Genomic DNA, 57,671 nt, shown 5'->3' with positions numbered 1-57,671 from the left:
GCCGGGGGTTTCCTGTGGGAAGCCGGAGCATAAAATGGGGCTTATCGGTTGCGCAACCAGCGATATTATTCTTGATGACGTCCGCGTGCACAAATCCGAGATGCTTGGGGAAGAAGGAAAGGGATTCATCAATGCGATGAAGACTCTGGATACCGGCCGTTTAGGCGTAGCGGCACAATCCATTGGGCTTGCCCAAGGTTGTTTGGATGAAGCGGTAAAATACGCCAAAGAAAGAAAACAATTCGGAAGAAGGATTGCGGATTTTCAAGGGATCAGCTTCATGATCGCCGATATGGCGACGAAATTGGAAGCGGCGAAAGAACTGGTCTACAAGACGGCCTATTTGCTCGACGCCAATCAGGATACCACGCTCAGCGCGTCCATGGCGAAATTGTTTGCTTCAGAGGTATGCAATGAAATTGCTGCAAAGACGCTGCAAATCCATGGCGGCTATGGCTATATCAAGGATTACAAGATTGAGCGGATGTACCGCGATTGTCGTGTGTTCACGATTTATGAAGGTACAAGTCAAGTGCAAAGAATCGTGATCTCTGGGAAATTACTGAAAAAATAGGAGGAATGAACATGAAAATACTGGTCTGTGTAAAACAAGTACCGGATACCAACGAAGTCAAAATTGATCCTGTAAAAGGTACGTTAATCAGGGACGGCGTGCCCAGTATTCTGAATCCGGATGATGCAAACGCGTTGGAAGCGGCGTTGCAGATCAAAGACGCGAATCCGGATTCCAAAGTGATCGTTTTGAGTATGGGACCGCCGCAGGCAGTTTATATGCTGCGGGAATGCCTGGCCATGGGAGCGGATGAGGCTTATCTTTTGAGTGACCGGGCCTTTGGCGGAGCCGATACTTGCGCCACTTCTACTACATTGGCGGCGGGGGTCAAAAAAGTCGGCGATGTGGATTTGATTTTTGCAGGTCGCCAAGCAATTGACGGCGATACGGCGCAGGTGGGACCGCAAACGGCTTGGCGTCTTGATCTGCCGGTGGTGTCATACGTCAGCGAAGTCAAGCTGGAAAAAGGAAAAGCCATTGTAAAGCGAATGCTGGAAGACGGATACGAAATGATAGAAGTAAAAACTCCCTGCGTTTTGACGGCGGTAAAAGAGCTGAATGAACCCCGGTATATGACGGTTGATAAAATTGAAGCAGCCTACAAAACCGACATTCCTGTCTGGGATCATTTGGCTGTGGGGCTTGACCCGAAAGATTGCGGACTCAACGCCTCCCCCACACAAGTATTCCGTTCCTTTACGCCGCCTCCCAAAGGAAAAGGCGAAATTCTCAAAGGTACGCCGAAAGAAATGGCTGAATCGCTGGTGTCAGGACTAAAGGAAAAGCACTATTTGTAGAGAGAATTGCCGAACCTTTCGGGAGGGTATACGCCTTTTCGGAACCGGCAGTCATACAGGCAAAGGAGGATGACGGTTATGTCTGTTGTTATCATTAATGAAAAATGTAAAGGTTGCACAATATGCGTAAAAAATTGCCCCTTTCAAGCAATCACCATGGAAGGAAAACTGGCTGTAATAAATTCCGCCTGCACTGAGTGCGGCGTATGCGTAGAGAAATGTCCTTTCAAAGCCATTGAAAAAACGGAAGCGGCAAAAGTGAAAAAAGATTTGAGCGAATATCATGGCGTTTGGGTTTTCGCTGAACAAAGAGATAAAAAGCTCATGCCGGTAGTCATCGAATTATTGGGCGAAGGCAGAAAACTGGCTGATGAAATCGGATGTGAACTTGCGGCCGTATTGCTCGGCGAAGATGTCGGCGCGCTTGTTGATGAACTTTTCGCTTATGGAGCGAATAAGGTGTATTTGGCAGATGATCCCAAATTGGCTACCTACAGGACAGACGCCTATACAAAAGTCTTCAACGAGGCGGTGGAAACGTATATGCCGGAGATCGTACTTCTGGGCGCTACACATATCGGGCGCGATTTGGGGCCGTGCCTGGCAGTCAAGGCAGGTACCGGGTTAACTGCTGATTGCACCAAACTTGAAATTGATCCTGAAGACAAAAAAATCCGACAGACCCGCCCGGCATTCGGCGGAAATTTGATGGCGACGATTGTCTGCCCGAATCACAGACCGCAAATGTCAACGGTCAGGCCCGGCGTAATGGAGAAAGCCGCAAAGAAGGAAGGACGTACCGGAGAAATCATCCAACTTCCTGTAAAATTTGCGGAAGATGAAATTCGTACAAAAGTAATCGATATTGTAAAAACATTGAAAGAAGCCGTTTCTTTGACGGATGCGAAAATTATCGTCTCCGGCGGCATGGGTCTGGGGAAACCGGAAGGATTCGAATTGCTTAAGAAACTTGCGGATAAGTTGGGCGGAGTAATCGGTAGTTCACGAGCCGCCGTAGACGCCGGCTGGATTGACCATGCCTATCAGGTCGGGCAAACCGGGACGACAGTCAAACCCAATATTTACGTTGCCTGCGGCATTTCCGGCGCGATTCAGCATTTGGCAGGTATGCAAAATTCCAAACTGATCGTGGCCATCAACAAGGATGAATCCGCGCCAATTTTCGAAGTCGCGGACTATGGAATTGTCGGAGACTTGTATAAAATCGTTCCGGAAATTCTCGCAGCACTCAACTAAGCTATCCTATCTTCCTAATTTTTATGACGCCGGGTCATTCCAGAAATGCTACGATGGGTGATCCGGCGAAAATCTTTTTATCTCATTGACAGGAAAGAAAGACTCTCCGCTTTTTTAGCGAGTCCGAGAATTGATCATTCATAGTATTTTTTGTTCACTATTTTGTAGAGTTCAAATGCTTCGATGGCGTTTGGCGGGGCACTTTCAGTCAAAGTATAGGTGTCCTTTTTTGGATCATATATGTACCAAGTCTTGTCTTTATGCCAATCCATACAGCCCATAAATTTTTTACTCATCGTATTTTTTTCTTTTGGCATCGCATTCACCTCTTTTTAAACTTGCTGCGTGCATTAATCCTCAGGCATTCGGCAAAAAAAATATCAGTGATTGAAGAAAGCGCCCTGTTTCATGGGCTTACAGCTTTTTATAAATATCACCACGATTTCCGGCATACAGTGCAAAAACAATTATTTCCAAATTTTGGGATACCCGGAATAAAAACCTGAAGGAACGGATTCTCAAGCGGAGTATGCCTTAGAATATCACGCTCTTAACCTTAGCGATTTTCAATTCTTCTTCTGTCATGGAATTCAAGATTTCCAGCAATTCTTCGGATTCTTCTTTGGAGCATTCCGGCACATTCATCAATCGATAATAAAAATCCGCTTTCCTTTCCTGCACAATTTTCTCAAGCGCAGTCCGGGCCAGCCCGCTGAGTGTTTCGTGATAAGTTTCCGCAATATGTTTAAGGTCTGCCAGCAAATCTTCATTCAACCGGATATTGATGGATTTCATTTTTCCCCCTCGCCATACATGATATCTTGTAAATACAGTGTAGCATAAAACCGACTGCCGGTCAAGCAGAATCCTTACAACCGGTATGTCGGTATCCTATTATTCCGCGAGCCCCCCTTTTTCCTTATTGACAAAGCCCCCGATCATGCGGTAAGATTAAATAACCATCATTTCTACCGATCAAAGGAGGCTGTACTATGGATGTTGCGCTTGTGGACGTGACAAGAGGGGATGTCGTGGAATCGCGGCACAGAGGTTGCGCGGTCGTCGCGGACGGCTCGGGAAAGCACTGCAGCGTTCCGGTCCACGCCATGCCCATCCGCAATATGGCCACAGGCTACGCCCGATTTACCGAACCCGACAACCGCAACGACCACGGGAAGCCGGTCGGAAAGCTGAAGCCGGTCTTTACGCTGGCTTAAGCGCCCGCCTTCCCTCGTTGACGTTTCCCCTGAAATATGCTATCATGGATAATGAGAAAAAAACTTTTGCGGGAGGCTTTTATGAAAAAACTCGAAAACATCAAGATCATCGGCAATATCGGGACCGGAACCATGGGATACGCGACGGCCATGCTCTTCGCCATGCACGGCTACCGGGTCAAACTCTTCGGACGCAGCGACGAATCTTTTGCCCGGGCCTTCGGGAAAATCCGCTCCGGGCTTGAAACCTACGCAGAGGCCGGAATCATCCCCGTTGACCATATCGAAGAAATCATCGCCAATATCGAAAAAGTGACGACTTACGCGGAGCTTGCCGACGTGGATTTTGTGATCGAATCCATCGTCGAGGACGTAGCCGTAAAGCAGGCGGTCTGGTCCGACATTGAAAAAGCCGTGTCTGAGAACGCCATTCTCGCTACGAATACCTCGGGCCTGAGTCCCACGGAAATCCAGAGCGTCCTCGTTCATCCCGAACGCTTTGTCGTCGCCCATTTCTGGAATCCCGCCCACCTGATGCCCCTTGTGGAAGTCGTCCCGGGCGCCCGCACGAACCCGGAAACGGTTCAAACGACCGTCGAACTCATGAAGCGTCTCGGGAAAAAGGCCGTGGCCCTCAAAAAAGAATCTCTCGGCTTTGTGGGAAACCGGATCCAGGACGCGGTCCTCAGAGAATGTTATCATATTATCGAAGAAGGAATAGCCGACCCCGAGGCAATCGACGAGATCGTCCTCGCCAGCGTCGGCCTGCGCTGGAGCATCCTGGGCCCCGTAACTTCCGCGGACCTGGGCGGCCTCGATATTTTTTACAATTCCTCAATCTATCTCTATTCGGACCTTGCCAACTACAACGGTCCCGATCCCGTATTGGAAAAGAAAATCCGGTCCGGAGATCTGGGTCTCAAGACCGGAAAAGGCTTCTATGACTGGTCCGGCGGCAAAGGGGCCGAAACCGTTCGCATGCGCGACAAAAAGATGCTGGAAATTCTCCGGAAGGGATGAGTTACAGTTCCCCGTGGAGCTTGTAATAATACCCTTTGGCGGCAAGAAGTGATTCATGGGTTCCCCGCTCCTCGATGCCCTGCTCCGTCAGCACAAGGATCTCGTCGGCGTTCCGTATCGTCGTGAGCCGGTGGGCCACCACAATGGCCGTGCGGCCTTTGCAGAGCTCCTCCAGGGATTTCTGGATCAGCTGCTCCGTGATATTATCAAGGGCCGATGTGGCCTCATCAAGGATCAAAATCGGCGGATTTTTAAGAAAAATCCGGGCGATGGCGATCCTTTGTTTTTGTCCGCCCGAAAGCTTCACGCCCCGTTCTCCCACGTAGGTATCGAGCCCTTCGGGGAGTTCGGCCAAAAATTCTTCGATATTGGCCTTTCTGGCCGCTTCAAGAATCTCCTCTTCCGTGGCGTCGGTCTTCCCGACGACGATATTGTCCCGGATCGTCCCAGAAAAGAGAAAGACGTCCTGCTGCACGACGCCGATATTGCGCCTCAGTGAAGAAAGCGTCATGTCATAGATGCTGACGCCGTCAATACGGATGTCCCCCGACTCAATTTCATAAAAGCGCGGAATCAGGTTGCATAGGGTGGTCTTCCCGCCCCCCGACGGACCCACAAGGGCCAGCATCCTTCCTTTTTCGATCTTGAACGAGATGTGACTCAATACTTCTTTCTGCTCATGCCGGAAGGAGACGTCTCGGAATTCGATCTCCCCCTCGAAAATCGCCGCCGGTTTCGCATTTTTCCGGTCTTTTTCCCTGTCTTCGGAAATCAGCTCGAAAAAGCGTTTGAAGCCCGTCATGCCGCTCTGGTATTGCTCCACGAACTGGACGAGCCGTCTGAGGGGCATCGTAAAGGTCTTGACATAGAGCAGATAGGCGAAGAGATCGCCGGTCGTGATTTTCCCGTTCCAGGCAAACCAGCCGCCCGACATCAGGACCACATAGTCCAGCACGTCCATAAAAAAGTTCATGCCGGCGCCGAATTGGGCCATAACCCGGTAAGCTTCGCCCCGGGCGTCGATATATTCCCGGTTGTCCTCTTCAAAGCGTTCCCTTTCGGCCTCGGCGATCACAAAGGCCTTGGAGACCCGGATCCCCGATATGCTGTTTTGCAATCTCGCGTTGATGACGCCGGTTTTTTCCCGGGTTTTGAGGAAGGCGTCGAATTCCCGTTTTTGCATCAGCATGCTGAAAGCGACGATGAGCGGAAACACGATAAACAGGATCAGGGTCAGGGCCACATTGATCCTGAGCAGAATCACGAAGGAACCGGCGAGCATCACAAAGGAAATGAAAAGATCCTCGGGGCCGTGGTGGGCCAGTTCCGAAACTTCCTGCAAATCGTTTACGATCCGGGACATGATGGTTCCGGTCTGATTGCTGTCAAAATAACGAACCGGCAGTTCCTGCAAGTGCTCATAGACGTCCCGGCGCATGTCGGCCTGCATGCCGACGCCGACGAGATGCCCCCAGTACTGCATAAAATAGTTGCAGAACATTCGGATCAGATAGATCCCCATGAGCGCCGCCGCAAAGATCATGAACAGCCGGTAATCCCTGGCGGGCAGCACGTTGTTGATGATTTCCCGCGTCATCAGCGGATAGACGAGGCCGCACATTGAGGCGACCATGGCCACGAAGAGGTCCAGTAAAAACATGGCTTTATGGGGCTTGTAATATTGAATAAACAGTTTTAACATTGCTTTTCTTCACGTTCCTTTCCCGGGCGCGTAGCCCATTTCCTTCAGGAAGGGCTTTTTTTTGCGCCAATCTTCCTTGACTTTGACCCATAGTTCGAGGTAGACCGGATGATCGAGCAGTTTTTCGATCTCGAGTCTCGCCTCCGTGCTGATTTCCTTGAGCATGCGTCCGTTTTTCCCGATCAGGATCCCCTTCTGGGAATCCCTTTCCACGTAGATGTTGGCCTGAAAGAGGTCGGCGCTCTTCTTCCGCTGTTCCGTATGAATCAGCTCAATCGCGACGGAATGGGGGATTTCGTCCCTGGTCTTCAGGAGAATTTTCTCCCGGATGATCTCCGTGATGATTCGGTAAGTGGGCATATCCGTATACATGTCGTCGGGATAATAGCAGACCCCTTCCTCTAAAAAAGGATCGACGGCGGCCAAAAGCCGGTCGAGTCCAAAGCCGTATTTGCCAGATATTTCAATATAGCCGTCAAAATTAGTCAATTTTTCTTCGATTTCCGCTTTTTTTTCGATGAGCGCCGCGTCCGTGAGCTTGTCGGTTTTATTCAAGACGATGATCCGGGGAACCCGCTTCGCCTCAAGGATGCGCTCCATGACAAATTGGTCGCCCGTACCCACGGGGACCGTCCCGTCCAGCACGAATAAAATCACGTCCACTTCCGAGAGGACGCCCACAGCGCTTTGGGTCATGTAATCGCCCAGGAGATTTTTCGGCTTGTGAATGCCCGGCGTATCGATAAAGATATACTGATTGCCGCCCCGGTTCAGAATCCCTCGGATATTCTCCCGGGTCGTACCCGATTTGTCGGAAACGATCGCGACCTTTTCCGAGACGAGCTTATTGATCAGCGTGGATTTTCCTGTGTTGGGCCGTCCGACGACGGCGATAAACCCGGCCTTCACCGGAGATCATCTCCTATTTTTGTAGATAAATAAAATTCTTTGAGCTTTCGGAAAAAATCCCCGTCTCCCTCTTCCCCGCTCCGGTCGTGACGGAGTTTGCTGTTTCGGATCACGTTTGACGTGATGTTGTCGGCAAAGCCCGCTTTGTAGCCGTATTCCAGCAAATGTCGGTTGTAGACCTTCGCGGTCCTTTTGTCAAAGAGGTCGGCTTCGGGGTAACATGCCGCGAAGCGCATGAGTTCTTCCCGCAGAATGGGAGAAATATCTCTTTTGATCAGTTTACCCCGCTTCAAAAGCAGGAAATTTCTGTATTCGTAGCGACGCAGGTCTCTCATTTGCAAAGAAAAAACCTCCGTATTCTTGAGTCCCGATTCATAGATAAATTCAGTCAATATTTTTTCCCTTTGCCCTTCCTCCGTATCCGGAAATTGCGCAAGCAGCGTCTCGTATTCCCCGGCGCTCAGCGCGTTTCCGCCGATCGTTGCCGCGGCCTCAAAGCGAAAATTGCCGAGGGGAATCTGCGGGATGACATTTTGCTCAAGCAGGTATTTGTAAAAACTCCTGATGGAACTCGTTTTACGATATACTGTTTTTGTCTTGTATTTATTTTGCAAATGCTGAAGATAAGCGTTGAGATCTTCGGTTTTCGCCTTTTCTACGTCGATCTCTTTTTCTTTCAACCAGAGCCGCAAGTCGTTGATGTCCTTTTCGTAGATCCGGAAAGTCTGGTCATTGATATTCCCGATATTTCTCGCGTACTCCAGAAACGCCCAGATATGGTCCATGCTCTTCCCCCTTGTTCCCGCCGGCCTGCGCTCACGCCCCCGAAAGGAGCTCTCTGGCGTGGGCGACGACGCTTTCGGTGACGGCTTCCCCCGCGAGCATCCTCGCGATCTCCCGGACCCTTTCCTCGCCGTCTATGGTCTTTACCGTCGTCTGTGTCTTCTGTCCCTCCGTCTCTTTTTGGATCAGCAGTTGTTCCGTGGCCATGGCCGCGATCACGGGCGAATGGGTGATGGAGATCACCTGCGTGTGGCTTCCGATGGCTTTCAGCTTGGCGGCGATTTTGCGAATCGTCTCGCCGCCGACGCCCGTATCGATCTCGTCAAAGATCAGTATCGGGATATTGTCAACCTTTGAAAAGATCACTTTGAGCGCGAGCATGATCCGGCTGACTTCCCCGCCTGAAGCGATGCGCCACAGGGGTTTCATTTCCTCGCCGGGATTCGTGGAGATGAAAAATTCCACGTCGTCGGTTCCGCCCGGGCCCATCCGCTCGCTTTCCGTGGTCCTTGCCTCAAAGCTCGCTCCGCCCATATTGAGATCCTTTAATTCCGCTTCCAGCAGGTTTTTGATCTCCGCGCCCTTCTGCCGTCTCAACGCCGAAAGCTTCGCCGATTCGGCGGTGTAGAGATTCAGGATCTCTTGCTTTTCCTTGAGCAAATGGTCGATCCGGTAGGCGCTTTCGTCGTAATCGGCTATTTTTTGCGCGATCTCCGCCCGATATTGAAGGACCTCGTCCATGCTCGCTCCGTATTTGCGCCGCAGACCCGCCAGCGCGTCCAGGCGCTCGGCCATCCGGGCCAGGGCCCTGTCATCGGTTTCAAGGCCGCTTCCCAGTGTCTTCAGGATATCGTCGCAGTCCTCGACCTCATACCAGGCCCTTTCGAGGCGCTCATGGAGTTCCCCGTAGGCGCCGCCCCAGGAAACGATGCTCTCGAGACTGCGCACGACGGCGCGCAACTGCCCGAGGACGCTTCTTTCCCCCTCGGACAGCGTCATATGCCCGGTTTCCAGTTTTTCCCGGATCATTTCGGCGTGAAAGAGACGCTTGTATTCTTCCTCCAGCTGTGTGTCCTCATCAGAAAGCGGATTGATCCTGTCGATCTCATCCGCCTGGAACAGGTATAATTCCATCTTGTCTTTGTACGCCGTCCGCAGCGCTTCCGTCTCCCCGATGGCCCGAAGGACGTCGGTATACCGCCCATGCAGGACCGCCACGGCTTCTTTTTGCCTTTTCCCCTCTTCTCCGAGGAACTGGTCCAGCAGCCGGATGTGGTTATTTTTGTTGAGCAGCATCTGATGGGCGTGCTGGCCCACAATATCGATCAGGTTGACCGTGACCTCCCTGAGAGCGTTCAGGGTCACCCGGGCGTCATTGATAAAGGCCTTGCCCTTGCCGCTGCTGTCGTAGATCCGGCGGATGATGAGCTCGTCCTCATCAAAGAGCAGAATGCCCAGTTTTTCGATTTCTTCCCGCTGGGCGGGGGTCAGGGAGAATATGCCCTGGGCGATCAAATTTTCCTCGCCGCTCCGGATCATGTCAAAAGACGCTTTTTCTCCGATGAGCAGATTGATCCCGCTGAGGATAATGGATTTTCCCGCGCCGGTTTCGCCGGTCAGGACCACAAGCCCGTCTTCAAAGGCCATGGCGACGTCCTTGATGATCGCCAGATTTTCGATCTTCAACTCCTTCAGCATAAATTGTCCCCCCATTTGAGCTTTTCCCGGAGCACGCTGTAATAATTGCGCGCCTTGGGGATAACCAATTTCAGGGTTTTTCCGGAATAACGGACGCCTACCCGGGAAAAGGGCGTGACGGTCTCCCCCTCATGCCCGTCTATCAAAATAGTCGCTTTTCTGTCTTCGTCGATCAAGCGGATGTCCAGCGTCTCGTCGCCGCCGATGACGATGGGGCGGATATTGAGGTTGTGCGGCGCCAGGGGCGTAATCACCATGACTTTGGCGTTCGATTTGACGATGGGGCCTCCCGCCGACATGGAATAGGCCGTGGAGCCTGTCGGCGTGGAAACGATAACGCCGTCTCCTTTGTAGACGCACATATCCTGGCCGTCCGAGGTGAATTTCAGGCGGATGACCCGGGCAGCGGCCCCGTCTTTGGAAATCAGGAGCTCGTTCAGGGCGTAGCGGGTGTTGTCTCCGTGGGTTACCTCGAGGATGTAACGCTCTTCCCAGCGGAAATCTCCCGAAAGATATTCGTCATAGGCTGAAAATACACCTTCTTCTTTGATCTCGGTCAAAAATCCGAGACTGCCGGCGTTGATGGCGATCACAAACAGGCGCTCATTTTCGCTGATCGCCCGGAAACTTCTGAGGAGCGTCCCGTCGCCGCCGATGGTCACGCAGAAATCACAGCCGCCGATTTCATCCAAGCCCACGACCCGGATTCCCTTTTCCCGGAAATAGGCGAGACTCCTGTCGTAAATCTTCCGCGCCAGCTCTTTTTGCTCGTTATAGAATATCGCAACCGTTTTCATGCTTCACCTGAACACCCTTTTGTCTTGGAAATTCTCTAAGAAAGTTATATCATATTTGCCGAAAAAACGCAATAGAAAAACCCCGAACATTTCCGGTCCGGGGGTTTTTTGATCAACATTTCCTCTGCGCCTTTGCGCCTCCATGCAAGATGGTTTTGATTTTTCAGCGCTGCACTCTGCCCGAGGCGTCGCCGCCCGCCAGCGTTTCCACTTCCTCAAGGCTCACAAGATTGAAGTCGCCGGGGATCGTATGCTTCAGGGCCGAAGCCGCTACCGCGAATTCCAGCGCTTTTCCCTGATTGTCGGGCCAAGTCAAAAGCCCGTGGATGATCCCGCCGGAAAAGGCGTCGCCGCCGCCGACGCGATCCACGATGGGCAGCAGATCGTAGCGCTTGGATTCATAGAATTCGCTGCCGTTATAAATCAGCGCCTTCCAGCCGTTGTGGGAGGCCGAGAGCGATTCCCGCAGCGTGGAAATTACATATTTGAATTTGAACTGATCGGCCATTTGTTTGAAAATGCCCTTATAGCCTTCGGCGCCGGTCTTTCCCTTCGTGATGTCGGCGTCGGGCTTGAAGCCGAGGCAGAGTTCCGCGTCCTCCTCATTGCCGATGCAGACGTCGACGTATTCCATCAGCGGCCGCATAACGGACTGGGCTTTCTCTTTGGACCAGAGCTTTTTCCGGAAATTGAGATCCACCGATACGGTGACGCCGTGCTTTTTCGCGGCGATACAGGCGAGCTTCGTGAGTTCCGAGGCCTTGTCGCTGATGGCGGGGGTGATCCCCGACCAGTGGAACCAGGCCGCCCCTTCCATGATTTTGTCGAAGTCAAAATCCTTTTCGTCCGCTTCGGCGATGGCCGAATGGGCTCTGTCGTAGATTACTTTCGAAGGCCGGACCGAAGAGCCCGACTCGAGAAAATAAATCCCGAGGCGCTCGCCGCCCCTCGCGATATAATCCGTCCGGATGCCGTAGCGCCTGAGCGTCGTCAGAGCGCTTTCCCCGACTTCATGTTTCGGGAGTTTTGTCACGAAATAAGCGTCATGCCCGTAATTGGCGCAGGATACGGCCACGTTGGCCTCCCCGCCGCCATAGACCACGTCAAAGGTCTGGGATTGCACGAGGCGGGAATTTCCCGGTGAGGAAAGCCGCAGCATGATTTCGCCCAATGTGATGATTTTTGCCATTTCAATTACCTCCTGTCTTTTACCTCTCGGATTTTTCTCGTCAGATCCTGATCTTGATCACGGCTTTTTCAATGGTCCCCTCGTTGATTTTGATCTGGGGCCGGTGGACGTCTTCGGGGAAGACGATGGCAAAGGAGCCTTCCGTCATGGTGTAGACCGTCTCGTCGACGCAGGTGTATTTTGTGACGTCTTTTTCCTTGTTGTAGGGATCGAGCGTTTTGAGCGTCGGATTGCCGATATCGGCATAGCCGAAGCCTTCCGTCCCCTTGAGGACGATTTGCAGATCCAGATAGTCGTTGTGGTTTTCGGCGGCGCAATCGGCCGCGGGTTTTCCCGTATAGGACTGGCGGTTGATATAAATATTTTTGCCGTCAATGTCCTGTTTTCCCACGGCGAGGGCCGCCAGATCCGTCGAAAGGGCGTAATCGATCGCCTTATCAATGTTCGGACTCAGGCCTTTGTATAATTTGAGATCTTTGATCTTTCCGATAATCATCGTTTTCCTCCAGTTGATATAGAATTTTTGTCAGCGTTCAACGCCTTTGGCGCCTGAATTTTTCATGTAGTCGAGGATATCCTCAACGTTCAGCACACAAACATCCCCGTAAATCGTGTGTTTCAAAACGGATGTGACCAGGCCGAAATTGAGGGCCCAGGCCGGATCGTCGGGCTTTTCCAGCAGGCCGTGGATCACGCCCGCCGCGAAGGCGTCGCCGCCTCCGATCCGGTCATAGATATTAAAGCGGATAGGATCGGTATATTTTTCTGTCGTCTCGGAAAAGCAATAAGCCGAAAGGCTGTTTTCCGTGGCGCTGTAGATGATCCGGTCCGTGCCGAAAATATAACGCAGGCCGTATTTTTTGATGGTCTTCCGAAAGAGGTTGCCGCGCCGTTCGTTGGGGGAAAGAAGCGTCCCGCTGTCGGCCTTGACGCCCAATATGGTCTCGCAGTCAAATTCCGAGGCAAAGACGATATCGGCGTAAGGAATGACTTTCCGGTATTGGGGAGCGGCCTCCTCCACGGTCCAGAGCTTCGAGCGGTAATTGAAGTCGAAAGAGACCATGACGCCGTATTCCTTGCAGGCCTTGAGGCAAAGAAGCACCGTTTTCCGGACCTTTTCCCCGAGGGCCAACGAGATTCCCGACACATGAAACCAGGTGGCGTCCCGGAAAATCTCCTCAAAATTCACCTCTTCGGCTTCGATCCGGGTAATGGCCGAATGCTTGCGGTTGTAGATGACCTTGGACGGTCTGCCGCCGAAGCCCGTTTCGAGGAAATAGATCCCGAGGGTTGTGGAGCCGCGGATCACATAGTCCGTATTGACCCCGTGCCCGCGCAGATGCTGGATCGCCGAATCGCCCAGAATATTGGGGGGCAGCTTCGAAAGGAAAAACGTCCTGTGCCCGAAATGGGACAGGGAAACGGCCACATTGGCCTCTCCGCCGCCGTAATTGGCCATGAAGCTCGTGGTCTGGTTGATTTTGCTGTATTCGGGCGGCGTCAGACGCAGCATGATTTCCCCGAAGGTAACGATCTTCTCCATTCCTCATCACCCCGTTGCGTGAAGTTTTATTTCTTTTTGGCGCGAAGGGCCGCGATTTTTTCCACAAAGGCCTTCGCGGTTTTCGTGATGTCTTCGCTGGTCCCGCTGGCCAGTTTTCCGCCCGCGCCGCAGGCCACGACGCCGTTTGCGAACCAGGCTTCGATGTTGTCTATGCTGACGCCTCCTGTGGGCATGATGTTGACCGTGGGCAGGGGCCCTTTGACGGCTTTCACATAGTCGGGTCCGAAGGCGCTTCCCGGGAAGAGCTTCAGAATCTCGCAGCCATAGGACATGGCGCGCATCATTTCCGTGATCGTGAGGCAGCCGGGCATATAGGGAACCTGGTAGAGGTTGCAGAGTTTCGCGGTCTCCTCGTCAAAGCCCGGAGATACGATATACTCGGCCCCCGCCAGAATGGCGATCCTTGCTGTCACGGCGTCAAGTACGGTCCCCGCGCCGATGATGAGCTGCCCGGGATCGATCTCGGCCTTCAGGGCCTTGATGGCTTCCGTGGCGCCCGGAACCGTATAGGTCACTTCGATGGCCGGGATGCCGCCCGCGATGCAGGCTTTGGATATCCGTATGGCCTCCGCCGTACTCTCGGCCCGGACCACGGCCACGATGCCCACGTCGGTAATCCGTTTCAAGATTTCAGTTTTTTTGAACATGCTGATCCTCCTTAACAATTGCTTTTATTACGAAAACACCCTTTACGCTCTATCATACCACATTTTTGGAAAAAATCAACGCCCTTTGTCGTCTATTTCTTTGTGCTATTTTTTGGTTCTCTTCCGGGGCGCTTTCGCTCCGGTCCCCGGGCCGCCGCTCTTCGCGGTTCGGGGCGGGCTTTTTTTCTTTTCCGCCGCCGGTTTTTCCTTTTCCTCTTTGGGTTTTTCTCCGGCCGGTTCGGAGGACGCGCCGGCTGCTTTCGGCGTTTCGGTCCCGGGAGCGGGCTTTTCTTTGGGGATCAGCGGCAAATATTCCACGACCGGGGTTTTTTCCTCTTCCTCAAGGTCTCCGTCGCCCTCGTCCCCGACGCCGAAGCTGTTGCGGATATGCCGGTAAAGATTCAGGATCACATAGCTCCCCGAGAGGATAAAGATCGAATAATAGGCCGTTATCGCGGCCCCTACGATGACGACGGGGATCAGCTTGCGGGGAATAAACGAAAAGGTCTTTTCGGGGGTCTTGAAGCTGATCGTGCTGACCATGAGAATGGCCGCCAAAAGGGAGATTCCGATAAAGAACTCCCGGTCATAAAAACGAAAGCCGAAACGTTGCTCCAGGGAACGGCTGATCAGCACATAGGAACAGACCATGGCCGCGGCGTTGGGGATCGGCATACCGCTGAAATCCCCCTTTTCGCTTGAGGCCACGGTGATCACGTTGAATTTGACCAGGCGCATGACGCCGCAAAAGGCGTAGAGAAAGGAAACGGGGACCAAAATCGTGCTGTTGGCGACTTCCGCCTGCAGCTTGCAGTAAATCAGGAACCCCGGCGCGAGGCCGAAGGATATGGCGTCGGCGAAGGAATCGAATTCTTTTCCGAACTCGCTGAAGGCGTCAAATTTCCGGGCGGCTTTGCCGTCCAGACCGTCACAGATCATGGCAATGATGATAAAGAGGATCGATTTGTTGAATTCGCCCTTGAAAGAGGTCGTTATACTCAAAAATCCCAGAAACAGGCTCGCGGCCGTTATGGCGTTGGGCGCCAGATATTTTTTTTCCAGCATGGCTTCATCTCCTGCCCGGTTTTCGCAACCGGAATTCGTTCAAAGTTTTGATGATCCATTTTACCATAAAACGCGGGGAAAGACAAGAGAAAGGGGAAAGTTTTCATTGAAAATCAAGGCCCGCTGTGATAAAATTAGAGAAAAAGATCCGTTGCCCCGGAAAGCCTCCGGAAAGGAAGTTCCGCCATGATCCGAAAAACTTTCTCCACCCTCGGAATAATCGTGCTCGCGCTGATTTTTTTGCTGTATTTCGCGCGAAACAAACTCCTTGAATATACGCTGGAGAAAAAGCTGACGGAGGCGGCGGGCAGCCAAGTCGAGATCGGAGGCGTGGATTTCAGGCCCTTCTCATCCTATCTTTCGGCTACGGCGATTTCCGTGGCCGGCCGGGGCGATCAGAGGATCAAAGCCGCCGCGATCCGGGAAGTCAAGATCAACTACCGGCTTTCGGTCAAGGAAAAAAAGATCACGGTAACGGATTCCTCGCTGATCGGCGTACAGCTCTTCACGCCGGGGGAAACAGGCGGAACGGCGCCTTCGGCGGCGAGCGTCGCGACCGGCGGAGAGACCGGCGTCGCCGGCGAAGCGCTCAACGAAAAGACAAAGGATCTGGCCGCGGCGCAATTTGACGACGCCAAAAAAAAACTGGGGGAGATCCGCGAAACTTATAAAAAAAGGATAGACGCCATCAAGCAGGGGGAAGCCTGGCAGACGCTGAAGAAAGAAACCGAAGGAATCCTTGACCTCAAGAACCCCATGAAACTCCTGTCGCTGCAAAAAGAAGACGTCGAGCGCCTCAAGGGGCAGGCAAAGGCGCTCCTGAAGGAGATCTCGGCGGAAAAAGAACAGGTCCGGGCCCTGATCCGGCAAAACGTCTCAAAGGACGCCTATCAAAAGAACCTTGAAAAGCGTCTCAGAGACTATCTCGTCAGCGAAGAGGGACTCCTCGCCGACTTTGACAAATACTTGAGCCGCTATCTCAAGCAAAAATACGAGAAGGACCTTGACGAGCTCGTCTATCTGTACCGGGAATCGCTGAAAAAGGTCCGGGACGCCAGAGAAAAGGACTTTCAGGACAGGGACAGCTGGGAAGTCCTCGTGGAAAAACTGCTGCTCAACGTCGAGGTCTACGGCATGGTCTTCAGCGGGGAAATCAACGACGTCTCCAGCCGCCTTTCCAAAAACAAAACGGACGTCGTGATCCGGCTCACGGCCTGGGAAGACAAAAATAACGCGGTCATCGAAGGAAAAATCAATTTGCGGGATCTGCAGGGGACCCTTTCCCTCAGGGTTCCCGGCGGAGAATTTGACAAGACGCCGGAAGTCAGAAACTACATCCGCGGCGGATCCTTTTCGGTATTCACCGACATGGGCCTGACCGATCAAAACATTAAAATCTCCGGAAGCGCAGGCGTCCGGAACCCCAAATTCGACAAGAGCGCCCTCAAAGGCGCCAACGACAGCGGCATCCCGCTCCTCTACGAAGTGGTCCTGCCTGTCCTCGAAAATCTTACGCTGAACGATATACGCTATTCTTATGATTCCGGAACTCGGGACCTCGTGATCCAAAGCGGCCTCCCGCAAAAGCTTCTGGCCGAGATCCGGAAAAATAACGGCGCCATCCGCGAAGACCTCCTGCGCTCGCTGTTGAAACGCAACCAAAAAACCGTCGAAGACTACGGGACGGCGCTGGACCGGGAGGAAAAACAGGCCGGTGATATGATCGAAAACCTCGCCGGGAGCGATTCCGATACGATGACGAAACTCCTGGAGCGCCTCGACAAGTGGAGCGAACGGGAAGACGTCAGGGAAAACCTCAAAGAAGGGGAGAAGCTCCTCAAAAATCTCTTCAAAAAATGGTAAAGAACGACGCTTTTGTTGACGAAACGGAAGATCCGTGCTATAATAGACGATGTCACAGAGAACGGGGATTCTTACGGCATAGTTGTATCGAACCGTGTCAGGACCGGAAGGTAGCAGCACTAAGGTAGGATTGTGGGTGTAGGATATTCCTGCCTTTGTGACTTTTGTTCTGCGCTGGATACGCGAAAATCGCGTTTTTTATAGAACATCCCGGGGAGGAACATGCAAAACAATATTTTGGATAAACTGAACGACAGACAGCGGGAAGCCTGCCTGAGGACCGACGGGCCCCTTTTGATCCTGGCGGGGGCGGGCTCGGGGAAGACCCGGACCATCACGTACCGGATCGCCCATATGATCAGGAATTGCGGGATTTCTCCCTACGCCATCCTCGCGGTGACGTTTACGAACAAAGCGGCCCGGGAAATGAAAGAGCGCGTCGCCGATCTCGTGGGGGACGACGCCAACCGGGCCTTGATCTCGACGTTTCATTCCTTCGGGCTCAGGCTCCTGCGGGTATACGGGACGAAATTGGGCTACGGGGCCAATTTTACGATTTACGACACGGACGACCAGAAACGGGTCATCAAGGGGATTCTCAAGGAACTGCGCTCCGCCAACAAAGTCCTGACCGACGGCATCCTCGCCTCCATGATCTCGAGGATCAAGGAAGAGGGGACGTCCCCCGAGGATTACAACGCCGCTTCGGCCAACTTTGACGAAAACGAGCGGCTCATCGGCGACGTTTACCTGCGCTACAACAAAATCCTCAAAGAGAATAACGCCATGGATTTTTCAGACATCCTCGTCAATACGGAAAAGCTCCTGCGTCAAGAGGACGTGCTCCGGCGGGTCCGGGACAAATTCCGCTACATTATGGTCGACGAGTACCAGGACACGAACCGGATCCAGTACGACATCATTCAGAAAATCGCGGCTCAATACCGGAACCTCTGCGTCGTCGGCGACGAAAATCAGAGCATTTACGGCTTCCGGGGGGCCAATATCCAGAATATCCTTGATTTTGAGCGGGACTGGCCCGACGCCGTCGTCGTCAAGCTCGAGGAAAATTACCGTTCGACCTCGGTCATTCTGGACGCGGCCAATAACGTGATCCGGAACAACGCCAGCGCCAAGGACAAGACGCTCTGGACGAAAAAAACCAGCGGGGAGCTGATCACGCTCTTTGACTGCCCCGACGGACGAGACGAGGTCAACCGGGTCCTGGCCGAGGTGGAAAAGGGTCGGGCCCGGGGAATGCGCTACCGGGATTTTACGGTTCTCTACCGGACAAACGCCCAGTCCCGCCTCTTCGAGGAAGGCTGCCTCAGAAACAATATTCCCTACAAGGTGTTCGGCGGCACACAGTTTTACCAGCGGGCGGAAATCAAAGACCTGCTGGCCTACCTCTCCGTCGTCAACAACCCCGCAGACAACGCCAACCTCCAGCGGATCATCAATATCCCGCGCCGGAAAATCGGCGACAAGACCGTCGAAAAATTGAACGAAGCCCGGAGCGCCCGGGGGCTTTCCCTCTACGAAGCCGTCGGCGCCTGCGACGACATTGCCGGGATCCCGGCGGGGGCAAGGGAAAAGCTCAAGGAACTGCGGGGGATCCTCCAGGAACTCGCGCAAATGAATGAAGATTCCGCGGTTTCGGAGATCTTCGAGCGACTCCTTTCCGCGATCCGTTACCGGGAATACCTCACGGAGACCTACGACGACGCGGAGACCCGCGCGGAAAACGTCGAGGAGCTCTTCAATTCCATCCGGGAACTGGAGCGTATGGCGGAGACGCTGACGCTCAGGGAATACCTCGAAAACATTTCCCTCGTCAGCGCGACCGACGATTTGAGCGAGGAAAAAGACTACGTCAAGCTGATGACGATCCACAATTCCAAGGGCCTCGAATTTCCCGTGGTCTTTCTCTGCGGCCTCGAGGAAGAGATCTTTCCGGGGAAAAAGGCGGTCTTTTCGACCTCGGACCTCGAGGAGGAGCGGCGACTCTGCTATGTGGCCATTACCCGGGCCGAGGACAAGCTCTATCTTTCCTTCGCGCGGATGCGCTACCTCTACGGGGAATTGAGCTACCGGACCGAATCCCGCTTCCTCGCGGAAATCCCGGAATCGCTCCTGATGGTGGAAGCGCCGAAGGAAGAGACCCGGGAGGGCTTGGCCGGAGAAGGCCGCCCGGCGGAAAAGACGAAAAAGCCGGAACCTTATGCCTTTGAGTTCCGGAAGACGATTACCGTGGCGGATCTGAACAAGACCGTAGCGGATTTTCCCTACAAGATCGGGGAAAAGGTCATGCACAAAAAATTCGGCCTCGGCGTCGTCCGGAACATTACCCCGAGGAAAGTGGAAATCGATTTTGTGGACGGCAGGAAGGAAATCGCCCTTGTCGTCGCCGATAAATTTTTGCAGAAACAATGAACGCGCAAACGAGCAAGCGGAGGGATCAGCGTGAAACGGAAAACCATAGCAAAAGAGATCTCCACCGAGGGGATCGGCCTTCATAAGGGGCAAAATATAAAGCTGCGTCTGCTGCCCGCCAATGACGGACATGTCCTCTTCCGGCGGACAGACCTGAAAGCGGGAGAAAATGAGGTCTCGCTTGACCTCGCCAACACCTTTGACCTGACCCGGGGGACGAACCTCAAAAATCCGTACGGGGCCGCGGTCTACACGATCGAGCATTTTCTCTCGTCGCTGATGGCGGCGGGGATCACGGATCTCGTCGTGGAACTGGACGGAAACGAGCTCCCCATCGGGGACGGCAGCGCCTCCGGCTTTTTGGCGCTCTATGAAAAAGCCGGAATCAGGGAATTGGAGGCGGAAGCGGATCCTCTGGTGATCACCTCCCCGGTCTACCTCAGGCAGGACGATAAAATGGTGGCGGCCTTCCCCTGGGAGGGCTTCAAGATCACCTACGCGATCCGTTTCGAGCGGAGCTGGCTCCAGTCGGAGCTCGCGGAATTTGAAATCGACTATGAGACCTACAAAAAAGAAATCGCCCCCGCCAGGACTTTCGGCTTCGATTATGAGATCGACTACCTGAAAAAAAATCATCTCGCCCTGGGCGGCTCCCTTGAAAACGCCATTGTGATCACGAAAGAGGGCGTCATGAACCCCGAAGGACTCCGTTTCCCCGATGAATTCGTCCGGCACAAGATGCTTGACATCATCGGCGACCTGAAGATCTTGAACCGCCCCATAAGAGGCCATATCGTCGCGATTAAGGCCGGACACGCCATCGATATCGCCTTCGCGGAAAAGCTCCGGGCGCTGTGACTACCGCGGTCGGAAGACCGCTATGGAGAAAAAATCTGGTACAATCCCAATAAATGTGGTATAATAGGACAGATCACACAAATTCATTTGACACGGAGGAAGAAAGCATGTTAGACATCGTGGAAATCATGAAGCGAATCCCGCACCGCTATCCGTTTTTGCTGGTGGACAGGATCCTTGAAATGGATAAAGAGACAAAAACCGTCCGGGGAATCAAAAATGTGACGATGAACGAAGCGCATTTTGAAGGGCATTTCCCGGGACATCCGATTATGCCCGGCGTGATGATCATCGAAAGCATGGCCCAGTGTCTGGGCGTTCTCGTTATGGACGACATTGAAGGCGGGACGAAGCTCCCCTATTTCGCGGGGATCGATTCCGCGAAATTCAAGCGGCCCGTGCGGCCCGGCGACCAGCTCGTCTATGAAGTGCGCGTGGAAAAGCAAAAGCTCAGCATCGTCAAAGCCCACGGCATCGCCAAAGTCGACGGCGAACTGGCCTGCGAAGCGACGTTTACGTTCAGTCTCGTCGGCAAATAAAGTCTGAGGGGGCGTTACCTTGGCGGATATCCATGAAACAGCCATCATCGAACAGGGGGCCATCCTCGCCGACGACGTAAAAGTTGGTCCCTATTGCTTTATCGGCAAAGACGTCAGGATCGGGTCCGGCACGTCTTTGTTTTCGCATGTCGTCGTAGGCGGGATTACCGAAATCGGCGAGGGCAATGAAATCTACCCCTTCGCGTCCATCGGACTCGCCAATCAGGACCTGAAATACAAGGGAGAGGCCACAAAGACCATTATCGGCAACCGCAACAGAATCCGGGAATGCGTCACGATCCACCGGGGCACCGACGCCAGTTGGGAAACGCGGATCGGCGACGGCAACCTGCTCATGGCCTATGTCCATGTGGCCCATGACGTCCGGATCGGGAACGGCTGCGTCCTCGCCAACAACGTCACGCTGGCGGGCCATGTGACCGTGGAAGATTACGCGATCATCGGCGGACTCACGCCGGCCCATCAGTTTACGCGGATCGGAGCTTATTCCATGACCGGCGGCAACAGCGGCATCGCGCAGGATATCTGTCCCTTCTGCCTCGCCGAGGGGGAACGGGCGGAAATGAAAGGACTCAACAGCATAGGCCTGCGCCGCCACGGTTTTACCGACGAGGATCTCTCCAATCTGAAAAAAGCCTACCGGCTCATTTTCCGGAGCGGACTCCCGCTCAAGGAGGCCCTGCGCCAGGTGGAAGAGAGCTTCGGGCAGGACGAGCACGTCATGTACCTCGTCAATTTTATCCGAAGCAGCCAGAGGGGGATCGCGCGCTGAGATGAGAAAAATCGGCCTTATCGTAGGAAACGGCCTGCTGCCGCGCTATTTTTTGGAAAAGGCGGCCGCCAAAGACCTCGAAGTCTACCCCATCGGCCTCTTTGACACCATAGACGGGGCCGTCAGAGAAAACGCCCGTTTTCGCGCCTTCAACATCGGCGCCGTGGGCGATATCGTCAAACATTTTCTGCTGAACGACGTACGGGAACTGATCATGCTGGGCAAAGTGGAAAAACGGCTGATCTTTCAGGATCTCACGCCCGACGCCTGGGGAGAGGAACTGCTGCGAAAACTGCCCGACAGGAAGGATGAAACCCTCCTTTTTGGGGTGATTAGTTTTTTGCGGCTGAACGGCATCAAGGTCCTCGACCAGACAAAATTTATCGAGGAATTTCTGATCCGGAAGACCCGCTATACGAAAAGCGCCCCCGACGAAAATGACCTGCGGACAGTAAAAACGGGCGTCGAGGCCGCCAAGGCCCTTTCGAAAATCGACGCCGGACAGTGCGTCGTCTGCAAAGACCGGAGCGTCGTGGCCCTTGAGGGCATCGAGGGGACGGACCGCTGTATCGCCCGGGGCGGGGAACTGGCCGGCCCGGGGACCATTATCGTAAAAATGGCGCGGCCCCAGCAGGACATGAAGGTGGACGTGCCGGTCATCGGCCTGGAAACCGTCCGTCGGGCCGCCGCCGTCAAGGCCCGGGGAATCGCCGGAGAGGCCGGCAAAATGATGCTTCTTGACGAAGCGGACTGCGTGCGTATCGCCGATGAAAACAATATGTTTTTAATCGGCATTTGAGCCTTTGCGCAAAAAGAGGTAAGTTATGGGAGAACAAACGACGGAACAGCGCTTTTTTGTCTCGGCGGGCGAAGTGTCCGGCGATCTGCACTTGTCTTACATCGTCTCGGCGGCGAAAAAACTCTGTCCCGAAGCGACCTTCGCGGGCGCGGCGGGGGCTTACTGCCGTGAAGCGGGCGTCACGATCCTTCAGGACATCGGAGAGCTCGCGGTCATGGGCTTTACGGAGGCCGTCGGCAAATACGGATTTTTGAAGAAAAAGGCCGCGGAATACCTCGCGTACATCAGAAAAGAGCGGATCGGAAAGGTTATTCTCGTCGATTACGGCGGCTTTCATCTGAATTTTCTGGCCTTTTTGAAAAAAGAAGCGCCCGAAGTCAAAGTTTACTATTATATTCCGCCGAAACTCTGGATCTGGGGGAAAAACCGCCTCAAAAAACTCGTTCTGGCCGACCGCATCATGGTCATTTTCCCCTGGGAAGTGGATTTTTACCGGAAAAACAACGTCGAAGTCATCTATTACGGCAATCCCTTCACGGAAAAGTATCGGCCTGTGGAGCGTCGCGGGGACGCTGTCCTACTGTTGCCGGGCAGCCGCAGGCAGGAAGTTATGCGCCTTTTTCCGGTCATGCTCCAGGTGATCCGGAATTTTCCGGAGAAACATTTTTTATTGAAATTGTCCGAAGAAGCCCATAAAGCCTGGTTGAAAGAATTTTCCGACGGGGGACCCTTTCCCGAAAATCTGGAGATCACCGCGGGCGACAGTCTTGAGGATTGCGTCGCGCGTTCGGCCGCGGCCCTTTGCGCCTCGGGCACGGTTACCCTTGAGCTCTGCCTCATGGGAATCCCCGCCGTGGTACTGTACAGGCTGGGTCTCGTCAACGCGGTCCTGATCCGGCTCTTTCTCAGGATCGGCTATGTCTCGCTGCCGAACCTCACGGTAAACCGGGAAGTCTACCCCGAACTGCTGCAGGAAAAGTGCACACCGGAAAATATCGGGCGGGAGCTGCGGGCCCTGACGGAGGACCCCGCGCGGATGGAAAAAGTCCGGGCGGATATGGCGGAAGTCCGGGCAAAACTCAAAAATCAAAACGACGGAATTGTCGAAAGCTACGGGGCCTGCCTGCTGCGTTGAGCGGCCCTTTACCCAGATGGAGAATACATGAGTACAGTCAAAGAAAAATTCAGGATGTACAACAACAAATCCCTGAAGACCTTCCTCAAATACAGTATGCGCCACAAATGGACCATGATCGGCGTCGTTTTCATGTCCGTCCTCTCTTCGGGCATGGCGGCCGCCCCGGCCTGGCTCAGCAAATATTTTGTGGACGACGTGCTCGTCAAAGAAAATACGCGAATGGTCATCTACATCCTTTCGGCCTTTCTTTTCACGACGGCCGTAAAAGTGCTCTCGGGCTATCTGGCCTCAATCTTTTCGAGCTACGTGACCGAGACGATCCGGCGGGATATCCGCATCGACATCTTCTCGCATTTGCAGCGGCTGCCCCTTGCCTTTTACAAGAAAAACAAGCTGGGAGACCTCATGGCAAGGCTCTCGGGCGATTCGACGACCCTCGGGCAGATCGGCTTTCACATCTTCGATATGTTCAAGGAGTTTCTGGCCGTGCTTGCCCTGACGATCCGGCTCTTCCAGGTCGATATGGTCCTGACCCTGATCAGCCTTGTGATCATGCCGCTTCTGATCAGCACCGTGCGCAAATATACGCGGAAGATCAGAAAATCGGGACGGGTCCGGCAGGACGTGACCGGGGCCGTGACCGCCTATATTCAGGAGGCCCTCGCGGGCATCTTCGTCGTCAAATCCTTCAACAATGAAGACAAAATGATCGAAAACTACAAAAAAATCAGCCAAGAGGAGTTTCAGACCACGTACCGGAGCCGAAAAATCAAGGCCAAAGTCAATCCCATCAACGAAGTCATCACGACGGTCATGATCGTCCTCGTGGGCGCCTACGGCTGGTATCTCGTCACGGGAAAGCAGATCACCTCGGGAGATCTGGCGTCCTTTGTGACGGCTTTGGGCCTCATGCACCAGCCTCTGAAGCGCATGATCAATAAAAACAACGATCTCCAAGAAGCGCTGCCCTCGGCGGACCGGATCATCGAGATCTTCGATGAGACGCCGGAGCCTGTCGCTGCGGGAAATGAGGCGCAGGTCGGTCCGACCATACGCGATATCGAATTCCGTCACGTGGATTTTCACTACGACGACCGGGAGGAAGACACGCTCCACGACATCAATTTTACCGTGAAAGCCGGGGATGTGGTGGCCCTCGTCGGCAAAAGCGGCAGCGGAAAGACGACCCTCGTCAACCTGATTCCCCGCTTTTACGACTTCACCGGCGGCGCGATCCTCATCAACGGCCGGGATATCCGGGAGTACGCCCTCAAGGAATACCGGAATTACATCGGCGTCGTTCCCCAGGAGAGCTTTTTGTTCAGCGGCACAATCGCGGAAAATATCGCCTTCGGCAAGGAAAATACCGACGCCGCCGACATAGAGCGGGCGGCCCGGATGGCCAACGCCTGGGACTTTATCGACGCCTTTCCCGACAAGATGGAAACGGAAGTGGGGGAAAAGGGAACGCTGCTGTCGGGCGGGCAAAAACAGCGGATCGCAATCGCCCGGGCCCTGATCAAGGACCCGCAGATCCTGATCCTCGACGAGGCGACCTCGGCCCTCGATACGGAATCGGAACGCCTCGTACAGGACGCCCTCGACAAGCTCATGAAAAACCGGACGACCCTGGTGATCGCCCACCGACTCTCGACCATCCTGAGCGCCGATATGATCCTGGTCATGGAGGAAGGGCGGATCGTCGAGGCCGGACGACATGAGGAGCTCATCCGGCGGGGGGGTCTGTACAAATATTACTACGATATCCAGTTTAACGGACAGGAAGTCCAATATTACACGGAATAAATCCAATCAGGGGGAATTATGGCAAGAGACGACGGCAGAAAAAATGAGGAAGTACGAAAACTGAAAATAAAGACCGACGTGAATATCCACGCGGAAGGCTCGGTCTTGATTGAGTGCGGCAACACCAAGGTCATCTGTACGGCCACCGTGTCGGACAAGACGCCGCCATTTTTGAAAAATACCGGAAAAGGCTGGATAACAGCCGAATACAGCATGCTGCCACGGGCCACCCTCGAAAGAAACGTCCGGGAATCGGCCAAGGGGAAGCTCACGGGCCGGACCATGGAGATCCAGCGCCTGATCGGAAGATCTCTGCGGGCCGCCGTGGACCTTGAGGCCCTGGGCGAGGTGCTCATTACCGTCGATTGCGACGTTATCCAGGCCGACGGCGGCACAAGGACGACGTCAATTACGGGCGGATTTGTCGCGCTGGCGCTGGCCATCAAAAAAATGCTCGACGACTGCGAACTCGAAACAAATCCCATTATCTCCAACGTGGCCGCCATCAGCGTGGGGCTCCTCAAGGGCGTCCCCGTCGTGGATCTTAAATATTCGGAAGATTCCGCTGCCGATGTGGACATGAACGTCGTCATGAACGCCAAAGGTGAATATATCGAGGTGCAGGGGACAGGAGAGGGCTCGACCTTTACCCGGGAACAGCTGACGACCATGCTGGATCTGGCGGGAAAAGCCATTGAAAAAATTATCCGGCAGCAAAATAAAGCCATCGGGGAGATGTAAGTGAAACTTTTTCTCGCGACGGGCAACGCCAATAAAATCAGAGAAATGAAAGAAATCCTGCGGGATATGCCCGAACTTGAGCTCCTCTCGGTCCGGGACGGCATAGCGATCCCCGACGTCGTCGAAGACGGCGGGACCTTTGAGGAAAACGCCGTCAAAAAGGCGCTTGCCATCGCGCGAACTCTCCGTATGCCGGTTATCGCCGATGATTCGGGTCTCCAGGTCGCGGCCCTCGGAGGCGCGCCCGGGGTTCTTTCGGCCAGATACGCCGGTGAGCACGGCAACGACGCCGCCAACAACGCCAAATTGATCGCGGACCTGCAAGGAAAAGCCGACCGCTCGGCCAGATTCGTCTGCGTGATCTGCATGGCGCTCCCCGACGGGACGACGCATTGCTACCGGGGCGAGGTCCCGGGCGTCATCGTCGATGAGGCCCAAGGCGCTAACGGCTTCGGCTACGACCCGCATTTTTGGCTTCCCGACATCGGAAAGACCATGGCGGAACTGGGCGCCGCGGAAAAAAACGCGCTCAGCCACAGAGGAAGGGCGCTTGCCGCCTTAAAAGAACATATCCGGAGGGATTCAGGAGCAAACCATGAGTAAAAAAATAGAATTGACCCCGAGAGGGATCGTCAAAGAACTGGATAAATTCATTATTTCGCAGGAAGAGGCGAAAAAATATGTCGCCATTTCCCTCAAAAACCGGGACAGAAGGAAAAGTGTGTCCGATCCCGAAATGAAAAACGAGATCACGCCCAAAAACGTCATTCTGATCGGCCCCACGGGCGTCGGCAAAAGCGAAATCGCCCGCAGGATCGCGCGGATCGTGAACGCCCCCTTTATCAAGGTCGAAGCCACCAAGTACACGGAAGTGGGCTATGTGGGCAAAGACGTCGAAAGCATCATCCGGGACCTTGTGGAGATCACGTTCCGCAAGATGAAAGAGGAAATGTACAATGAGATGCGGGAAATTTCCCGCAAAAAAGCCTATGAGAAGGTTCTCAAGGCGCTGAAACCCAAGGAAACCCTCAGCGAAGCGGAGAAAACCCGCCTGCTCGGGGAAATCGAGGCCGGCAAATACGACAACCGGGAGATTGAAATGGACCGGAAGATCCGGCCCGTACCCATGCCCATCATCGAAATCGTCGGCGGCAGCATCGACGAAAACAACAACATCGGAAACGTCTTCGAGCAGATGATCTCGAACTTTGAGCCCGGCCGCAAGGGCGGCAGAGAAAAACTCAAGCTGAGCGTAAAAGACGGCATCAGGCGCTATATCGAGGAGGACCTCGAAAAGCGGCTGAATCTTGAGGCGCTCAAGGAAAGGGTCATCGAAAACGTCGAGAACAACGGCATCGTCTTTATCGACGAGATCGACAAAATCGCTGAACGGGGCGGCATCGACCGGGGAGACGTGTCCCGCCAGGGCGTACAGCGGGATATCCTGCCGATCATAGAAGGCAGCACGATCATGACCCCCTACGGCCCCGTCAAAACGGACCACATCCTCTTTATCGCGGCGGGAGCCTTTACCCAGAGTTCTCCCTCGGATCTGATGCCTGAGTTGCAGGGGCGTTTTCCGATCCGGGTCAAGCTCAAAAGCCTCGACAAGGAAGACTTCGTGAAAATTCTGACCGAAGTGGAATACAATCTGCTCGATCAATACAAGGCCATGCTCCTGACCGACAATGTCAAGCTGTCCTTTACGAAAAACGCCATTGAGACCATCTCGGAAATCGCGGTGCGGCTCAATGACAGCGTCGAGAATATCGGCGCCCGGCGTCTGGCCACAGTCGTCGAGCAGATCCTCAAGGACATCCTCTTTGAAGCGCCCTATGGCAGGGAAGAACGCGTCGCCATCGACGCCCGCTTCGTCAAAAGGGTGTTCAAAGACGAGAGCGCGGGAGAAAACCTCGACAAATTTATCCTGTGATTTCCGCGCCGACGGCGCAAAATAAAGGAAAATCCCCTTTGCATTTTCATTTCTTTGTGATATACTGATAGCGTGAACGAATCAAAACCCGGGAGGCGGGATTACTATGGACAAATTTCTGACGTTACTGAACAAATGGAAAGAAGCGGCGCGAGCGCTTTATGACAAGAACCCCGGGGCGGCCTTGGGCTGTGCGGGGGGGCTGATCGCGCTGTTTGTCCTCTTGCTTTTACTGAAAAAAGCGACAAAAAAATCGGGGAAAAGCAAGCCTCCGGCCCGGGAAAGCGCCGATGCGGAAGACGAAGCGACAGACGGCGGAAACGAAGCCGCGCCGGTTCAGGCGGAAAAAACCATCAAGCTGGACGACATGATTCCCGCTGATATGGAAGAAAATACCGACAGTTTCACCTATCCCAACGGGGACAGGGAGGAATTCACCGTCGTCAGCGGCCAGCGGAACGGCCGGGCGGTCTATTACTGGGTCAACGGCGACAAGGCGGAGTTCTTTTACAAAGACGGCAAACGGGAAGGGGCGGCGACGCGGTACCGGACAAACGGGGACCGGGTGGACTTTCTGTTCTCGGGCGGCAAAAAGCAGGGCAAGGCCACTTATTTTTGGGCCAACGGGGACAGGGAGGAATTCTGGTATGAAAACGGCGTCAAAACCGGCCGTACACTTTCCCTTTTCGTCAACGGGGACCGGGAAGAGGCGGAATACTTCAACGGCAAACGCAACGGAAAGGCGGAAGTCCGCTACGGCAACGGCGACTACCTGAAATTTTCCTACCTCATGGGGGAAAGGGACGGCGAGGCCGTATTTTACTGCGCCAACGGGGACCGGGAAGAATTCAGCTACGAGCACAACAAGAAAAACGGCAAGGCAACATTTTACGCTAATGACGGCGCCGCCGAGGAATACAGCTACATCAACGGCATCAAGGAAGGCAGGGCCTACGCCTTTGACGACAAGGGCAACAAGACCCGCTTCACCTATATCCGCGGCGAGAAGGAGGGACCCGCTACCCTGATCCGGGGCGACGGGACGAAGGAGAACTTTTCCTACAAAAATGGGAAAATCGTAAAATAAATTCTTGACTCAACGACTAAGAAATGATAGAATATACTTGATATGAGACGAAACGCAGAAAAAAACAAAATTGCGAATACGCCAACGATTAAACCATAAGGAAGTGTTGCATATGCGAGTATATCTGGACAATAACGCCACAACAAAACTGGACGACGAAGTTTTCCGCATCATGACCCCCTACCTGACGGAATTTTACGGAAACGCGTCGAGCCTGCACCTGTTTTCGAAGGAAACGACCGACGCCATGAACGGGGCCCGGGAAACCGTGGCCGACATATTGGGCGTCAGCCCCGACGAGATTATTTTTACGGCCTCGGGCAGCGAAGCGGACAATATGGCCCTGCGCGGTATCGCCAAGGCCTACCGGAACCGGGGAAAGCACATTATCTCCAGCTCCATCGAGCACCACGCGATCAAAAATACGCTGGAAGACCTGCGGCAGGACGGTTACGAGATCACGGAACTTCCCGTGGACAAAAACGCCCTTGTCGATCTGGAAGCACTGAAAAAGGCCATCCGTGACGATACGATCCTCATTTCCGTCATGCACGCCAATAACGAAGTGGGGACCATCGAACCCGTGGAGGAAATCGCGAAAATCGCCAAAGCGCATAAAATCATTTTTCATGTGGACGCCGTCCAGACCATGGGGAAGATCAAAGTGGCGCCCAAAGAAACGGGCATCGACCTGCTTTCCTTTTCCGGCCACAAGTTTTACGGCCCCAAGGGCATCGGCTGCCTCTATTGGCGGAACGGCGTGCGGTTCGCCCACACGCTGACCGGCGGCAACCAGGAAAAACACCGGCGACCGGGGACCTCGGACGTAGCGTCCATGGTGGGACTCGCGGCGGCGCTGAAAAAAGCCGTGGCCAACGAGGACGAAGAATACAGACGGGAATCGGAATTGAGGGATTATTTCGAAAGCGAGATTCTGAAAAAAATTCCCGAGATCGTCATCAACGCCAAGGATGTCAAGCGGCTTGCCGGAACGTCCAGCGTCACGTTCAAATACCTCGAGGGGGAATCGATCCTGCTTTCCCTAAGCATGAAAGGGATCGCCGTGAGCTCGGGCTCCGCCTGCTCCTCCGACGACCTCCAGGCCTCCCATGTGCTCCTCGCCATGGGCATTGACCCCAAATTCGCCCACGGGACCATCCGTTTTTCCCTGGGAAAATACAACACAAAAGAAGAAATCGACTATGTGGTGACGACGCTGACGGAGATTATCGCCAGACTCAGGAGTCTGTCGCCGCTGTGGAACGAATATATCGGCGCGAAATAAAAAAAAGCACAAGAATTCGATAAAGGAGAGAATATGCAGTATTCGGAAAAAGTCATGGAACATTTTATGAACCCGCGCAACGTGGGCGTCATCGAAAACCCTGACGGCTATGGAAAGGTCGGCAATCCGGCTTGCGGGGATATTATGGAAATCTTTTTGAAAGTGGACAACGACGTGATCACTGACGCGAAATTCCGGACCTTCGGTTGCGCCTCGGCCATCGCGAGCTCGTCCATTTCCACGGAGCTCGTCAAGGGGAAGTCCATCCGCGACGCCCTGCAGCTGACGAACAAAAAAGTCGTCGAGGAGCTCGGGGGGCTGCCCGCGGTCAAGATGCACTGCTCGGTCCTCGCCGAGGAGGCCATCAAGCTCGCCATTGAAAATTACCTGAGCAAAAAGCAGCCGCAAAGTTAAAATTCGCAATAAAAAATCACGCGATCCGAAAAGGGGTCGCGTTTTTTTTATCTTCAAATAATGGCTGTCTGTCCGACAATAAAGCGGTGGACTTTTTCGACGGCCGGACAGGTTTTTTCCTCGGGCAGCCAGGCCACATAGATGGTCCGGGTGACTTCCGGATTGATGAGTCGCAGGACTTTCAGGTCCTCCCGGAACATTCCGGGAATCGATGGAATTATGGAAACGCCGAAATTCATGGAAACATAGGTCAGGGCCGAATTGCATTGATTGACTTCAAATACCGTATTCGGAACGGCTTTTCGGATTTTGAATTCCTCTTCCACAAGCTTTCGGAGGGCGCTGTCTTTTTTGATCATCACAAAGGGCTCGTTGACAATCTCATCCAGAGAGATTTCGTCTCTGGCGGAAATCGGATTTTTTTTGGACGCCACCAGATAGAGTTTTTGCTCAAGAACCGGATAGGCCTCGGTGTTGTCCGGCTTTCCCACACAAAAGATCATGTCGACTTTCTTTTGATAGAGCTCCTCTTTGATTTCCTCGTTAAGTCCTTCGGTAAAATTGAATTTGATAAAACGGTTCTCTTCGTCGGCATAAAATTTTTCAATGAGTTGCGGTACCGAGACAAGACTCATACTGTGCAGGCAGCCGATATTGATGATTTTTGCCCCGTCGCCCGGGGGCTTGATTTGCTCTATGCCGTCATCGATGATCCGGAGGGCCTCACTGACATAGCCCAGGAATTTTTCCCCGTTGGCGTTCAAAAATATCTTCTTCCCCTTCCGGTCAAACAACAAAACGCCCAGCTCTTTTTCAAGCTCGGTGATCGTGTAGCTCAGGCTGGGCTGCGAGACATAAAGCTGCTGCGCCGCGTTATTGAAATGCTGAATTTCCGCTAAAGTTTTGAAGTAACGAAGCGCCTTTAATGTCATAGCCCCTCCTTTTGAAAAAAATGGCAATTTTACCATAAAGCTCTCTTAGTTCGATTATACCACTTTTTCATGGAATGTCAATTTGTTCTTTTGCGGAAATTCTGTTACTGAATTTTGTTACACGAAGCACAAATTTTCATACTTATAAAATTTTTTTATCAAGTCAATCGAATAAAAGTATTGGATTTTCTCTTTTTTTAGTGATAAGGTTGTAGTATAAAAGATTAAAGCATGCGGAAAATAAACATAGCGAATAAAAAAATGACAATTTTACTGTAATAAAAGAAGGAGGCATTTGCGACATGGCAAAAGAAATTACCGCAGAACAAATCAGGGAGTTGGACGAATTACTCTCGCGGGCCGAAAAGGCGGCCAAAATCATCGAGACCTACGATCAGGAGCGGGTCGACAAATTGATCCAGGCCGTGGCCTGGTCCGTCGCCAACAAAAAAACTTTCCTGCAATTGGTCGATATGGGGATCGCCGAAAGCGGCCTCGGAGACCCGGTTTCCCGGCAGAACAAGCGTTTCAAAATTCGGGGCTGCCTTAGAGACGCCCTGCGGGCAAAGAGCGTGGGCATCATCGAAGAAATTCCGGAAAAAGGCATCGTGAAATACGCGAAACCCGTGGGGATCATCGGTTCTCTGGTACCGACGACAAACCCCGACCTGACCCCGGCGGGGCAGGCCATCTACGCCATCAAGGCCCGGGACGTCGTGATCTTTTCCCCGCATCCGCGATCGAAAAAGACCACATTTGAGACCGTGCGCCTCATGCGGGAGGCCCTCAAAAAAGAAGGCGCCCCCGAGGACATTCTGCAGTGCGTGACAAACCCCAGCGAGGCCATGACTCAGGAAATGATGAAGCGGGTAAATCTTGTGATCGCCACGGGCGGACGCCCCATGGTCAAGGCCGCGTACAGTTCCGGCACGCCCGCTTACGGCTCGGGCGCGGGCAACGCCACGATGATCTATGACGATACCCTTGAGGGCCATCCCGAAAGGATTCAGGAAGCGGCCCGCAACACCATGCTCAGCAAGACTTCCGATTACGGCAGCGGCTGCTCGGCCGACGGCAACATTATCATCTACGATAAAGTCTACGATCAGGTGCTGGATGCTCTCGAAGCCGAAGGGGGCTACCGGGCAAACGCCGCGGAACGCGAAAAACTGCGGAGCGTCATGTGGGACGAGGAAAATCACAGAAAACCGGACACCGTAGCCATCGCCCCCCAGGCCCTGGCGAAGGCCGCAGGATTCGAGATTCCCGCCGACAGAAAATTCATCTTCGTGGAGGGGGACGGCATCGGAAAGGAGCATCCCTTCTCAAGTGAGAAACTGACGACGCTTCTGGCGACCCACAAATATTCCGGTGAGTTTGAAAACGCCCTCGACGCCATGCGGGCCATCTATGAAGTCGGCGGCAAGGGACATTCGGTGGGGATTTATTCCTTCGACGACGACCACATTCACAGACTGGGGCTCGCCGCTCCCGTAAGCCGGATCATGGTACGACAGCCGCAATCCAAGGCCAACGCCGGTTCCGCCACAAACGGGATGCCCATGACCTCGTCCATGGGTTGCGGGACTTGGGGCGGTAACATTGTTTCGGAAAATATCGCGCTGAAGCATTATATGAATACCACCTGGGTATCCCGGCCCATTCCGCGGGATATGCCCACGGATCAGGAACTCTTCGGGAGCTACTACGACCCCGCCATGGAAGAATAGTTTTTATAACAACTGCGATTTTATGACAGAAAAAAATAAAAGGAGGCTTTTCATGAAAAAAATCAAATGGTTCGTTTTATCTGCTTGTCTAATATTTTTTGGAAATCTCAGCATGCTTGACGCCGCGTATCCTGAAAAAAATATCAGCGGCATTGTACAATGGGGCGCCGGCGGCGGTACTGACTCGCTGATGCGTCCTCTCGCCAGTCTTGCTGAAAAAGAACTGGGCAAGAGCATCGTGGTGGAAAACAAAACCGGCGGGACCGGATCCATAGCCACCCAATACGTCTACGCGAAAAACGCTGATGGTTATACCTTGCTGATGGGAGCGGAAAACCCTCAATTATACACGGCACTGAAAATCCTGGATCTGACTTACGCGGATTTTGAACCGGTATTTCTGATCGGAGATGAAACAGTCGGCATTGCCGTATCCAAAAATTCTCCCTACAAAACATTTACCGAAATTGTCGAAGCCGCCAAGAAAGAGCCCGGAGCTTTGACCTTGTCCACGACTGGAACCGGAGGGCTTCCTTGGGAAGTAGGATCCTTCATTACAGCGCTGACTGGCGCCACATTCAGCCAGATTCCCTACGACAGCGACGCCACCGCGAGAGCCGCAGTTTTAGGAGGAGAATGTGATTTTACCGTTGTGAAAGTGCAATCGGGAATCGAAGAGTACAAATCCGGGGATTTGAGATTTCTCGCGATGCTCTCCAAAAGTCCGGTTCCCCAGATGGAATCCGTACCTCTGATTACTGCTGAATATCCGGATTTTGAACAGTATTTACCTTGGGGTCCTTTCTACGGCGTATTTGTAAAAAAGGGGACCGATCCGGCTGTGATCGCCACTCTTGGAAAAGCCTTTGAAAAGGCGTATCAAAGCGATACTTATCAGAAAGTGCTGAAAGATTTCAATATCAATGGCTTGGGGTATACCGGCGAAAAGGCAAAAGCATATCTCAAATCCTGGCAGATCAACACGATTGACGCATTATATAAAAGCGGCGCTACCGATAAAAGCGCGGCGGAATTGGGTTTAAAATAACAAGAACGGAGGAGGTTCCATGACAGAAAAAAATTTTAAACCGGGAGAAAAAGGATTCGCAGTGTTTCTGCTGATTTTCGGTGGTTATTTTTTCCAGGCTTCTGTCAAACTGTATCTTGAAAATCCAAAACCCTCTTCTTACGGGGCGGTCCCTTTGTTTGTCAGTTCGCTGATCGTTCTGTTTTCTCTGGCGATCCTGATCAATGACCGCAAAAAAACATCCGAAACGAAAGGTCTGCCTGCGGGAAAAAAGATTCTGATAACTTTGGCCTACATATTTCCTAAAGACATATTGATCATGATGGGACTCATATTGGCATATTGCACGGCGCTTTATCAAGGAGTCGGTTTCATTGTATCAACACCCCTGTTTTTATGGGTGGGAATCTGTTATCTATTGCGGAAGAACTATGTGAAAAACATACTCTGGACGGCATGTTGCATGGCATTCATCCTTGTTGTTTTCAGATACCTCTTCAGCGTTGTTTTGCCATAAAAAAGGAGAGTTTCATGAGTATATTTAATTATTTAATGATTCCCGTCTATAATCCCGTCCTGATTCTGTTTGTCGCAGTCGGTGTTTTTTCAGGAATTTATATCGGCGCAATTCCCGGTCTGTCGGGGACAATGGCTGTATCTTTATTGGTTTCGTTTACCTTTGGATGGGAAACGCACAGAGCTCTGGCACTCATGATCGGCGTCTTTATCGGCGCCGTATATGGCGGATCTCGCTCCGCCATTTTACTGAACATTCCGGGAGCGCCCGCAGCCGTTGCCACCAGTTTTGACGGCTATCCTCTCGCACAAAAAGGAGAGGCGGGCAGAGCCATGGGCATTGCCACAACGCAATCGGTCATCGGCACATTGCTCGGAATCATTGCGCTTGGTTGTTGCGCGCCCATGGTTTCAAAATTTGCCTTGAAGTTTTCTTCGGTCGACTATTTGCTTTTAGGCATAATGGGCATGATGATGGTGGGCAGCCTCGGTTGCAAATCCATATACCGTGGTCTTATCTCCGCCGCCATCGGCGTCCTGCTGGGTACCGTGGGAATGGATACCATGACGGCGAAACCGCGTTTTACGTATGGCATCACCTATTTATTGCCGGGCGTGAACTATGTCGTAGCCATGATTGGATTATTCGGCGTTTCAGAGGCTTTGGCGCAAATCACGACGAAAGACATTATCCCGATCAAACAAAAAATTGATAAAATCATTCCTTCTTTTGATGTGATCAAAAAACATTTGCCGCTGACGTTCCGTTCCGCCATCGTTGGTGTGCTTGTGGGAGCGCTGCCGGGCGCAGGCGGAGACATTGCGGCGCTTTTAACCTACGATCAGGCCAAACGGACCATCAAGAATCCGGAAACGCCCTTCGGAGAAGGAGCGATTGAAGGGATTGTTGCACCGGAAACCGCCAACAACGCGGCGATCGGAGGCGCTTTCATTCCGATGCTCACTTTGGGGATTCCCGGAGACGCCGTTACGGCGGTTATGATCGGCGCATTGACGATTCACGGGCTGAAGCCGGGCCCCAATTTGATGACGACAACGCCGGACCTGTTCTATCTGATTGTCAGCTGTCTCGCGTTCGGAACGGTCTTTCTTCTGATCTTTGGTTTGACCGGAATCAAAATTTTTACGAAAATTGTGGAAATACCCAAGGGGATTCTAATGCCGATCATCATTATTCTGTCTGTGGTCGGTTCCTATGCCATAAACAACAGCCTGCCGGATGTGTTTTGGATGCTGGGTTTCGGCGTGTTGGGCTATTTCATGAAGCAATTTGACTATCCCATCGGGCCATGTGTACTCGGTACGATTCTGGAAAAATTGCTCGAAGAAAATTACCGGAGAGGCGTACTTCTAAAAAAATCCGTGGTGGGATTGCTGGGAAGCATCTTCACAAGTCCGATTTCCGTGGTTCTCTTCATCATGATCGTCGTGATGTTTGTCACGCAAACACAGACTTATCAGCGGTGGAAGGCAAAAAGAAACAAAGGCCGGGCTGACAGCTTAAATTCGCCAGAAAAAGCCGGCTATTCTATAAGGGGATGAAGAAATGAATAATAAAAAAATGAAAAAAGTACTGTTTTTACACGGAGTCAATCACAATATGTTTGGAAAGAGAGACCCGAAACAGTACGGAACGATTACGCTGGATCAGATCAACGAGCGCATCAGAAAAGTCGCCGAAGAAATCGGGGACGTCACGGTGGAATTCTACCAGACAAACTCCGAAGGGGATATGGTGGATCGCATATTGAAAGCGTACATGGATAAAAAGGACGCCGTCCTGATCAACGCGGGCGCGTGGACTCACTACAGCTGGGCAATTCACGACGCGTTGGACATCCTGGAGTGCCCCATATATGAGCTTCATATGTCAAATGTACACAAAAGAGAAGAATGGCGACATTTTTCCGTAATCTCTTCCCTGGCTCAGGGGATTCTCGTGGGTCTCGGTCCCGATGTTTACACACTGGGATTACGCGCCGCATGCAGCTTCATTGATCAAAAAAAGTAATGTAGCATATTTCGTTTGATACCTGTTAAGGAGGACAGACCAATGAAAAGACTGTTGTCGGAACAAATTACCGACTATCTCGAACGCAGAGGCGTGGAATACGTTTTCGGCCTTTGTGGACACACGGTTATCGCAATGCTGGATGCGTTGCAAAAGAGTAAATTAAAATATATTTCGACTCGCCATGAACAAATCGCTTCCACGGCCGCCGACGGCTACGCGAGAGTCAAAGGAAAAGCGAGCGTCGTGATGTGTCATCTGGGCCCGGGGCTGACAAACGCCACTACGGGAGTTGCCAACGCAGCTTTCGATTCGATACCGATGGTGGTTATAGCAGGCGATGTGCCGAGTTATTATTACGGCAAGCATCCGCACCAGGAAGTGAACCTGCATTGCGACGGCTCGCAATATGATATTTACAAGCCCTTTGTCAAAAGGGCGTGGCGTCTTGATACGCCGGAAATGATGGGGGAAATCCTCGACAAGGCCTTTCGCCTGGCCGAATCGGGCCGCCCCGGGCCGGTATTGATTTCCGTGCCCATGGATATGTTTTCACGGGAAGTGGACACGCTCTTTTTTGAAAGGACGTATCTGGATTCTCATGATACCATAAAGCCGTCCCTCGACGAGGATACAGCGGTTAAAATCGCAAAAGCGCTCATTGAAGCAAAAAATCCCGTGATCCACGCGGGGGGCGGCATCCTCCTGTCCAAAGCCAGCGAAGAACTCAGGGAACTCGTGGAATTTCTTGAAGTCCCCGTATCACGGACGCTTATGGGACAGGGCTGTATTTCCGACCGGCATCCACTCCTGATGGGTATGACAGGCTTCTGGGGCACGAATTTCATCAACGAGCGAACCGCCAACGCCGACGTCATCCTGGCTTTGGGGACAAGATTCGCCGAAGCGGATTCCAGCAGCTGGTACAAGGGCGTTTCCTTTGATCAAGGCAAAACAAAATTCATCCAAATTGATATCGATCCTACGGAAATCGGGAGAAATTATCCCGTCGTCATCGGCGCTGTCGCGGATCTGAAAGCCGCGCTCAAAGCGATTTTAAAAGCGGCGAAAACTTTAAAAACGGAAGGAATCAAGCGACCGGAAATAATCAAAGCCATCGCTGAATATAAAGCGAATTTCAAAAAAGCAAACAAGACTGTGGAAGAGGACAAGCGCTATCCAATGACGCCTCAAAGAATATTGAAGGATGTCCGTGAGGTCCTGCCCGAAGACGGGATTATTGTAACCGATGTCGGATGGAATAAAAACGGCGTCGGGCAACAATTTGACATCACGGTCCCGGGAACGATTCTGCATCCGGGCGGACTGGCAACGATGGGATTCGGCTCAGCCGCTTTACTGGGTGCGAAGCTGGCGGCCCCCGACAGAAAAGTCATCACACTGATCGGAGACGGCGGTTTCGGAACAAATCCTTCCGTCCTTGCCGCTGCGAAAGAATACAATATCCCCGTTGTCTGGGTTGTGATGAACAATTATGCTTTCGGAACGATCGCCGGATTGGAATCCTCCCATTACCATCATACGTTCGGGACGGTCTTCAAAATCAATGAAAAACCTTACAATCCGGAATGGTCTGAAGTCGCCAGAGCTTACGGGATCAAGGCGAAAAAAATCACAAGCGCCGAGGAATTCAAAAGAGCCTTTGAAGAGGCAATCAACGCCAATGAACCATATTTGCTGGATGTTCCGATGGAAAATATTCCGGTGCCGACAGACGGCACATGGAATATTAACGATATTTATACCCCCAAAGATAACATTTACGAAGGCGTGTTGATTTCCGGCGAAGCCGTCCGTTCAAAGCATGTGACAACGAAATAATAGCCTGAGTCAAAACTATAGCCACGGAAGTGATTGGATGAATAACAGAATACAAGGAACCACGGGATTGATCGGGCTGATCGGAAACCCTACAAAGCACAGTCGGTCGCCGCATATGCACAATTCCGCTTTCGAAAAACTGGGACTGGATTACGTCTATTTGTGCTTTGACGTCCAGGATGGCGATCTGGAAAGGGCCATTGACGCATTCAAGCTTTTTCAGGCCAGAGGGTTCAATGTTACTTTTCCCCATAAACAAAAAATTTTGGCTTATCTGGATGACATTTCGGAAGACGCGCGGATTATCGGAGCGATCAATACCGCGAAAATTGATCCGTCAACCGGAAAGATCACAGGATACAATACCGATGGCAGAGGGATTATCGCATCATTTGATGAAAAACGAATCAAATATCGCAACGAAAAAGTAATTTTGTGCGGTGTCGGCGGGGCAGGACGCGCGATTGCAATATCACTGGCTTACAACGGGGTCGGAGAATTGATCCTCAAAGAAATCAACAAAACTCTCGCGGCTGAGATCAAGGAAACCATAGAACGTAATATTTCCGGCGCGAAAGTAAGGATCATAGCCGATGACGATATTACGGTTAAAAATGAAATGAAGGACGCGACATTATTTATCAACGCAACCCCTCTCGGGATGGAAAGCCGCGGCGGAAAATGCGTCGTTTCCTCTCCCGATGTCTTTCATCCCGGCGTCTTCGTCTATGACATCGTCTACGACCCGCGGGAAACGCTTTTGATGAAGTACGCGAGACAAGCCGGTTGCGAGACCACAAACGGCATCAACATGATGCTGTGGCAGGGCGCCATTGCCTTCAAGATCTGGTTTGGCGTGGACATGCCCCTGGATTATGTTCGACAGGAGCTTTTTGAACAATAAACAAACGATATCAAAATTGACGGGGATTTCCGGCGAAACGAGTGAGAAGCCGGAATCCCTGCCATCCGGAGGTAGTATGGAGTTCAAATTTTCTTTGGCGCATCTGACGATCCTCAAAACAACGCCCGTAGAACTGGCCAGAATCGCCGCCGTTTGCGGATATGATTACGTCAGCATCCGGCAGATCTACATGGGGGTTCCCGGTGAGGAACGATACGCCCTTTATGACGATCCCGACATGAAAGCCGAAGTCAAGGCCATCTTCAGGGATACGGGACTAAAATTGTCCGATATCGAACTGGCCCGGGTTCTGGACAACATGGATGTGTCCGCCTATGAAAAGGCTTTTGAGCTGGCCCGGGAATTGGGCGGATCCCATGTGCTTTCGAGCATCTGGACGGAAAATAAGCCCTATTACATTGAAAAATTCGGCGAAATCTGCGACCTCGCCAAAAAATACGACCTGACCGTCGATCTCGAGTATGTGCCGATTGCCGGGGTCCGAACCCTGGCCCAGGCCATGGAGGTTCTTCGCGCCGTCAACCGGGACAACGCGGGACTCATGGTCGATACGCACCATTTCCAGCGGGCCCGGGATAAATATGAAGATTTGCGGGCCGTACCCGACAAGTATTTCCATTTTGCCCATCTCTGTGACGCCACGGGAGAAATCCCGGCGGAGCGGGACGAACTGGTCCGGATCATGCGGGAAGAGCGGCTCTACGCGGGAGAAGGCGGGATCGACATCGCGGCGATTCTCAACTGTATGCCGCCGATGACCTACTCCATCGAGCTCCCCAACGCGGCCCGGGTAGCGGAATTAGGCCAGCAGGGTCACGCGAAGCGCTGCCTTGAGACGGCAAAAGAATACTGCGAAAAATATGTGAGCGGAAGGTAATCTGATGATGGAAGAAAGAAAAGTCATCCTGTGTGAAGTCGGCCCCCGGGACGGGCTTCAAAACGAAAAAAAAATCCTCACGACGGAGGAAAAGGTAAGCCTCATTGACGCCATTACGGATTCGGGGTTTCCGGTAATCGAAGCGGGGTCCTTCATGAACCCCAAAGCCGTCCCCCAGATGGCTGATACCGATGAAGTCATGCGGCGGATCCGGAAGCGGGAAGGGACAGAATACCGCGTACTCATTGCCAACCTGAAGGGCGTCGAACGGGCGGCGGCCTGCGGCTGCAAAAAAGTCAAGCTCAATGTGTCCGCGAGCAAAGGACATAATTTGGCGAATCTCAACATGACGCCCAAAGAATCAGTCGAAGGCTTTGCGGAATGTGTCCGGGCGGCGCGAGCAAACGGGATTGAAATCTCGGGATCCATTTCCATGCCTTTCGGCTCCCCCTGGGACCGGGAAATCCCCCTGGAGGACGTAAAAATCATCGCGAGGGCCTATCTCGACTGCGGGATTTCCGAAATCTCTCTTTCGGACGCGTCCGGCATGGCGGTTCCCAACCAGGTCTACAACATCTGCATGGAAATGAAAAAGAAATTTTCCGAAGTTACGTGGTGGCTCCATTTTCACAACACCCGGGGGCTCGCCATGGCCAATATCATCGCGGGCCTGGGCGCGGGGATCAAACGCTTTGACACGTCCTTCGCGGGCGTGGGAGGCTGTCCCTTCGTCCCGGGGGCGGCCGGAAACGTCGCGACGGAGGACGTCGTGCATATGTTTTCGGAAATGGGGATAGAGACGGGGATTGACCTCGACAAGGTCATCGGCTGCGCCAAACGGGTCCGGGAAATTCTCGGCCACGATACGGACAGCTATATCCTCAAGGCGGGAAAATCAAAGGATCTGGTTTTGGAATCGGGAAAAGGCTGAATTTATCCCCCCAAGCTTCCATGTCGTCGCTGATTGCGCCAAACCTCTGTAAATTTATCGTTTATGGAGGTTTTTTTTCTTTGAAAAAACATTGCAATTTCTCCGGGATATGCTATAATTTCATTGAATAATAGAAAACGCGACGGAGAAAACCATGAAACGAGTCCTTATCCTTTTCGGTATCCTGTTTTTCGGTATTTTTGATTTGTCCCGGGGGATGTCTGTCCCCCCGATCCCGACAAAAGCGGAAGTATCCGCCCCGGCGGCGGAAACTCCGAAAAAAGCCGCCCCAAAAAAGAAAAAAGCCGTGAAAAAAGCCGCGCCCGAGCCGATAAAGCTGGACATCATCCCGGTTCCCGACAGCGACAAGGAAGACACGGAAAGCGGCGAGACCGGCGTAGCCGAGAATATCGCCTCCGCGGAGCAATTATACGCCGCGGTGCTTTTGGGCGAAGAGCACGGGGAAATTTTCTTTTCCGAAAACAGCTCGGTCAAATGGCCCCTAGCCTCGCTGACGAAAATGATGTCGCTCCTCGTCGTCGACGACGCCGTCAACGCGGGAAAGATCGCCCTTACGGACAAGATCGCCATCCCAAAGGCCGCCATCGGCATAGGGGGCAGCGGAATTCCCATGAAATCGGGCGAAACTTTTACCGTGGAGGATCTGATCAAGGCCGCGGGGATCTATTCGGCCAACAACGCGATTTACGCCCTTGCCGACCATGTGGGGGGGAGTATTGCCGACTTCGTGGACATGATGAACGACAAGGCCCGGGAACTGGGTCTCGAAAATGAACTCGAATTTCACACGCCGGCGGGGCTTCCGACCCACATCACGAAAAAAGACATGGACATGGGAACGGCCATGGGGGTCTACAAGCTGGCCGTGGAATTTGTCAAAAGAAAGCGCCTGATGGCCGTGGCGGGTACCGCCGCCGAAACGATCCACGGCGGCAAGATCAAGCTCACCAACCGCAACAAACTCATCGGAGAGCGCGGGATCTACGGCATCAAGACCGGCTACCACTCCAAATCGGGCTACAACATCGCCATTGTCACGGACCGCAACGGGCTCCGGATCATTACGGTGGTTCTCGGCGGAAAATCCTACCGGGAGCGGGACGCCGTGGCCCTTGCCTACGTGGATTCCTTTGACGCCCACTTTGCCGTAAAGCAGATCCTCGACGAATCCCGGGCCCTGGCCCGGATCCCCGTAATCCACGGCGCCAGCGAATTTATCGATCTCTACCCCGATCGGACCTACGGCAGGGTCATCAAAGTCAACGACAACGTCAACATCAAGATCAAACGCAGCGCCAAGGTCATCGCCCCCGTGGAAAAAAACGAGATCCTCGGGACCTACGCGATCTACATCAGAGACGAAAAAATCATCGAGGGCAATCTCCGGACGCGGGATGACGTCAAGCTCAAGCTGACGTTCTAAATCTATAAAAATCATACACTTTTCGCCGGTTCTGAAAAGAACCGGCAGAATTTTTTTGTACAACCATCCCCGAAAAATAATTGTCTAATCTATAGACAAAACCATGCATTTTTTGGTATAATGGGGAAGAATCACTTCCGTAAGCAAAATGAACCTTCCTTCATCCATAGAGAACAAGACAATAAAGAAAAAACCAGAAAATAAGCTGTGCGCCAACTCCGGAAATAGATAAAGGGGAAAAGATGCCTACCAATTTCGAATATTTGAAGCATCTGAAACAATACGAGTTGTTTTCTGATGTCTGTATAGAAACGGAAAATATTCTCTCGACGTCGCTGGCCCTCTCCGTTTTGGGGTGCTACGAGGCTTTGACTTTCGCGGTGCGCTGGGTGTACGCCGTGGAGAATCTGCCGGGCCGGGAAAAATACAAAAAGCTCGATCAGTTGATCGCGGACCCCCTGTTCAAGTCCCTCGTAGACGAACAGGTGATCCTCAAACTCCCGTATATTGTCAAACTGTGGAAATTCACGCTTCAGTCGGAAGACGAACTGACCAAGGATGACGCGGTTTTGGCGCTGTCCATTGTTTTTGAGTTTGTGCTGTGGATCGATTACGTCTACGGTCTGACCTATACGGAAAGGGAATTCCGCGAGGAAGATATCCCCGTCGGCATGATCACGGTCCTGAACAAAGATCTGGCCTTTGAGAAGAAAAGCCTGGTTTTCCGCGACGAGGCGGTCTCCAAGCGGCTGGAGGACCAGATTTCCGGCGTTCGCAATTATTTTCTGATCAAAAAGGATCTGAACCGGAAACTGCGGACATTCCGCCCCGCCGATTTTTACAAAATGAGCGTCCGCTCCTTTTATATCGACCTCGACCTCAAATTCGCGGGCTGGGACCCCGAGCGGGACATCAAGAAAGACGTCGAATACGAGATCCGCAGTCCCCTTGAAGGCAGGGAAAAAGTCGCCATCGACTACCTGCTCCTGGGCAAAGACGGCTTGCCCCTGGCGATCATCGAGGGCCGCTACAGCCTAGAGGATCTCGAATACGGCAGAAAACAGGCCGTCCGCTACGCGGGCCACATCGGCAGCGACACCCGGCGAATACCGGCCGTTTTCCTCGTTCACGGCGGTTCCTTCTATTACATGGACAGCCTGCACGCCACGCCGAGAAAGATTGCCGGCATTTTCGGGCTCGAGGATCTGCACCGGATCAAAAATCTCAAGAAAAGCAAAAAAGACCTGATCACGGTGGCCATCGACAACCGGATCGCGCCGCTTCCCTACGAAGTGGAGGCCATCAAGGCCGTCACGTCGGATTTTATCGAAAACAAAACGAAAAGCCTGATCTTCATGACGAGCGGCAGCGCTCAGGGGAGAGTTTTGGCGGGACTGATCGACCTCATGTCCCGGGCCAACTACGTGACCAGCGTCCTCTATCTAATCGGGCGGGACGTCAATCTCAAGTATACGAAGAAAATGCTGAAGCGGCTCATTCTCAGCATGTCCATCGGCGAATACAGCAAGTACGCCGACGACGCCGGACGACTGCTCGTTTCCACGCCCGAAGACATCGTCAAGGAACTGGGTCACATCACCGGCAGCGGCGAGCGCTATTTCTCCCCGGGCGAATTTGACCTGATCGTCGTCGACAACGTCTGCCGGAATACGATCATCTCCTACGGAGAGATCTTCCGCTATTTCGATTCCGCCGTCGTGGGGATTTCCCCGCTGCCCAAGGACGACCTGGACCCCGACGTCTTCCGCTTTTTCGGGACGAACCGGGACGACAGCCGCTACATTTACCACTATGAGGAAGCCCTACAGCAGGACAACATCATCGTGCCCTACAGCGTCGTCACCATCGGCAACAAAGTCCTGGAAAACAACATGGCCTATGACCAGCTGACGACGGAAAACAAGAACCTCTGCGAGGAGACGTATACGGACGATCCGGCCAAGATGCTGAACTGGGTCCCCAACGACCTCGTGGACAATTACCTGATGAACGCGAACACCATCGACATGGTCCTCAAAGATATCATGAAAAGCGGGATCAAGGACTCCAAGAGCGAATCCGTGGGGAAAACCGTGATTTTTGCCCAGAACCGGAACCACGGGGAACGGATCCTGCAACGCTTCCGGTTGAAATATCCCGACGCGGGCAACGATTTTATCAGACTCGCGCTCTTTGACGACAGAGATTCCCTCGATGATTTTCTGGACCCCGAGCGCAATGTGAACATCCTTGTGGACGTGGGCTTCGCCTCCATGGGCATGATTATTCCCGAAATCCTCAATGTGGTCCTCTTCAAGAAAATCTATTCCAAATTCGAGTTTCATCAGATGATGAGCGTCGGAAACGTAGCCAATCCCAATATTACCTGTATCGAGCCCAAGGAAGGAGTCTATGTCGGGAAAAAGCGCTATTACATTTTTGACTATTTGGGCAATTTCGATTTTTTCAGCGCCGACAAGAAAAGCGAGGACAACCTCGAGCTCCGAAACATCTCGGAAGATATTTTTGTCAAATGCGTGGGCCTCTTGTACCACATCCAGCACAACAAGCTGACCGACAAGGATTATATGGCCTTTTCCGACAAGCTGACGGACTTCGTGACCGCCCTCGTCAAGAGCGTGACGACGGAATTGACCAACGTGCATCTGCAATTTTCCCATCTCGAAAAGTATACGCGCCGGGCTGTCTACGACGCGGGGTTGACCGCTGAGGACAAGAGCAATCTTGAAGTCCAGATCGCGCCCCTTGTCCGCATAAAAGGCGATGAATATAGTCTTCAATTTGATAATTTCATGTACGGCATCATGCTGGCCCAGATGGAATCCAAGCCCTTTGTAATCCGGGCAAAAAAGCAGCTTTCCGGCATATGCCACATGCTGCACAAGCATGAGAACATTCCCGAAATCAAAAACGAGCTCGATTATATCAAGTATTTCGGCAGCAGCAAATTTATTGACAACAGTTCCATTCTCGAACTGGAGATGGTGCGTACAAAATTAAGAAAACTAATCAAGTTTATTTTTGCGACGGATCCGGCGGAAAAAGAAACGCCGGATAAACCGGAATTGCCGAAAAATAAAGTTTCCGAGCCCGTGGTCGACGACGCGCAGACAGAGTCCGGAGAAAAGACCGAAAACGCAAGCGAACTCACGCCCGAGGAACGGGAACGGAATCTCCGGATCCGGGAATACAAGGAGAGAATCACGGACTACATCCGGACGAATCCCAATCAAGCGGCCATCTGGCGCATGCGGGTCAATTACAAAATGACCGAGGAGGACCACAAGTCCCTGGCCCGGGTGTTTACGAAACGTCTCGGCACGAAAAAAGACTATGAAGACGCCTACGGCAATCTCCAATTCGGGCTTCTGGTCCGGCAAGTGGCCAAAATCGAAGCCGAGCAGGTAAAGGTGGCCTTCTTTCCCGTGACCAACGACAAGACCCTGAGCGACGAGCAAAAGAATTTCCTCACCCGGCTGCGGGCCTGGGTCGTCGATAAGGGCTACATCGAGAACTGCGACGCCTTTGCCTATGAAATTGAAGAATTTGCCGATTTTACCAGTCTCTTTGACGAGGCCCGTCAGGAAAAAATTTTATCGATCCTGAGGACCATTTACAGCAACGCGCTGTTCAAATAGGCGCGTTTGGCGGGAGGAAATCATGTTTTTATGCTTTTTGGAATACATCTACGGGATCTGCTGGTTCATCGTCCGGAAAATGCCGGAGGCGACGGACGGCTGGCTTTCCATCCTGCAAAGCCGGGTGTTCAGCAACGACATCATGTTTTTTACGGGAATCGTGGCCATCATCGGCTTTGTGCTTTCCTTCTTCCGCTTTTTATTCTCCCGCAGCCGCAAATTTCGCTTTGTGGCGCTGATCCTGCACGCGGCCTATATTTACGTCTACATGAATTACTACCTTAAAGTGCCTGTAACAAGGATTTTCACGTATATCTCCGATCTTTTTCAATCGCTCAAATTATTCATAAAATAGGTGATCTGTGATGAAATCGCTGTTCTTTATTCTTCTTGCGTATTTTTTGGGTTCCGTTCCCGCCGGCGTCTGGGTGGGAAAATATTTCAAAAACATCGATATCCGCGAACACGGCAGCAAAAATACCGGCACGACAAACGCGTGGCGGGTCCTGGGAGCCAGGTACGGCGTCCTCGTCCTGTTCATCGACGCGCTGAAGGGCTGGCTGCCGCCTTTTTTAGCCAGTAAAGCCGGCGTTTCCGGCAATATCTTGGTCTTTATCGGCATGGTGGCCATCCTCGGGCATACGCTGTCCTGTTTCCTGCGCTTCAAGGGCGGAAAGGGCGTCGCCACAAGCCTCGGAACATTTTTGTTCCTGATCCCCAAAGTGACGCTGATCCTGCTTGTTCTTTTCATTGTGATTGTGGCCCTCAGCAAATACATCTCGCTGGGTTCCATTGTCTGCGCGGGCCTGCTTCCGATTCTGACGCTCCTGTTTCCGCCGACGAAATCGGGGATGACCCGGGGCCCCATATTTGTCATTACGCTTTTTACGGGGATCTTTGTGATCTGGAAACACCGGAGCAACATCGCGCGGCTCCGTTCCGGATCGGAAAATAAATTCAAGTTTTAGACGCCCGACCAAGGAGGCATTTTGGAAAAAGTAGTGATACTGGGCGCGGGCAGCTGGGGCACGGCCCTCGGCCTTATGCTGGGCGCTTTCGGGCGGCCCGTCGTCATCTGGGACCACCGGAGGGAAAGAGCGGCGGAAACCGAGGCTGCCCGGGAAAACAAGCGCTATCTGCCGGGCGTCAAATTCCCCGGCAATGTCCATGTGACCGCTGACGAGGAAGGCCTTCTCGAAAAAGTCAACTATGTCCTTCTCTCCGTCCCCTCGCAGGAGTTGCGGACCGTAGTCCGGCGCTTTACGACGCAGCTCACGGACAAAACCATTCTCATCAATACGGCAAAAGGCATCGAAATCAAGAGCGGCATGCGGCTCTCGGAGGTCATCAAAGACGAAATTCTCGGGAAATTCCACAAGAATATCGTCGTCCTTTCAGGGCCCACCCACGCCGAGGAAGTGGCCATTGGCATGCCCAGCACCATCGTGGCCGCAGGGGATCCCGCCAAGGCCAAAAAAGTCCAGAAACTCATGACCAACGACAGGTTTCGGGTCTATATCAACGACGACGTCATGGGCGTCGAACTGGGCGCGGCGGTCAAAAACTGTCTCGCCATCGGCGCGGGGATCTCGGACGGTCTGGGCTTCGGCGACAACACCAAGGCCTCCATCATCACCCGCGGCGTCGCGGAAATGGTCCGCTACGGAAAGGCCATGGGCGCAAGGGAAACCACCTTTTCAGGCCTGACCGGCATTGGCGACCTCGTCGTCACCTGTACGAGCCGCCACAGCAGGAACCGCCATGTGGGCGAACGTCTCGGCAAAGGGGAGAAAATCGACAAAATCCTCGCGGATATGGTCATGGTGGCCGAAGGCGTGCCGACGGTCAAAGCCATTTACGAATCCGCGAAAAAACTGGGGGTCTCCATGCCCCTGATCGACGGCGTCTACGCGGTCATCTACAAAAACGCCGACCCGAGGAACGTGGTGTCGGATCTTATGCGCAGAAGCACAAAGGAAGAATTTTACGAACGGAAGGGATAAGTATGGAAGATCGCGATTTGATCTCTCTTTATCTCGAAGACATCCGGAAATACAAGGTGCTCGACAAAGATGAAGAGCTGGAACTGCTGAAAAAAATAGAAGAGGGAGACCCCGAGGCAAAAAACCAACTCATTTTGTCTAACTTGCGGCTTGTGGTCAACGTTGCCAAGGGCTATACGAAAAAAGGGATGAGTTTTATCGACTTGATCAGCGAGGGGAATTTCGGCTTGATTCACGCCATAGAAAAGTTCGACATCCACAAGGGCTTCCGTTTTTCGACCTACGCGGTCTGGTGGATCAAACAGGCCATCAGCAAGGCCGTGATCAACAAAGGGCGGGATATACGTATTCCCTCGTACCGGCACGATCTCCTGAACCGCGTCAACCGCTATATCATGGCAAAGATCAAGGAAGACGGCTTTTACCCCTCCATCGAACGGATTTCCCGGGACCTCAAGATCACCGACGGCAAGGTGGAAAAAATCCTGCTGGACTTCCAGGACACCATGTCCCTCAACATGTCCATCGGCGAGGATATCTTCCTCGAGGACACGCTGATCAACGAGGACGGGAGTTCCCTTGAAGATAAAGTCATCGAGGAATTGGGCCGCCGGCAGGTCATCGACATGGTCAACGCCCTGGACGAAAGAGAAAAAGAGATCCTCAAGATGCGTTTCGGCTTGGACGGCTACGAGATCCACACGCTGGAGGAAATCGGCAACGAATTCCGAATCACCCGGGAACGGGTTCGGCAGATCGAAAAACGCACGCTCGAAAAGCTGCGCAGCGTGTTCCAGCGCATCATCGGCAATTATGCCCCGAGACAGAACCAAAAATCACAGGACAAAGCGGATAAAACGGCCAAAATAAAGAAAAATAATACCAGGAGGAAGAAAAGTGATAATCAAGATTAACCGGGCAAGTTTTCTTGGCGGGATCAAAACCGTGGAAAAAGCCATCGTGGAAAACAAGGTCAAACCCATTATTTCCTGTACCTATATGGAGACGAGAAAAAACGAACTGTTTTTTATGGGGACGAACCTTGAGACGACGATTACAACAGTGATTCCCTGCGAGGACGTCATCGAGGAAGGCAAGATCGTCTTCCAGCACCAGATGGTCGCCGAATACGTCGGTGAATTGAACGACGCGGAAATCACGCTGCGCATCAACGACAACAATCTTTTGATCGAAAATGAGGATTCCTCCTCGGAATTCGCGCTGATGAACGCCGACGACTATCCGAAGATCCCTGTGGACGTGGACTTCGACAAGAATACCGAAAATTTCAAGGCCAAGGCCAAAGATTTGGCTGACCTGCTTGAAAAGGTCAAATTTTCGGCGTCCGTTTCCCCCGAAAACATCTCGATCAACTGCGTCCGCATGGAGAGCGAAGAGAATACCCTCAAATTCATCTCCACGGACACATTCCGCATGACGTACATCGAGCATGAGCTGGAGGCCGTCAACGAACCCGTGAGCCTGAGCATCCCCTATTCCACCGTGGATTCGCTTGTGAAGCTCTTCCGGGCCAATGAAGACACCGAAGTCAAGTTTTACGCCATTGAAGGCAAGATTTTCTTCAAACTCGGCAATACGCTGACGATCAGCCGGGTTGTGGACATGAATTTCCCCAACTACAAGGCCATCCTCGAGACCGGCGATTACGACAAGAAGCTGACCATCGTCAACAATGAGTTTTCCATGCTCCTGCGCCGCGTCCTGATCTTCGTCCGGAACAATCAGGAATCCCGGTACGGCGCCACATTGGATTTCAACGGGGACGCCATGGTGATCGAGGGCGCCAATGACCTGGCGCGGATCAACGAGACGCTAAAGGTCAACTTCGAGGGCGAACCGATCAAAATCGCCCTCAACACGAAATTCATTCTCGACTTTGTGCAAAACCTCGACAAGGAAGACAATATCGTTATGGAAATGGTGAGCTCGGCCAAATCCGTTCGGATCACCGGCTCCCACAAATACATCTACATCGTGATGCCCCTTTCTTTGAAAAAATAAGTTCCGAGTATAAAAAATCTCTCCGACCGCCCGCTGGCGGAAGGAGAGATTTTTTTGGGTTAAACCCTAGTTTTTTACGACAGAGGCCGGGACTTCCCGGATGAGATTCCCTATTTCCCGGTCGGTGAAGCCGTTCCGCAAAAGCGCCTCAATCAGAAGCAGCATGGCTTCGGCCGGGCGTTCCCTGCCTTCCTGGCCCCGGTCCGTGCTTAAGTAAATACGGGCGGCGCCCACCTCACGGACCGTCTCCATCATGTAGGCTTCCGTGCAGTTTTGTTCCGCGATGTTGTACCAGCATTTCTCGATCACAACGCCGATTGCCGCCAATTCTTTCTGGACGTCAACCGGAATCCTTGTCCGCTCAAATTCCGGATGGGTGAGTACCGTCCGCACATTTCTGGCCCTTGCCGCCTTGCAGAGGATCACGGATTCCTCCGGCGAGAGATGACCGGTCGCGAGACAGCCGTCATATTTCAAAATCACATCAAAAATATCGTGAATCACGGGCAACAATTCCCCGTTTTCGTCGAGAATCCGTATCCCCGGCCGTTTGAAGAAATCGCCGGGCATATCCCCGTGCAAGAGAGAATTCCACGCGTCCCTGGTCGGGGCCCAGACCATAACGGCGCCTAGGTTGAGGGCGCTTTCCACGGCATAAGGATTCAGCCCGCCCACGGGCCAATTGAGGGCAACGCCGCCATAGGCCTTTGTTTTGTATTGCCCGGAGCGGTTGGCGATGATCGCCCGTGAACCGGTGGGTTCGTAGTGATTTTTGATGAGTACCCCCGCCATACCCAGCGCGTCCGCTTCCCGGATCAGTTCAAGATCGTCGAGGGCTCGTTTGGCATGGGACGGGATCGTGTGAATGTGGAGATCATAGGCGCCTTTGGCCAGTTCTCTGGCCCGGGCGCGCAATTCCGCATTTTCCGCGCCATTTCCGCATATTATCCTATTTTTGTCCATTTTTTTATTTTTCCCCCCACGGTTTCCGTTCCGGCTACATAAAGAGATTGGGGAGCCAGGTCGTCAGGCCAGGAACATAAGCAAAGAGCATGACAAGCCCCATTTCCACCAGGAGAAAGGGCATGACCCCCCGGACGATCTTGTCAAATTTCAAGCCCGTTATGGAGCAGGCCGTAAAAAGATTATAGCCGAAGGGCGGCGTCACGTAGCCGATAACGAGATTGATAACATAGATCATCCCCAAATGCAGCGGATCGAGACCCAGTTGCAGGCCCAGAGGCACAATGATCGGCGAAATGATGATTATCGCAGCGACGGTATCCATCAACGCCCCCACAAAGAAGAGGAGTAGCATCAGCATCAAAATATACGTGTATTTGTTGGAAACGAAGGTCATCAGGAAGTCGACGATTTTCGTCGATACCCGGGACGTGGACATGATCCACGACAGCAAATTGGCCGCCGCGATGATGAAATCCACCATGGCCGCCGTCTCCATGGATTTGATGAGAATCCGCGGCAAATCCCGGACCTTGATTTCCCGGTAAATGAAGAGACCCACGATCAGGGCGTAGGTCACGCCCACCGCCGACGCTTCAGTCGGCGTGAAAATTCCGCCGTAAATCCCGCCCAGAATGATGACCGGGATCAGAAGCGCTCCGAGCGCCGACCAGGTATGCCGCAGGAATTCGGAAAAGCTGAATTTTTCCCCCCTGTGGGCGAGAATTTCCGGATGCCGGAAAGCATGCCAGAGATTGACGACGATGAGGCCCATGGAGATCACGAGCCCCGGAACGATCCCGCCGATAAACATCTTCGGAATCGACAGATTCATCGTGACGCCGTAGATGATCATGGGGATACTGGGGGGAATAATGGGACCCAGCGCTCCCGACGCCGCCACAAGGCCAGCCGCCGTTTCCTTGGAATAGCCCTTGGCCGTAAGGGAAGGGATCATGATCCCACCGATGGCGGCTACTGTCGCCGGTCCCGAGCCCGTCAGGGCCGCGAACATGGCGCAGGAGACGATGGTCACAACGCCCAATCCGCCGGGCATCCAGCCGACAAGGCTTTCCGCCCATTTGACCATCCTGCGGGAGATGCCGCCGCTGTCCATCAATTCGCCCACAAGGACGAAAAGCGGCACCGCCAGGAGCGGAAAGGAATCCAGTCCGGTCACCAGTTTTTGGCAGACGAGGGTAAGCGGCTTCGAACCCGCCGCGATCAGGAAAATAATGCCCGATCCGAGAATCGCGTAGGCCACGGGGACGCTCAAAAATATAAATATGATCATTAAAGTAAACATTGTGCCGACCATTTACGCATCCCCTCCTTTCGCCGCTTTAGTAGCAAAAAGTAGTTGCAGCATGCGGATCAGGGCGTGCACAAAGATCATGACGCCGCAGAAGGGCACGGACGCGTTGACGAGGGCCATGCTGATCTTCATGGCGGCGCTGGTTTGATTGCGCGTCAGATAGGTCACTTTGATCCCGTAGCGGATCATGACGACCGCGATGGCGAGGATCAGCGCCTGTATCAAAATCTGCACAATCCGTTTGGCCCCGGGTGGAAAAAAGTCCGACAGAGCCGTAACCGTCGCATGGGAGCCTTTTTTGGTGCAGAAAACCGCGCCGAGGAGATTGGCCCAGATAAAAGTAAATCGGGCCAATTCTTCCGTCCATGTGAGGGCGCTGTTCATGACATATCGCGTAAAAACTTGCAGTACGCAGGACAAGATCAGCATCGCGAAAAAAATCACGATCAAAAAATTAACGATCCGGTCCATGATTCTACCGCATAGATCTAAAAATTTCATCGTTCACCTGCCGTTTCCGGTAAAAGCTTCTGTAAAATAGAATTGTCGCGCTTGCGCAGAGTCAGCGGGCGCTTATTTGGTTTCGGCCAGGACTTTCAGCAGATCATCCACATAAGTTCCGCCGATGGCGCCTTTCTGCTCGCCGTAGAAGTTTTTCAACTGAGCTTGAAATGCCGGGATATCCACGTCATCAATGATGTTCATGCCGGCGTCTTTCATCTTTTTCAGCAGTTCTCCTTCGACTCTGGCGTTGTGTGCGCGGTCAGCTTTTCCGGCTTCGACGGCGGCGTCCTTCAGGATGGCCTGCTCTTCTTTGGAAAATCCGCCCCAGATCTCCGCGGAGATGCACATTACGAGGGGTGAATAGAAATGCCCGGTCAGGTTGAGGTATTTGGCGATATCGGGGAAACCGTTGCTGTAGATTACGCTGATCGGAATATCAAGCCCGTCGATGGTTCCCTGCTGCAAGCCGGTAATTGTCTCCGACCAGGCCATGGGAACGGCGTTTGCGCCGACGGCGTTGTAAGTCGCGATGTACGTCTTTGTTTCCATACAGCGGATCTTCAATCCGGCAAAATCAGCGGGTTTGCGAACCGGAGTCTTCATGGTGACCAGATGCCGGAAGCCGCCTTCTCCCCAGGCGAGGGCAATGACGCCTTCTTTCGTATATTCGGCGAGAACGGCCTGGCCGATGGGACCGTCAAGGATATCGGCGGCGACTTTGTTGCCCGCGAAAATAAAAGGCAGGTCGAAAAGGCCCGAAGCCGCGACAAAATTGCTCGCGTAGGCGTTGGTCATGATGGCCATGTCCACGGTCCCCAGTTGCATCCCTTCAAACATCTCCCTTTCCTGTCCCAGTTGCCCCGCGCCCAAGAGATCGACCTCTATCCCGCCCTTGGTCTTTTCTTTGACGATGCGGGCGAATTCCGTGCCGAACACAAAGTAGGGATCATCGGGGTTCATTGCCGTCGTAAAGCCCACCTGAAGCTTCTTGGGCGCCGCGTTTAGTATCATGCTTCCCAAAATAAAAAACAGAGTTGCCGTCAGAATGCGTACATACTTTTTCATTTCCTGTCCTCCTGTGATGTCGTGATGTCATGTCAGAAATGTTGCCGCCGATAATGCCCGTCCTATACTGTAATTTGCATGGTTAAACGATTCTATTATACCCCGCTTTTGGCTTGCCGTCAAGGGCAGGCGCAAAATTTGTGTCTAGGCAAGCGACTTCCCCCGCCCCTCAATTGGGCGGCGGCAAATGATCGGGCAGGGAGCCGATCACCACAAGCTTCTTCTCTCGGTCCCACAAAAAGTAGATCCGCACAAGGTTTTCGCTGTCCACGCCGCTGCGCAGATGGAGATTGAGGCCGACCTCCTTCTTTTTGCCGGTAAAAGCGTTTTGGGAATAGTGCACTTTATATTCCCGGGGGTATGCCCGGATAATCTCCTCGCTGATGGGGCTCACGTCAAACCAGCGCTGATACTTGTAGGACGCCCGGGTCTTCGCTTCCTCTTCCGTAATTCGCTGAACTTGCATATCGTAGTATTCCGAGCCCAAAAAGGCGAGCGCCTTCCAGATCAAGTCGGGACGGTTGTTTTTCGTTTCGGCGAGCAGCTGCTTCGCCCGGGGCAGCAGGAGCAGACGCCCGGCAAATTCTCTTTCCGCCCATGGAGTGATCTCCGCCATGGCGGCGGGCCTGCTTTCCATCCGCTCATGCCAGCTCAGCCGCTCTTCCGTACGGGAAAGCTGTCTTTTCAAGTCGGCAATTGTTTTTTCCGCCTCATTTTTCTGCGTTTGCAGGGATTCGCTCAATTGCGTATTCTGAAATTGCAGAGATTTCAGCTGCTTATTGACGCCGGCGGCGCTTTCTTTTTGAAAATCCTGATATTGCTTTTCCAGTTCTTCGTATTTCCGCTGGAATTCCTCCAGTGCCTCGGCCACTTCCTGTTTTGTCCGGTAGACCGCGTTGATTTTTTCCGCGTTCAGGTGATGGGTGAGCGCCTGAATATCGGGCACAAATTTGCAATGAGCAAAATCGAATTCTTCCCCCAGCGGAAAACCGTACAGAAGCTCGGACCAGGGGGCGAAAAACGCCGCGTTTTCCTGAATCCGCCTTCGGGGAACGACAAAGGCGCTCTCTTCCCGTACGAGGGGCGGGCGCGTGAAAATGGCCATACCGCCCGCTTCCACGGCGCAACCGGCCAGATTTTTGTTGAATTCTTCCAAAGCCCCGTGGGACAGCGCGAAAAAATGCGCGAAACCCACCAAATGTCGGGCTTCCGCCGACAAGTCCGCGGCCAGGCGAGGCTCTGAGAATCGCTTTTTTGGCGTCTTTTCAAGCTTTTTCGAGACGGACTTCGCGTCTTCTGCTTTGTCGGGCTGCGCCTGAATCCCTTTGGGAATTTTGTCCGGTCGCGCAGCGTAAATCTCAGGAAAAAGGGCCTTGTCGAGTTCGATCCACACCGGAAGGCCGAAGGGTCTCTGTTCTTTCTGAAATTCCAAAGGTCCCGGAATCTTCGCGGGGATCCGGAAATCCATTCCGTGCGAAGGAACCCGGGCGAGAAAAGCCGCCGTCAGCCCGTCGGGGTCGATGGCTTCTTCCTCTTCCCCCTCGTCTTCGCGGTATTCAGCGAGAACCACGGCTGGCGTCTGCCGCTCCGCGTTTCCCAGCCATGCGGCCAACTTTTTGGCTTTCCTGCCGTCGTTCACGGGGATCATGTCCTCGATAAAGGGATAGAAGCCGCTCAGGCCCACCAGGGGATTCCGGATGAGCGTCTTGATGATGGCGTAGCGAAAAACCTCCGGCTGCGTCTCCGTTCCCGCGGGTTCCGTGACAATGGTCTTGAATCCGCATTCTACGACGCCCCCGTTTATGCAAAAGGCGATATTGGTCTCGATCATGCGACCGACCACGGGGGAACGGCTGTATTCGGTAACGCCGCCGATCGTTCGGGAGATGCCCTGATCCGGTTCTTTTAATTGCAGCGCCCATATTTTCTGCTCTGGCGCCGATCCGATATTCAGATCATAGCCTACGAGGGCGCTGTTGACTTCGACAAAATCCGTCGCCGATACCCGCCGGTAGTCTTCGGGCTCCGGCAGATTGATCTCGTCAAAGCCGCCGACCTCGTCCAGTTTCTCCCGAAGCCACGAAAGGGTCGTGAGGACACAGATTTTAAAAACGTCTTCCGCGGCGAGGACGCTTTTTTTGCCGGCGTAGGCGAACATCTGGAACGTCGGGAACGTGGCGTGTTTTTTCAAAATCAGGGGCTGCCGCTTGTTTTTCCTTTCCATGGGGGTTTCACATCCCGTTTTCTTTTGTCGGTGAATTTTGCTCGCCGATTACTTCTTTTTCCCCTTTTTCAGGAGTTCTTTCTGCTTTTTCACGATGGCTTTCCGGTTTTCTCCGAGATCCGCTTCGACAACGGTCATTCCATGATTTTTCGCGTATTCCTCATAGACGAGGGAATACGTGTAGGTCATGGAATCAAGGTCTTTCCTGTCCACGGCCCCTTTTCCGAATTTTTCCTTGATCATGTCCCGCGTCAAATCCATATCCACATAGAGCGTAACGCTGTCCCGCTTGACACAACCCCATTCGATGGCTTTCAGCGTAGCCGTATGGATCTTGGGTTTCGGGCAGGCCCAGGCAGCCGCGGTTGCCAGCAAAAATACCCATAAAATCATGACTTTTCTCATCAATCTTTCCTCCTTTGCGACGGATAAACCAAAAGGGCAAACTTTCGGGTCTGCCCTTTTTTGATTTTCCCTGTGCGCCTTTGCGCCTCCGTGCGAGGCTATTCAAGCGGTAAAGACTATTTTATGATCTCGGCTACAACGCCCGAAGCCACTGTTCTGCCGCCTTCGCGGATCGCGAAACGCAGCTGGGTTTCCATGGCGATCGCGTGGATCAGTTTGATCGTCATCGTGATGTTGTCGCCGGGCATTACCATTTCAACGCCTTCAGGCAGATTTACTTCGCCGGTGATGTCCGTCGTCCGGAAATAGAACTGGGGTTTGTAGCCCGTAAAGAAAGGCGTATGCCG

At 53.0% G+C, this 57,671-nt stretch carries 54 protein-coding genes, 1 other RNA gene and 1 pseudogene (1 of these 56 running past the window's edge); 36 read left to right on the top strand and 20 right to left on the bottom strand.

Features of this window, described 5'->3' with window-relative positions; genetic code table 11:
- From LBQ97_08130 to LBQ97_08120, 3 genes are all read left to right on the top strand, one after another.
- Window positions 1-574, top strand: partial view of an acyl-CoA dehydrogenase family protein gene (locus LBQ97_08130; protein MDR1832675.1) — the 3' portion only. 566 nt of this gene lie to the left of the window's left edge; only the last 574 of its 1,140 coding nucleotides appear in the window; its start codon lies off the left edge, out of view; its stop codon occupies window positions 572-574.
- 11 nt (window positions 575-585) lie between these two features.
- Window positions 586-1,371: an electron transfer flavoprotein subunit beta/FixA family protein gene (locus LBQ97_08125; GenBank protein MDR1832674.1), complete on the top strand. Its 786-nt coding sequence runs from the start codon at window positions 586-588 to the stop codon at window positions 1,369-1,371.
- 78 nt (window positions 1,372-1,449) lie between these two features.
- Window positions 1,450-2,628 (top strand): electron transfer flavoprotein subunit alpha, encoded by a 1,179-nt coding sequence (locus LBQ97_08120; GenBank protein MDR1832673.1) that lies wholly within the window; start codon window positions 1,450-1,452, stop codon window positions 2,626-2,628.
- Between the two features lie 134 nt (window positions 2,629-2,762).
- Here the strand turns inward: LBQ97_08120 and LBQ97_08115 are convergent, their stop codons facing one another.
- Together LBQ97_08115 and LBQ97_08110 are read right to left on the bottom strand one after the other, a co-directional pair.
- Complete coding sequence (locus LBQ97_08115; GenBank protein ID MDR1832672.1) at window positions 2,763-2,945, bottom strand: hypothetical protein; 183 nt, start codon at window positions 2,943-2,945, stop codon at window positions 2,763-2,765.
- Between the two features lie 217 nt (window positions 2,946-3,162).
- Complete coding sequence (locus LBQ97_08110; protein MDR1832671.1) at window positions 3,163-3,423, bottom strand: hypothetical protein; 261 nt, start codon at window positions 3,421-3,423, stop codon at window positions 3,163-3,165.
- A 197-nt stretch (window positions 3,424-3,620) separates the two neighbouring features.
- Here LBQ97_08110 and LBQ97_08105 point away from each other — a divergent pair, with 197 nt between their 5' ends.
- Together LBQ97_08105 and LBQ97_08100 are read left to right on the top strand one after the other, a co-directional pair.
- Entirely contained in the window at window positions 3,621-3,845 is a 225-nt protein-coding gene (locus LBQ97_08105) for a hypothetical protein (GenBank protein ID MDR1832670.1), read from the top strand.
- 81 nt (window positions 3,846-3,926) lie between these two features.
- Window positions 3,927-4,865, top strand: a complete 939-nt coding sequence (locus tag LBQ97_08100; GenBank protein MDR1832669.1) for a 3-hydroxyacyl-CoA dehydrogenase family protein — start codon at window positions 3,927-3,929, stop codon at window positions 4,863-4,865.
- Window position 4,866: 1 nt separating this feature from the next.
- Here the strand turns inward: LBQ97_08100 and LBQ97_08095 are convergent, their stop codons facing one another.
- From LBQ97_08095 to pssA, 10 genes and pseudogenes are all read right to left on the bottom strand, one after another.
- Window positions 4,867-6,567, bottom strand: coding sequence for an ABC transporter ATP-binding protein/permease (locus tag LBQ97_08095; protein MDR1832668.1), 1,701 nt, complete (start codon window positions 6,565-6,567; stop codon window positions 4,867-4,869).
- A gap of 9 nt (window positions 6,568-6,576) precedes the next feature.
- Window positions 6,577-7,476, bottom strand: a complete 900-nt coding sequence (era, locus tag LBQ97_08090; protein MDR1832667.1) for a GTPase Era — start codon at window positions 7,474-7,476, stop codon at window positions 6,577-6,579.
- Window positions 7,473-8,261: a site-specific integrase gene (locus LBQ97_08085; protein ID MDR1832666.1), complete on the bottom strand. Its 789-nt coding sequence runs from the start codon at window positions 8,259-8,261 to the stop codon at window positions 7,473-7,475. The genes era and LBQ97_08085 overlap by 4 nt, the downstream gene beginning before the upstream one ends.
- Window positions 8,262-8,292: 31 nt before the next feature.
- Window positions 8,293-9,957 carry a DNA repair protein RecN gene (gene recN / locus LBQ97_08080; protein ID MDR1832665.1) on the bottom strand — a complete coding sequence of 555 codons (1,665 nt, stop codon included), beginning with the start codon at window positions 9,955-9,957 and terminating at the stop codon, window positions 8,293-8,295.
- Window positions 9,951-10,754: an NAD(+)/NADH kinase gene (locus LBQ97_08075; protein MDR1832664.1), complete on the bottom strand. Its 804-nt coding sequence runs from the start codon at window positions 10,752-10,754 to the stop codon at window positions 9,951-9,953. Before LBQ97_08075 ends, recN begins: the two co-directional genes overlap by 7 nt.
- 163 nt (window positions 10,755-10,917) lie before the next feature.
- Window positions 10,918-11,943: a sugar kinase gene (locus LBQ97_08070; GenBank protein MDR1832663.1), complete on the bottom strand. Its 1,026-nt coding sequence runs from the start codon at window positions 11,941-11,943 to the stop codon at window positions 10,918-10,920.
- A gap of 40 nt (window positions 11,944-11,983) precedes the next feature.
- Complete coding sequence (locus LBQ97_08065; GenBank protein MDR1832662.1) at window positions 11,984-12,439, bottom strand: YhcH/YjgK/YiaL family protein; 456 nt, start codon at window positions 12,437-12,439, stop codon at window positions 11,984-11,986.
- Window positions 12,440-12,469: 30 nt separating this feature from the next.
- Complete coding sequence (locus tag LBQ97_08060) at window positions 12,470-13,486, bottom strand: sugar kinase (protein ID MDR1832661.1); 1,017 nt, start codon at window positions 13,484-13,486, stop codon at window positions 12,470-12,472.
- A gap of 26 nt (window positions 13,487-13,512) precedes the next feature.
- Window positions 13,513-14,154, bottom strand: coding sequence for a bifunctional 2-keto-4-hydroxyglutarate aldolase/2-keto-3-deoxy-6-phosphogluconate aldolase (locus LBQ97_08055; GenBank protein ID MDR1832660.1), 642 nt, complete (start codon window positions 14,152-14,154; stop codon window positions 13,513-13,515).
- A 396-nt stretch (window positions 14,155-14,550) separates the two neighbouring features.
- Window positions 14,551-15,219, bottom strand: a pseudogene (gene pssA, locus LBQ97_08050) (CDP-diacylglycerol--serine O-phosphatidyltransferase).
- A gap of 186 nt (window positions 15,220-15,405) precedes the next feature.
- On the opposite strand from pssA, the gene LBQ97_08045 reads away from it, so the two are divergent.
- From LBQ97_08045 to nifU, 15 genes are all read left to right on the top strand, one after another.
- Window positions 15,406-17,082 carry a hypothetical protein gene (locus LBQ97_08045; protein MDR1832659.1) on the top strand — a complete coding sequence of 559 codons (1,677 nt, stop codon included), beginning with the start codon at window positions 15,406-15,408 and terminating at the stop codon, window positions 17,080-17,082.
- Window positions 17,083-17,142: 60 nt separating this feature from the next.
- An RNA gene (gene ffs / locus LBQ97_08040) (signal recognition particle sRNA small type) lies at window positions 17,143-17,240 on the top strand.
- A gap of 64 nt (window positions 17,241-17,304) precedes the next feature.
- Window positions 17,305-19,515, top strand: a complete 2,211-nt coding sequence (locus tag LBQ97_08035; GenBank protein MDR1832658.1) for a UvrD-helicase domain-containing protein — start codon at window positions 17,305-17,307, stop codon at window positions 19,513-19,515.
- Window positions 19,516-19,545: 30 nt separating this feature from the next.
- Entirely contained in the window at window positions 19,546-20,373 is an 828-nt protein-coding gene (lpxC, locus tag LBQ97_08030) for a UDP-3-O-acyl-N-acetylglucosamine deacetylase (protein ID MDR1832657.1), read from the top strand.
- A gap of 107 nt (window positions 20,374-20,480) precedes the next feature.
- Window positions 20,481-20,912 (top strand): 3-hydroxyacyl-ACP dehydratase FabZ, encoded by a 432-nt coding sequence (gene fabZ, locus LBQ97_08025; GenBank protein ID MDR1832656.1) that lies wholly within the window; start codon window positions 20,481-20,483, stop codon window positions 20,910-20,912.
- Between the two features lie 19 nt (window positions 20,913-20,931).
- Window positions 20,932-21,705, top strand: a complete 774-nt coding sequence (gene lpxA, locus LBQ97_08020) for an acyl-ACP--UDP-N-acetylglucosamine O-acyltransferase (protein MDR1832655.1) — start codon at window positions 20,932-20,934, stop codon at window positions 21,703-21,705.
- A gap of 1 nt (window position 21,706) precedes the next feature.
- Window positions 21,707-22,504, top strand: a complete 798-nt coding sequence (gene lpxI / locus LBQ97_08015) for a UDP-2,3-diacylglucosamine diphosphatase LpxI (protein MDR1832654.1) — start codon at window positions 21,707-21,709, stop codon at window positions 22,502-22,504.
- 25 nt (window positions 22,505-22,529) lie between these two features.
- Window positions 22,530-23,639: a lipid-A-disaccharide synthase gene (gene lpxB, locus LBQ97_08010; protein MDR1832653.1), complete on the top strand. Its 1,110-nt coding sequence runs from the start codon at window positions 22,530-22,532 to the stop codon at window positions 23,637-23,639.
- A 27-nt stretch (window positions 23,640-23,666) separates the two neighbouring features.
- Window positions 23,667-25,448, top strand: coding sequence for an ABC transporter ATP-binding protein/permease (locus LBQ97_08005; GenBank protein ID MDR1832652.1), 1,782 nt, complete (start codon window positions 23,667-23,669; stop codon window positions 25,446-25,448).
- Between the two features lie 18 nt (window positions 25,449-25,466).
- On the top strand, window positions 25,467-26,189 hold the full coding sequence (gene rph / locus LBQ97_08000; protein ID MDR1832651.1) for a ribonuclease PH: 723 nt from the start codon (window positions 25,467-25,469) through the stop codon (window positions 26,187-26,189).
- A complete protein-coding gene (locus tag LBQ97_07995) occupies window positions 26,190-26,792 on the top strand; it encodes an XTP/dITP diphosphatase (GenBank protein ID MDR1832650.1) in 603 nt (200 codons plus the stop codon). It abuts the gene before it with no gap.
- Complete coding sequence (hslU, locus tag LBQ97_07990) at window positions 26,785-28,122, top strand: ATP-dependent protease ATPase subunit HslU (protein MDR1832649.1); 1,338 nt, start codon at window positions 26,785-26,787, stop codon at window positions 28,120-28,122. Before LBQ97_07995 ends, hslU begins: the two co-directional genes overlap by 8 nt.
- A gap of 106 nt (window positions 28,123-28,228) precedes the next feature.
- Window positions 28,229-29,209 (top strand): hypothetical protein, encoded by a 981-nt coding sequence (locus LBQ97_07985; protein ID MDR1832648.1) that lies wholly within the window; start codon window positions 28,229-28,231, stop codon window positions 29,207-29,209.
- A 112-nt stretch (window positions 29,210-29,321) separates the two neighbouring features.
- Window positions 29,322-30,494 (top strand): cysteine desulfurase, encoded by a 1,173-nt coding sequence (locus tag LBQ97_07980; protein MDR1832647.1) that lies wholly within the window; start codon window positions 29,322-29,324, stop codon window positions 30,492-30,494.
- A gap of 33 nt (window positions 30,495-30,527) precedes the next feature.
- Complete coding sequence (gene nifU / locus LBQ97_07975; GenBank protein ID MDR1832646.1) at window positions 30,528-30,908, top strand: Fe-S cluster assembly scaffold protein NifU; 381 nt, start codon at window positions 30,528-30,530, stop codon at window positions 30,906-30,908.
- 53 nt (window positions 30,909-30,961) lie between these two features.
- On the opposite strand, the gene LBQ97_07970 is transcribed toward nifU, so the two are convergent.
- The gene (locus LBQ97_07970) at window positions 30,962-31,840 is read right to left on the bottom strand and encodes a LysR family transcriptional regulator (protein MDR1832645.1); all 879 of its coding nucleotides are present in this window, start codon (window positions 31,838-31,840) and stop codon (window positions 30,962-30,964) included.
- Between the two features lie 302 nt (window positions 31,841-32,142).
- Between LBQ97_07970 and LBQ97_07965 the strand changes: the two genes are divergently transcribed.
- From LBQ97_07965 to dnaN, 16 genes are all read left to right on the top strand, one after another.
- Window positions 32,143-33,570 carry an aldehyde dehydrogenase family protein gene (locus LBQ97_07965; GenBank protein MDR1832644.1) on the top strand — a complete coding sequence of 476 codons (1,428 nt, stop codon included), beginning with the start codon at window positions 32,143-32,145 and terminating at the stop codon, window positions 33,568-33,570.
- 52 nt (window positions 33,571-33,622) lie between these two features.
- Window positions 33,623-34,618, top strand: a complete 996-nt coding sequence (locus LBQ97_07960) for a tripartite tricarboxylate transporter substrate binding protein (protein MDR1832643.1) — start codon at window positions 33,623-33,625, stop codon at window positions 34,616-34,618.
- 19 nt (window positions 34,619-34,637) lie between these two features.
- The gene (locus tag LBQ97_07955) at window positions 34,638-35,114 is read left to right on the top strand and encodes a tripartite tricarboxylate transporter TctB family protein (protein MDR1832642.1); all 477 of its coding nucleotides are present in this window, start codon (window positions 34,638-34,640) and stop codon (window positions 35,112-35,114) included.
- Window positions 35,054-36,676, top strand: a complete 1,623-nt coding sequence (locus LBQ97_07950; GenBank protein MDR1832641.1) for a tripartite tricarboxylate transporter permease — start codon at window positions 35,054-35,056, stop codon at window positions 36,674-36,676. Before LBQ97_07955 ends, LBQ97_07950 begins: the two co-directional genes overlap by 61 nt.
- Before the next feature lie 4 nt (window positions 36,677-36,680).
- Entirely contained in the window at window positions 36,681-37,145 is a 465-nt protein-coding gene (locus LBQ97_07945; GenBank protein MDR1832640.1) for a 3-dehydroquinate dehydratase, read from the top strand.
- A gap of 42 nt (window positions 37,146-37,187) precedes the next feature.
- Complete coding sequence (locus LBQ97_07940) at window positions 37,188-38,987, top strand: thiamine pyrophosphate-binding protein (GenBank protein MDR1832639.1); 1,800 nt, start codon at window positions 37,188-37,190, stop codon at window positions 38,985-38,987.
- Between the two features lie 37 nt (window positions 38,988-39,024).
- Window positions 39,025-39,891, top strand: coding sequence for a shikimate dehydrogenase (gene aroE / locus LBQ97_07935; protein MDR1832638.1), 867 nt, complete (start codon window positions 39,025-39,027; stop codon window positions 39,889-39,891).
- Between the two features lie 76 nt (window positions 39,892-39,967).
- Window positions 39,968-40,789, top strand: coding sequence for a sugar phosphate isomerase/epimerase (locus LBQ97_07930; GenBank protein ID MDR1832637.1), 822 nt, complete (start codon window positions 39,968-39,970; stop codon window positions 40,787-40,789).
- A gap of 4 nt (window positions 40,790-40,793) precedes the next feature.
- The gene (locus LBQ97_07925; GenBank protein ID MDR1832636.1) at window positions 40,794-41,720 is read left to right on the top strand and encodes a hydroxymethylglutaryl-CoA lyase; all 927 of its coding nucleotides are present in this window, start codon (window positions 40,794-40,796) and stop codon (window positions 41,718-41,720) included.
- A gap of 154 nt (window positions 41,721-41,874) precedes the next feature.
- A complete protein-coding gene (locus LBQ97_07920) occupies window positions 41,875-43,164 on the top strand; it encodes a D-alanyl-D-alanine carboxypeptidase (protein ID MDR1832635.1) in 1,290 nt (429 codons plus the stop codon).
- Between the two features lie 242 nt (window positions 43,165-43,406).
- On the top strand, window positions 43,407-46,823 hold the full coding sequence (locus LBQ97_07915) for a hypothetical protein (protein MDR1832634.1): 3,417 nt from the start codon (window positions 43,407-43,409) through the stop codon (window positions 46,821-46,823).
- Window positions 46,824-46,845: 22 nt separating this feature from the next.
- A complete protein-coding gene (locus tag LBQ97_07910) occupies window positions 46,846-47,178 on the top strand; it encodes a hypothetical protein (protein MDR1832633.1) in 333 nt (110 codons plus the stop codon).
- Between the two features lie 10 nt (window positions 47,179-47,188).
- A complete protein-coding gene (gene plsY / locus LBQ97_07905; GenBank protein MDR1832632.1) occupies window positions 47,189-47,791 on the top strand; it encodes a glycerol-3-phosphate 1-O-acyltransferase PlsY in 603 nt (200 codons plus the stop codon).
- Window positions 47,792-47,812: 21 nt separating this feature from the next.
- On the top strand, window positions 47,813-48,826 hold the full coding sequence (locus LBQ97_07900) for an NAD(P)H-dependent glycerol-3-phosphate dehydrogenase (protein MDR1832631.1): 1,014 nt from the start codon (window positions 47,813-47,815) through the stop codon (window positions 48,824-48,826).
- Between the two features lie 2 nt (window positions 48,827-48,828).
- The gene (locus LBQ97_07895; GenBank protein MDR1832630.1) at window positions 48,829-49,740 is read left to right on the top strand and encodes an RNA polymerase sigma factor RpoD/SigA; all 912 of its coding nucleotides are present in this window, start codon (window positions 48,829-48,831) and stop codon (window positions 49,738-49,740) included.
- Window positions 49,724-50,848 carry a DNA polymerase III subunit beta gene (gene dnaN / locus LBQ97_07890; protein ID MDR1832629.1) on the top strand — a complete coding sequence of 375 codons (1,125 nt, stop codon included), beginning with the start codon at window positions 49,724-49,726 and terminating at the stop codon, window positions 50,846-50,848. The genes LBQ97_07895 and dnaN overlap by 17 nt, the downstream gene beginning before the upstream one ends.
- Window positions 50,849-50,914: 66 nt before the next feature.
- Here the strand turns inward: dnaN and LBQ97_07885 are convergent, their stop codons facing one another.
- The 7 genes from LBQ97_07885 to tuf all read right to left on the bottom strand — a co-directional run.
- On the bottom strand, window positions 50,915-51,811 hold the full coding sequence (locus LBQ97_07885; GenBank protein MDR1832628.1) for a DUF6282 family protein: 897 nt from the start codon (window positions 51,809-51,811) through the stop codon (window positions 50,915-50,917).
- 34 nt (window positions 51,812-51,845) lie between these two features.
- On the bottom strand, window positions 51,846-53,129 hold the full coding sequence (locus LBQ97_07880; protein MDR1832627.1) for a TRAP transporter large permease: 1,284 nt from the start codon (window positions 53,127-53,129) through the stop codon (window positions 51,846-51,848).
- Window positions 53,130-53,597 (bottom strand): TRAP transporter small permease, encoded by a 468-nt coding sequence (locus LBQ97_07875; protein ID MDR1832626.1) that lies wholly within the window; start codon window positions 53,595-53,597, stop codon window positions 53,130-53,132.
- Window positions 53,598-53,699: 102 nt separating this feature from the next.
- Complete coding sequence (gene dctP / locus LBQ97_07870; GenBank protein ID MDR1832625.1) at window positions 53,700-54,695, bottom strand: TRAP transporter substrate-binding protein DctP; 996 nt, start codon at window positions 54,693-54,695, stop codon at window positions 53,700-53,702.
- Window positions 54,696-54,864: 169 nt separating this feature from the next.
- Window positions 54,865-56,919, bottom strand: coding sequence for a DUF3450 domain-containing protein (locus LBQ97_07865; GenBank protein MDR1832624.1), 2,055 nt, complete (start codon window positions 56,917-56,919; stop codon window positions 54,865-54,867).
- Between the two features lie 48 nt (window positions 56,920-56,967).
- Window positions 56,968-57,324 (bottom strand): hypothetical protein, encoded by a 357-nt coding sequence (locus LBQ97_07860; protein MDR1832623.1) that lies wholly within the window; start codon window positions 57,322-57,324, stop codon window positions 56,968-56,970.
- A gap of 116 nt (window positions 57,325-57,440) precedes the next feature.
- Window positions 57,441-57,671: elongation factor Tu (gene tuf / locus LBQ97_07855; GenBank protein ID MDR1832622.1), on the bottom strand; the 231-nt coding region annotated here is incomplete at its 5' end.

This window comes from Fusobacteriaceae bacterium (assembly GCA_031272775.1).
GTDB lineage: Bacteria > Fusobacteriota > Fusobacteriia > Fusobacteriales > Fusobacteriaceae > JAISST01.
The sequence above is the reverse complement of the archived record's forward strand: the minus strand, read 5'-3'. Positions and strand labels throughout refer to the sequence as shown.

Coding starts and splice junctions, on each gene's coding strand:
- LBQ97_08085 (MDR1832666.1), bottom strand. CDS start 8,261: ATGGACCATATCTGGGCGTTTCTGGAGTACGCGAGAAATATCGGGAAT.
- LBQ97_07950 (MDR1832641.1), top strand. CDS start 35,054: ATGTTGCATGGCATTCATCCTTGTTGTTTTCAGATACCTCTTCAGCGT.
- LBQ97_07960 (MDR1832643.1), top strand. CDS start 33,623: ATGAAAAAAATCAAATGGTTCGTTTTATCTGCTTGTCTAATATTTTTT.
- lpxI (MDR1832654.1), top strand. CDS start 21,707: ATGAGAAAAATCGGCCTTATCGTAGGAAACGGCCTGCTGCCGCGCTAT.
- LBQ97_08075 (MDR1832664.1), bottom strand. CDS start 10,754: ATGAAAACGGTTGCGATATTCTATAACGAGCAAAAAGAGCTGGCGCGG.
- LBQ97_07915 (MDR1832634.1), top strand. CDS start 43,407: ATGCCTACCAATTTCGAATATTTGAAGCATCTGAAACAATACGAGTTG.
- LBQ97_08035 (MDR1832658.1), top strand. CDS start 17,305: ATGCAAAACAATATTTTGGATAAACTGAACGACAGACAGCGGGAAGCC.
- LBQ97_08125 (MDR1832674.1), top strand. CDS start 586: ATGAAAATACTGGTCTGTGTAAAACAAGTACCGGATACCAACGAAGTC.
- LBQ97_08005 (MDR1832652.1), top strand. CDS start 23,667: ATGAGTACAGTCAAAGAAAAATTCAGGATGTACAACAACAAATCCCTG.
- LBQ97_07910 (MDR1832633.1), top strand. CDS start 46,846: ATGTTTTTATGCTTTTTGGAATACATCTACGGGATCTGCTGGTTCATC.
- LBQ97_08110 (MDR1832671.1), bottom strand. CDS start 3,423: ATGAAATCCATCAATATCCGGTTGAATGAAGATTTGCTGGCAGACCTT.
- LBQ97_07970 (MDR1832645.1), bottom strand. CDS start 31,840: ATGACATTAAAGGCGCTTCGTTACTTCAAAACTTTAGCGGAAATTCAG.
- recN (MDR1832665.1), bottom strand. CDS start 9,957: ATGCTGAAGGAGTTGAAGATCGAAAATCTGGCGATCATCAAGGACGTC.
- LBQ97_07985 (MDR1832648.1), top strand. CDS start 28,229: ATGGACAAATTTCTGACGTTACTGAACAAATGGAAAGAAGCGGCGCGA.
- LBQ97_07880 (MDR1832627.1), bottom strand. CDS start 53,129: ATGGTCGGCACAATGTTTACTTTAATGATCATATTTATATTTTTGAGC.
- LBQ97_07860 (MDR1832623.1), bottom strand. CDS start 57,324: ATGAGAAAAGTCATGATTTTATGGGTATTTTTGCTGGCAACCGCGGCT.
- LBQ97_08065 (MDR1832662.1), bottom strand. CDS start 12,439: ATGATTATCGGAAAGATCAAAGATCTCAAATTATACAAAGGCCTGAGT.
- LBQ97_07930 (MDR1832637.1), top strand. CDS start 39,968: ATGGAGTTCAAATTTTCTTTGGCGCATCTGACGATCCTCAAAACAACG.
- LBQ97_08070 (MDR1832663.1), bottom strand. CDS start 11,943: ATGGCAAAAATCATCACATTGGGCGAAATCATGCTGCGGCTTTCCTCA.
- LBQ97_07920 (MDR1832635.1), top strand. CDS start 41,875: ATGAAACGAGTCCTTATCCTTTTCGGTATCCTGTTTTTCGGTATTTTT.
- LBQ97_08100 (MDR1832669.1), top strand. CDS start 3,927: ATGAAAAAACTCGAAAACATCAAGATCATCGGCAATATCGGGACCGGA.
- dctP (MDR1832625.1), bottom strand. CDS start 54,695: ATGAAAAAGTATGTACGCATTCTGACGGCAACTCTGTTTTTTATTTTG.
- LBQ97_07965 (MDR1832644.1), top strand. CDS start 32,143: ATGGCAAAAGAAATTACCGCAGAACAAATCAGGGAGTTGGACGAATTA.
- LBQ97_08045 (MDR1832659.1), top strand. CDS start 15,406: ATGATCCGAAAAACTTTCTCCACCCTCGGAATAATCGTGCTCGCGCTG.
- LBQ97_07875 (MDR1832626.1), bottom strand. CDS start 53,597: ATGGACCGGATCGTTAATTTTTTGATCGTGATTTTTTTCGCGATGCTG.
- LBQ97_08095 (MDR1832668.1), bottom strand. CDS start 6,567: ATGTTAAAACTGTTTATTCAATATTACAAGCCCCATAAAGCCATGTTT.
- LBQ97_07895 (MDR1832630.1), top strand. CDS start 48,829: ATGGAAGATCGCGATTTGATCTCTCTTTATCTCGAAGACATCCGGAAA.
- LBQ97_07955 (MDR1832642.1), top strand. CDS start 34,638: ATGACAGAAAAAAATTTTAAACCGGGAGAAAAAGGATTCGCAGTGTTT.
- plsY (MDR1832632.1), top strand. CDS start 47,189: ATGAAATCGCTGTTCTTTATTCTTCTTGCGTATTTTTTGGGTTCCGTT.
- aroE (MDR1832638.1), top strand. CDS start 39,025: ATGAATAACAGAATACAAGGAACCACGGGATTGATCGGGCTGATCGGA.
- LBQ97_08055 (MDR1832660.1), bottom strand. CDS start 14,154: ATGTTCAAAAAAACTGAAATCTTGAAACGGATTACCGACGTGGGCATC.
- LBQ97_08105 (MDR1832670.1), top strand. CDS start 3,621: ATGGATGTTGCGCTTGTGGACGTGACAAGAGGGGATGTCGTGGAATCG.
- lpxB (MDR1832653.1), top strand. CDS start 22,530: ATGGGAGAACAAACGACGGAACAGCGCTTTTTTGTCTCGGCGGGCGAA.
- LBQ97_07885 (MDR1832628.1), bottom strand. CDS start 51,811: ATGGACAAAAATAGGATAATATGCGGAAATGGCGCGGAAAATGCGGAA.
- LBQ97_07940 (MDR1832639.1), top strand. CDS start 37,188: ATGAAAAGACTGTTGTCGGAACAAATTACCGACTATCTCGAACGCAGA.
- hslU (MDR1832649.1), top strand. CDS start 26,785: ATGAGTAAAAAAATAGAATTGACCCCGAGAGGGATCGTCAAAGAACTG.
- LBQ97_08060 (MDR1832661.1), bottom strand. CDS start 13,486: ATGGAGAAGATCGTTACCTTCGGGGAAATCATGCTGCGTCTGACGCCG.
- rph (MDR1832651.1), top strand. CDS start 25,467: ATGGCAAGAGACGACGGCAGAAAAAATGAGGAAGTACGAAAACTGAAA.
- nifU (MDR1832646.1), top strand. CDS start 30,528: ATGCAGTATTCGGAAAAAGTCATGGAACATTTTATGAACCCGCGCAAC.
- LBQ97_07980 (MDR1832647.1), top strand. CDS start 29,322: ATGCGAGTATATCTGGACAATAACGCCACAACAAAACTGGACGACGAA.
- fabZ (MDR1832656.1), top strand. CDS start 20,481: ATGTTAGACATCGTGGAAATCATGAAGCGAATCCCGCACCGCTATCCG.
- LBQ97_08115 (MDR1832672.1), bottom strand. CDS start 2,945: ATGCCAAAAGAAAAAAATACGATGAGTAAAAAATTTATGGGCTGTATG.
- LBQ97_07865 (MDR1832624.1), bottom strand. CDS start 56,919: ATGGAAAGGAAAAACAAGCGGCAGCCCCTGATTTTGAAAAAACACGCC.
- LBQ97_08120 (MDR1832673.1), top strand. CDS start 1,450: ATGTCTGTTGTTATCATTAATGAAAAATGTAAAGGTTGCACAATATGC.
- LBQ97_07925 (MDR1832636.1), top strand. CDS start 40,794: ATGATGGAAGAAAGAAAAGTCATCCTGTGTGAAGTCGGCCCCCGGGAC.
- LBQ97_07945 (MDR1832640.1), top strand. CDS start 36,681: ATGAATAATAAAAAAATGAAAAAAGTACTGTTTTTACACGGAGTCAAT.